Source organism: Variovorax sp. KBW07 (assembly GCF_003852515.1).
Lineage (GTDB): Bacteria > Pseudomonadota > Gammaproteobacteria > Burkholderiales > Burkholderiaceae_C > Variovorax.
The window spans coordinates 1-54,308 of sequence record NZ_QAJK01000125.1 but is presented as its reverse complement, the minus strand read 5'-3'; the positions used below and the strand labels follow the sequence as shown (position 1 = coordinate 54,308).

Genomic DNA, 54,308 nt, shown 5'->3' with positions numbered 1-54,308 from the left:
TCGTGATCGCAAGCTGGAATGAAGCCTGCGTGGAGTTTCCGATGGTGATCAAGCGGACCATCGCATCGATGAACGCAGGCAACTGGCTGACGAGTTGTCGCCGATATTTCTGCAGGCGCAGCCAGATCGCGAACGCGGCCAGTATCAACAGCATCAGCAATGCACCGATGGCTGCCGGGCCACCGCCGAGCGCGCCGGCCAGAAACGAAAGACCGACGATCGCAAGAATGCCGAGCACCAGTGTGCGTGTGGTCACGACCCCCTCGAGCCAGCCTGGCATCAGCGCCTGCAAGCGAGTGCGGCGGGGCGCCGTGGCCGCTTCTGCCGCAGCGGCGTCGCTCCACGGATCGCTGAGCAGTCCCGCAGGCTCTGCCGTCACGCTTTGCAAAGGGGCGAGTACAGGGGCTTCGGCCGCGGGGGCAGGGCGAATCTGCTGGGCAAGATACCGGTCGGTGGCCCGCCGGGATTGAAGCCCCGAGGCCCACTGCCATAGCAGCAGACCACCCGCCGCAAGCAGCAGGGCGATCACCGCCACTATGAGGAGGACTTCACGCACGCGAGTCTCCGTGGGCGCGCGCCAGCGTCTGGCGGAAGCGCGTGATCTTCGGAGAATGAGGTGCGATGCCCAGTGATATCCAGCGGTCCTGCTCCTCGCCGTTCGGAGAAACGATGGGCTCGTAGCGGTACAGCTCCTGCATCGCGACAATGTTGTCGTTGACGCCGGTCACTTCGCTGAGCGAAATGATGCGACGCTGGCCACCCGACATCCGGCCGATCTGCACGACGAAGTCGATGGCATTCGCGATCTGCCTGCGCAGGCTGACCTCGCTGCCCTGGTAGCCCGCAAACCCTGCGAGCATCTCCAGCCGATAGAGGCATTCGCGAGGTGAACTGGCGTGGATGGTGCCCATCGAGCCTTCGTGGCCGGTGTTCATCGCCTGCATCATCTCGATGACCTCGGCGCCGCGCACTTCGCCCACGATGATGCGGTCGGGCCGCATGCGCAGGCTGTTGCGCAACAGGTCGCGAATCGAAACCACGCCCGTCCCGTCGAAGCCCCCGGGCCGGCTTTCGAGGCGCACCACATGGCTTGTTCTGAGCGAGAGTTCGGCCGTGTCCTCGATGGTGATGACGCGTTCGCTCGCCGGGATGAAGCTGGCCAGCGCGTTGAGCAACGAGGTCTTGCCCGAGCTGGTGCCGCCACTCACGAGGATGTTGCAACGTGCGCGCACCGCGATCTCGAGCAGTTGCGCCATGCCGGCATCGAAGGTGCCAAGCTTGACGAGGTCGGCAGGCGTCAGTGGGTCCTTGCGAAACTTGCGAATGGAGACCGACAACCCGTCGATCGCAAGCGGTTCGATGATCACGTTGATGCGGCCGCCGTCGGGCAGGCGCGCATCGACCATCGGATTGGCTTCGTCGAGACGGCGGCCCAAGGGGGCAAGGATGCGTCGCACGATGCGCATCACGTGCTCCGCATCGGCAAATCGCACCGTCTCTCGCTCGAGCATGCCGTGGCGCGATACGTACACGTTCTGGTAGCCGTTGATCAGGATGTCTTCGACGGCGGGGTCGTTGAGCAGATCTTCCAGCGGACCGAAGCCCGCGAGCTCCTTTGTCAGCGCATCGGAAATGAGCTGCATCTCGCGGTCGTTGATCGGCACGCGGCGCAACCGGACAAAGCTGTCGACCTCGAGTTCGACGAACTGCTGGATCGAAGCACGCGTCCAGCGGCCGAATTCGGCGCCCAACTCCTCGATGCGACTCAGCAGGTGGTCATGTGTCCAGCTCTTGATGTCCTGGAACTGCTGGGAGTTGATGAATGCCTGGTCGTCGTCGGCAAATTCGATATCGGTGGACATGGGATCAGCCTTCACTTGAACTCTTCCAGAGCCCGGAGATTTGCGACTTCAATGCAACCCAACGGGGGTCCTTGGCCGGCGTTTGGCCTGCGATCGACATGTATTCCTGGTAGAGGCCACGCGCCATGCCCGTGACCGCCTGCGAATACGGGTCGTTGCGCGCCGTGCGAATCAGCATTTCGCCGCGGCTTGCCGCTGCCAGGAGCGTGGTGCCGCGCGCCGGCAGCACGTGCCGCAGCGGCAATTCCAAGCGCTCGGCAATGTCCTTTGCCGTCAGCCCCACATGGTTGTCGAACTTGTTGACCACCAGCGAGAGGCGCTCGGTCTCCACGCCGCGTGTGCGAAGTTCCTTGAGCATGGTGGCGGTGGAAACGATCGCGCCGATGCTCTGGTCACAAACGACCCAGCTGCATTGCGCTTCGCGCACCGTCTGCGCCACGAAGTCGATGGTGGAAAAACCGCCCAGGTCCGCAATCTGGAAGTCGAAGAAGTCTCCAAGACGCTTGATCAATGCCACCGAGTCGGCATGCGAGATCTCGCGCACCTGCGCAAGGCTGGAGGGCAGCGGCAGCACCGCGACACCGCTGGTGTGATGCGCCAGCGCGGTATGCAACAGCGTCTGGTCGAGTCGGCGCAGGTTGCGCACGCCATCGACAAAACTGAAGCCGCTCTGCGTATCGAGATAAAGCAGGCCATCGCGTGCCGGCAAGCCGAGGTCGAGCAATGCGACGCCTTGCCTGGCACTGCGCCCCGGAGGTCGCGTTGGCGTTTGCGTCAATTGATCATTCAGCGTCAAGGCCAGGCTGGCACCCAGCGTGGTGACACCGAGCCCGGCTCGCGCCCCAAGCAATGCCAACGTGCAGCCGCGCGTTCCGCTTTGCAGGCTGCTGCGTCGCTCGAGCAGCATCTTCAGCGTGTTGACTGCTTCGGGCGGAGGGGCGGATATGTCGATGAAGTCGTCGACGCCCGCGCGCAGCGCGGCCAGCATGGCGGCAGGTTCGGCCGAGACGCCGGTCGCAAGCACGGGCAGCGCGGGCCAGTCGCGCTTCAGGCGCTGGTGAAGCTGGCTTGCGGTGGTGCTCTGGTCGGGCGAGAAGTCGAGAAACACGGCCACCGGACCGAGAAGCGAGATGCGCTCGTCTATCGATTTCGTATCGGGAGCGAGCACCACCACCGAGCCGAGGCGTCCGAGTGCATCGGTCAGCCAGGTGATGTGACTTCCGTTACTCGATGCGAACAGATAGGTTTCGGCGCCCGTCTCGGGAATGCTGTCGCGTGGAGCGTTCATGGTCGCGTCGCTCCAGTCAGCGCGAGAAACCCGGGAGTGAGGTGCTGGTCGGGTCGTTCAGGAAGATGGAACGCCACACGGCGCCATCGCGCTGCTCCGATGCGGCACCTGGCAGAAAGGGAGCGAGGTCCGTGCCTCGCGCAATGGGTTTCACCAGGTGTGGCGTCACCACGATCACCAGTTCCTTCTCGTTCATCTGGTACTTGCTCTGCTTGAAGAACGTACCCAGCACCGGCAAGTCGCCGAGCAGGGGAACCTTGTCGGAGTTGGACGAGGTTGTGCGGCTGACCAGTCCGCCGATGATGAAGCTCTCGCCGTCGCCCAGTTCCACCGTGGTGTCTGCTCGCCGCGTGGTGATTGCTGGGACCGCAACGCCGCCGATGCTCAGCGAGTTTGCATAGTCCAGGTCGCTGGCCTCCGGTGCGACCTTGAGAACGATCCGCTCGTTGGACAGCACCGTTGGTGTCAGCGTCAGGCCGATGCCGAAAGGCTTGTACTCGATGCTTGTCGTGCCCAGGCCTTGCGGTGCAGGGACGGGCAATTCGCCACCCGCCAGAAAACTCGCGCTCTGGCCCGACATGGCAACGAGCGTGGGCTCCGCAAGGACACGCGCCATGCCGTTGCCTTCGAGGAACCCGACATTCAGGCCGATGCCCGCCTTGCTGAAGTTGAAGAGCAGGCTGAAGGCCTGTGCCAGCGGATTGTTGTATTCGCCCGTGATCGAACCGTTTGGATTGAAGCTCGCGCTTTTCAGCGAAGACGGCGTGAATACGCCGAAGCTGAAGCCGCTGGAGTTGGCTCGCGTGCTGAAGATGTTCAGCCCGGCCTGCTTGAGGACACTGCGGTTGAACTCGACAACCTTGACTTCGACCTGCACCGTGTGGCTGCGGACGTTCACCGAAGAGTTGTCGGTCACGACCGCTTTGTCCGCGTGACTCGACAGTGCCGTATCCCGGGCTTGCTGGTATGCGGGAACGCTGTCCATGCTCCCATTCAGCTTCGCATCGCGGCGCTGTACTTCCACCGCATAGATGGTTGCCGCGGCGCGCCCTTTTTCCCAGACCATCAACGTGGTGTTGCCAGGAGCCTTCCCCGTGAGGATGAGTCGCGCTCCGGGCGCACCCGGCGTCTTGCGCGTCACGGTCACGCCGACAACGGTTTCGTTTGCGATCGCGATGCGATCCACACCCTTGTCGATCAGCAGTTCTTGCTGTGTGCCGGCAAGCATCGTCATCGATGCTTGCGGGGACGCCGGTACGCCCGCCGCGAAAATCGGAGACCAGATACCGAGTGCCAGGGCGCATCCGGTTGCCAGCCGGCTGCGCAGCGGTTGCCGGTGATTGCCTGTCGTGGAGCGGCGAGTGATTGACTTCGTCATCGCACGGGGCAGGAGCATGGTTTTCTTTCTGGGACAGTGACGGGTCATGACTGGGGGAGTGCTTGGTGGCTAGTAGCGCAAGGTCTCGCTGCGTTCGCCGCGGATCACTTCGACTTCGATGCCCGAGCGCGCGCCAGTCCCTGCGTGGGCGGCGGAAGGGTTGACCGAAATCTGACTGACGGCATTGCCTCGCCGGGCGGTGCCGGGGGCACTTCCACCGCTCACCAGGTCGGCCACAGTGAGGCCCGCCTGTGCCTTGTCCAGGCCGGTCAGTGGGGCACGGCGGGGCTCACCTGGCTTGCTGGCGACGGGCTGCAGCGCCGTGGGCAGTTCCGCAAAAAGCGCCGAGTCGGGCTCCGAAATATCGGATGGGTTGCGCAATGCCAGAAGGAGCCGCCCGCTCGATTCGCCCAACGTGAGCCGGTTGACTTCGTCGACCGGCACGGCCAGCACCGCTGTGCGTGCAACCTCCGCACGCTGGGATTGCGCCATGGCGCCGTCCGCGGTTTTCGACTGCAGGCCGTCGATGGAAGCCGAGCCAAAGGCCAGCACACGCTTGCGCGCGAGCAGCAGCCGTGCCTGGCTCCGGTCGACATCCTTTCCTTCGGACTTGAGCATGACGAAGATGTCGACGAAATCTCCGGGCTGGACCCTGTTGCCCACGCCCATGGACTCGTCGGCCTTGACGGCAACTGCGCGCTCGCCATCGTTCAGGCGCAAGGCAAGGCCGGAGACCAACTGACCTTCCTGCAAGGGAGTTCCCTCTCCCAGGTCAAGAACGGGGACGCGGCCAACCAGTGCGGCCGTGTCCTTGAATGCGCCCGCCGGATTGATGGAGAGGCGCTCGATGCGCAAGGCATCGGCGGAAATGACTTTGCCGGCGGGAATCGGCTTGCTCGCGACGACGACCGCGTAGGCCTGGGACTCGGACTTGGCCGGTGCCGCCACGGGAGCCGCCGCGACCGGCGGTGGCGCAGGCTGGCTGCTGAGCACCCAGGCGTATCCACCCAGCGCAATGGCCAGGAGCACCAGGACGGCGGCGATGATTTTCGTGAGATGGATCATGATCGTTGGGGTGAGGCAATGAGACGAGCTGTCTGGCGATGGGTGAAAGAGAGAGCCTCTGGTGACCTGGAAAGGTCAGCTCTGTCGGCCCCAGACGATCCAAATGCCGGCAGTGATTGCGAGATACGCCGCGTAGGGAATCACGCGCTTGCGGGACTTGCCGTCCTCCGATTCCTTGGGCCTGCCCGACAGCGCCAATGCCACGCGGGGAAACCAGGGCCAACGTTGAAGAGCCAGCCAGAGCACGCCGTGCATTCCCGTCAGCAAGCTGGCGCCGAGCCAGATGGGCAGAAGCCCTTGCCAGCCCACCCACAGACCCAGTGCTCCTGCGAACTTCACATCGCCGGCACCCATCAGGCCGACGGCATAGAAGAGCAGAAGAAAACCGAACCCCAGTGCAGCACCGGCCAGCGCGTCGGTCCACCCGACACCGACCGGTTGTTGCCCGAGAGAGAGGGCTGTCAAGGCCAAAGCACCACCTGCAAGGACCAACCAATTGGGGACGCGGCGCTGGTAGAAGTCATAGACGATGACCGGGAGAAGCCAAATGAGCTCGACTCCCGCCATGACTCAGCTCGCTGGCACCGCCTTGGTCAATTGAGCGGCAAGATTCGTGAACAGTCCCTTGATTGCGCCGGCAAAACCAGTGGTCCCATTGGGGTTGAAAAGGACGACCAAAAGAATCGTAATCAAACCCGCAATGACGCCATATTCAATTGCGGTAGCGCCTTCTTCGTCGCGCAGAAAACGAGTAATAGAGCTAAGCATGATTTACCCTTTCAGGAAGTGTTAACAAAGACTGACGATGTGGATGTTATACAGCGTAACTCCGTGTATCAACAAGAGAAACCCGCAAGTCTTCAGCTCTAGGTGTGCTAGCCGAAAGAACTAAGCACGATGGCTGCCAGCCTGTGGTGGACCATGCCGCGGGCCGGGTCGCCGGGCTGGTTAACACTTTGGAAACCTATTTTTCCCTCTGTGAATGACACGCCGCCTCCCATGAAGATGGGATGGGACGTTACGGCGCCGGGAACGCGCGAAAGGGGGGTGTTACGGGAACAAACGCGTTACGCGTTACGTAGCACGAGGCCCCAAAGGGGCAGATGTAACACTGAAAATAGGCGTAGCGCGTGAGCAAAAAGTCACGAGTTGGAGGTGTGACCTCGTCGCCTACAGGGCCTCAGCCCAGGATTTCTTCGTGAAAAAGCTTCCACTCGCTGCCTTGGCGCAGCCAGTACTGGCGCCGGGTGCGCCCGCTCTTCTCGCCTTCGAATACTTCGCCGAAGGTAGCCACCATGGTGTCGTCGCCGTCACGCCAGTGCAGGTACGACACATCCTTGAACTGGACACGCTTGCCCTGGGCGTATTCCACTTCGTCGCGGAGGGCGGAAATTCCCTCGGTGGTCTTTTTATTGTTGCGCTGGAAATCCGGTAAATAGAATTTCTTTAATTGCGCTTCATTTCCGCTGGCTCTTGCATCTTTCCAGGCTGCAATTGCACTTGTAAATGATTGTGCTTCTTTTTCGGCCTGCGGCGGCGAAATCCATTGGAGGCTGCGCGCTGTAACGACGGGAGTGGCGCCGATTTGCACTTTTCGCAATAGCTGCTTCAGGTCGGGATTGGCCATGACCACGCAGCCGTCGCTGGCCAGCGGCGCGCGCGCGAACTGCTGGGGCGGGGTGCCGTGGAGCCAGATTCCGCTGCCGGTCTTGCCGCGCCGCACGTCGTAGGCGTTGGGGTAATTGATGGGCAGGGCGCCCGCGCCGTAGAAGTCTTTCAGCGACTTGGGGTCGAGGCTGCTGGTGATGTAGTACACGCCCAGCGGGGTGCGGGCGTCGCCCTCGGTGGACTTGTCGGTGCCCGATTTGCCGACCGATATGTAGTAGTCGGCCGTGAGCTTCAGGCCCTTGTCGGAGTTCTCGAACAGGTACAGGCGCGAGCGCGAGGCATCGATGGCAATGGCGTAGCGGCTGCGGGTCGAGAGCGCCAGGAATTGCGAAGGCACGGTGCCGGCCGGTGGCCGCTCGCGCAGGGCCTGCAGGCGGCGGCGCGATTCTTCGTGCAGCTCGGCCATGGCCGGGTTGCCGCGCATCTTCGCGATGCCGGCGGTGTCGGGAAGCGAATTCGAAGGCGGCACTTGCGCCGCGAGCAGGTCGCCGTAGACGAGCTGCGCCAGCTGGAAGTTCGGGTAGTCGCGCACGAGGTCGCGCGCCTTGGCCAGCGCGGGACGGGCCTGGCCGCGGCCGAACATTTCGTAGACCGCGATGAGGCGTGCTTCGGCGCTGCTGGCTTCCTGGATGGAGGCCGGGGCACCGGTACGGCGTGCGGGCTTGGCCGCGGCAGTCCTGCTTTCTGAGGCAGCGGCAAGTGCGGCAGTTGCGGCGATTTTCTTGCCGTCGGAGGCAACGGCCTTCTTGCCCTTGGCCTGGACGGCCTTGCCACCCTTGGCTTCGCGCGCTTCCCTGGCGGACGGCGAGCGGCCGCTGGCGCCGTGCGCGGTGGCGCGGCTGCCGCCGGCCTTGCTGGTTGCCTTGGCGTTGCTGCTGTTGCTGCTGGTCTTGCTGCTGGCCGGCTTGTTCGAAGCCTGCGCGGCAACGGGGGCCGCGAGCATCAGCGCCGATGCGGTGAGCAGCAGCGCGGCGAGCGTGTGGTTCCCGCTGCGCAGACGGAACGGAGGGTTCTGAAGCCGGCCGTGCCGGACGATGACTGTCACTAGCCGCCGACGCTTTCCTTGCGAATGTGCCACTGGTTGCCGGAGCGCTGCATGTCGAGCGTTTTACGGCTCGAGACGTTGAGGTTGTCGGCGCGATAGATCTGCCGGAACTTGGCGGTGGCGTTGTCCCCGTCGACCTTGATCACCAGGTTTTCGAGGTTCACGCTGATGCTCGACTTGCCGACGATGCGCGCACGGCGGTCTTGTTCCCAGCTCTTGCGGTTCTGGCCACCGCCGGGTGAGAAGTCGGCGCCATAGGCGGCAAGGTAGCGGTCCATGTCCTGGCTGGCCCACGCCGAAGCCCAGGCGCGCACGGCGGATTCGACCTCGGCCGTGGATGCGGGGGCATGCGCCGCGGCAGCCTGTGCGGCGGGAGCCGGGGCTGGCGCAGGAGGTGCCGCTTCAGGCGCCTTGGCCGGAGCCGCCACAGGTGCGGGCGCTGCCGCCACAGGTGCGGGCGCTGCCGCCACAGGTGCGGGCGCTGCCGCCACAGGTGCGGGCGCTGCCGCCACCTTCGCCGCAGGAGCAGCAGGCGCTGGCGCCGGTGCAGGCGCCTTGGCCACGGGTGCCGGTGCCGGCGAAGCGGCGGCCACCAGCGCCGTCGGCCTGGTGCCGGGCGGCGTGGGGGTGAAGAGGGTGCGAATCACCGCCAGCTTGGGCTGCACGGCGGTGTTGTTCTGGTCGAGCTGCAGGGCCTTGCTGTAGGCCTGGCTGGCGAGCCGTGCATACACGTCGCCGAGGTTTTCCTGGGCGGTGGCGTAGCTGGGGTTGGTGCGAATCGCGCTTTCGAGCGCGCCGCGTGCCTTGTCGAACTGGTTCTGGCTGGCGTAGATCACGGCCAGGTTGTTGTACGGTTCGGGCAGCTCGGGGGCATCTTGCGTGAGTTGCGTGAAGGCGGCAATGGCCTCGGCGCGCTTGCCGGTGTCCAGCTGGATCACGCCCTTCAGGAAGCGCATCTGCGGATCGCGCGGCTTGTCTTTCAGGAAGGCCTCGGCCTTGTTCATGGCCTCGTCGAGCTTGCCGGCCTGCATGAGCTTGTCGACTTCTTCATGCTCGATGGCGGCCAGCGCGGGAAGCGCCACGCCGCAGGCCGCGGCGGCCAGGAGCAGGGCACGCACGGTGGGGGAGAAGCTGAAACGGGCGCGCGGCTGGGGGCTCTTGGGCATTGCGGACAAGACCTCGTGTGGGGTGGGTGATGCGGCAGGCATTGTAAGTGGGGCCGTTAACCCCCCGATACAGGGATGACGGTGTTTCGGCGTGCCCGCAACGGGCGGGGCCGGGCTTTTTCCCGTATCCCGGGGCGCGCAAAACAGGTGGGCGCAGTACAGTGCCGCCGTGGACCGTCTCCAGAGCATTGAAACTTTCGTTCGTGTCGCGCAGACCCAGAGCTTCGCGGAAGCCGCGCGCCAGTTGCGCGTGGCCAATTCGGTGGTGACCACGCGCGTCAAGCAGTTGGAAGAATTCCTGGGCGCGCCGTTGTTTCACCGCAGCACGCGCGTGGTGCGGCTCAGCGACATGGGCCAGGCCTTCCTGCGCGACTGCACCGAGCTGGTGGGCCGCGCCAACGACATCGTCGACCAGATGCGCGACGCGCGCGGCACACCCTCGGGCACGTTGCGCGTGCATGCGCTGACCGGCATGGTGCTGGGCCGCTTCGCCTCGCTGCTGCGCGAGTTCCAGACCACCTACCCCGACATCCATCTCGAACTGATCGTGAGCGACGCGGTGGCCGATCCGGTCAAGGCCGGCGTCGATTGCGCGCTGCAGATATTCCCCGCTGCATCGCAGGAGCTGGTGTCGCGCCCGTTGTTCCCGGTGCGCAGGGTGCTCTGCGCCACGCCGGCCTACCTGGAAGAGCACGGCGCGCCGGTCACGCCGCGCGAACTGCACCGCCACAAGCTGGGCCTGTACTCGGGCTACCCCACGCGCGACCGCTGGACCTTTCACCACAAGGGCGAGCAGACCACCATCTACCTTGCCGCCGCGCTGCTGACCAACAGCGTGCACCTGCTGCGCGAATATGCACTGGAGCATGCCGGCATCGTCTGCCTGCCGACGCTGGTGGCGGGCGATGCCATTGCGCGCGGCGACCTGCGCGTGGTGCTGGCCGAGCACCAGCTGTCGTCGTTTTCGCTGAGCGCGGTGTACGCGGGCACCTCGCGCAACGCGCTCAAGCTGCGGCTCTTCATCGAGCACATCGCCACGCGCTTCACGCGCGTGCCGCCCTGGGACGCCACGCTGATCGAGCGCGGAATGATCCCGGCGGAACTGATCGAGTTCAGCCGCTCCAGCGGCTGAAGCACGCCGGGCCCCGACGCAGCGTGCGCGGCACGGGGAGCGGGTAAACCCGGCCGATTGTTCGGAGACGCCGAACAATCCTCTTCCAATCTGGTCCCTACCGGTGGCGGCGGTTGACTCCTAGAGTTCGCCCATCGCTGAAGACAACCGGAGACACGCCATGACCAGCACCACCGCTTCCACCGCTTCCACTGCGTACAAGACCCGCTTCGGGTCGCTCAAGCACTTCGAGAAGGGCCACGTCGAACCCATCGACGACGACGTTCGCCACTACGCGTTTTCCAACTGCTTCGAAATAGCCAGCACCAGCAAGCCGTACGAGAAGGTGGTGTTCGGCCAGAACCAGATCTACGTGCTGGAGACACTTCGCGCCGAAGGCACTTCGCCGTGGTTCACCTGCGCGCACGACGAATTCGCGCTGGTGATGGACGGCGAGGTCGAGGTGCACCTGGTGCAGCTCGATGCAAGCCAGGCCGTGGCCGACACGGAGAAGAACGGCGCGGTGCTCGTCAAGGGCGAGCCGCAGGGCAAGAAGATGGGCTGGATGAAGCTCTCGCGCGGCCACCAGGGCCTGCTGCCCAAGAACACCGCCTACCAGTTCCGCACCGCCGGCGACCCCGGCGTGATCGTGCTGCAGAGCTGCAAGGGCGAACTCTCCGTAGAAAAGTGGGCCGACATCTGCCAGTCCCATTGATTGCACCGAACACCGAGGAGCCACACACCATGAACGCACCCGCAGAACTCGCCAAGGTGATCGCGTCGCAGCCCGACGCCACGCTCGGCTACAAGGACTTTTCGCTCGGCAGCTTCAGCTTTCGCCGCGACGAATATTTCGTGCACATCGGCTGGAAGACCCGCGACGGCCGCCCCATGAGCCACACCATGGACGCCGGCAGCTACCTGCGCGCGCTGATGCGCGACGTGGCCTGGGGCTTCTTCTACGGCTGGGTCAACTTCGACGACGTGTTCGGCACCGTCAACCACTACGAGTCGGTCGACCTGTATGCCGGCAGCTTCAACGGCACCATGAAGGACGCGGGCATCGACCTGCTCGAGAACTTCCCGACCGCGCAGATCCGCGCCACCTTCGAAGCCATGCTCGACGACTGGACCAACGAAAGCTTCGACCCTTTCGCCGCGCCGCAGGAAACCGGCTCGCCCTACGGCCGCAAGAAGGGCAACAACACCGCCAAGATCACCCGGGCGCGCGAGCTGGCCAAGCGCTGCGTGGGCCTGAAGGGCGACCTGGACCTGCGCAGCGACGAGCGCGGCGCACCGGTCAACCGCGCTTTTGCCGACGTGCCGCAGGGCCAACCCGAGCTGCACCCCGAGCCCGGCTTCGAGAACGACGTGCATGCCTTCAATCTCTTCGGCTTCCTGAGCCGTTCGCAGGTCACGTGGAACCCGAGCTTCACCTCGGTGGTGAAGCACAGCTACATGTGCCCGACGACCGAAGAGCACATCCTGCCGATCATCCACGGCAACGACCGTGTCGAGTGGTTCTTCCAGATGACCGACGAGATCCACTGGGACTGCGGCGACAAGAACACCGGCAGGCCCATGGCCCGCGTGATCATGAAGGCCGGCGACATGGCCGCCATGCCCGCCTACTGCCGCCACCAGGGCTTCAGCCCGAAGCGCTCGATGCTGCTGGTGTGGGAGAACGGCTCGCCCAGCCTGGTGTACGAGATCCAGAAGGGCGAGAGCCCGGAGATTCCGGTCGAGTTCTGAATGGCTCCCTCTCCCGCGAGCGGGAGAGGGTTGGGGTGAGGGTGGTGTTCGTGCCACCGCTGCCCCCTCACCCCAACCCTCTCCCCAAGGGGAGAGGGAGGAATGCAAAAACATGAAGCCCAATGACATCGCCATCGCGGCAGGCCTTCGCACGCCCATCCGCCACCAGCTCTTCATCGACGGCCGCTTCATCGACGCCGAATCCGGCGAGACCCTGGCCACGCTGAACCCGCACGACAACACGCCCATCGCCAACGTCGCACTCGCCGGCAAGGCCGACGTCGACAAGGCCGTGGCCGCGGCAAAGCGTGCGTTCCCCAAGTGGAGCCGCATGGCCGCCGCTGACCGCGGCCGCATCCTGCTGAAGCTCGCCGATCTCATCGAAGCCAACGCCGAAGAACTCGCGCGCCTCGAATCGCTCGACACCGGCCACCCCATCCGCGATTCGCGCCGGCTCGACGTGCCGCGCACCGCCGCGTGCTTTCGCTACTTCGGCGGCATGGCCGACAAGTTCCAGGGCGAGACCATTCCCGTCGAAGAGGGCTTTCTCAACTACACGCTGCGCGAGCCCGTCGGCATCGTCGGCCAGGTGGTGCCATGGAACTTCCCGCTCATGTTCACCAGCTGGAAGATGGCGCCCGCGCTCGCGGCCGGCAACTGCATCGTGATGAAGCCGGCGGAGATCACGCCGCTGTCGTCGCTGCGCATCGCCGAGCTGATGGCCGAAGCGGGCCTGCCGCCCGGCGTGGTCAACATGCTGCCGGGCCTGGGCAGCGTGGCGGGCCAGTACATCGCCGAGCACCCGGAGATTGGCAAGATCGCCTTCACCGGCAGCACCGCGACGGGGCGGTGCATCGTGCAGGCGAGCGCGGGCAACCTGAAGAAGGTGCAGCTCGAACTCGGCGGCAAGGGCCCCAACATCGTGTTCGAAGACGCAAACCTGCAGGCCGCGGTGAACGGCAGTGCTTGGGCCATCTTCCACAACCAGGGGCAGGCCTGCATCGCGGGTTCGCGGCTGATGCTGCACGAGAAGATCGCCGATGCGTTTCTCGACCGGTTCATTCCGCTCGCGAAATCCATACGCCTGGGCAACCCGCTCGACGACGACACCGAGATGGGCCCGCTCACCAGCGCACAGCATCGCGAGCGCGTGCTCAGCTATGTCGACGTGGCGCAAGGCGAGGGCGGCCAACTGCTCGCGGGCGGCAAGTCGCCCGGCGGCGATCTGGCCAAGGGCTGCTATGTCGAGCCCACGGTCATGCGCGCGAAGTCGTACAAGGACCGTGTCGCGCAGGAAGAAGTCTTCGGACCCTTCGTCACTGTGCTCACCTTCAGGAACGACGAAGAGGCCATGCAGATTGCCAACGGCACCGACTACGGCTTGGGCAGCGGCTTGTGGACAAACAACCTGCAGCGCGCCCACAAGGTGGCGCGCGACCTGCACGCCGGCATGGTCTGGATCAACAGCTACAAGCGCGTGAACCCCGGCTCGCCCTTCGGCGGCGTCGGCCAGAGCGGCTACGGCCGAGAAATGGGCTTCGATGCGATGCGCGAATACACGCAGGTCAAGAGCGTGTGGGTGAACGTCGACGCGCAGATACCGCCGCACTTCGTGCGCTGACTGAGCAGAACCCCTGTAGCGCGGCACCACAAACACAAGAGACGGAGACAACCATGACATTCAATCGCAGACAGTTCACGCAGGCCACCGCCGCACTCGTGGCCTCGGGCGCGGCACCGCTGGTTTTCGCGGCCGACACGCTGAAGATCGGCTACGTGTCGCCGCAGACCGGCCCGCTCGCGCCCTTTGGCGAGGCCGACAAATGGGTCATCGAGCAGATGAAGTCGGCCTTCAAGGACGGCATCAGCGTCGGCGGCAGGAAGTACGCGGTACAGATCGTGCTGAAGGACAGCCAGTCGAACCCCAACCGCGCGGGCGAGGTGGCGAACGACCTGATCCTCAAGGACAAGGTGGCGCTGGTGCTCACCGCGGGCACGCCCGAAACCGCCAACCCGGTAAGCGATGCATGCGAGCTCAACGAGGTGCCCTGCATCTCCAGCGTGGTGCCGTGGCAGCCGTGGTTCTTCGGCCGCAAGGGCGATCCGGCGAAAGGCTTCAACTGGACGTACCACCTGTTCTGGGGCCTCGAAGACGTCATCGCCAATTTCACCAACGGCTGGAAGACGCTCGCCACCAACAAGAAGGTCGGCGGCCTGTTCCCGAACGACGGCGACGGCAACGCCTGGGGCGACAAGGAGCTGGGCTTTCCCAAGCCGCTCGCGCAGATGGGCTTCACGCTCACCGACCCCGGCCGCTTCCAGAACGGCACGCAGGACTTCAGCGCGCAGATTGCGGCCTTCAAGAAAGAGGGCGTCGAGATCGTCACCGGCGTGGTGATTCCGCCCGATGCCAAGACCTTCCTCACGCAGGCGCGGCAGCAGGGCTTCAAGCCGAAGGTCATCACGCTGGGCAAGGCGCTGCTGTTCCCCGGCGCGATCGAGGCGCTGGGCGACCTGGGCGACGGCCTGTCGACCGAGGTGTGGTGGAGCCCGTCGCATCCGTTCACGTCGAGCCTCACGAAGCAGAGCGCGAAGGCGCTGGCCGAGGCCTACGAGGCCGGTGCGAAAAAGCAGTGGACGCAGCCCATCGGCTTTGCGCATGCGCTGTTCGAAGTGGCGGCGAATGCGCTGTCGCGTTCGAAGTCGCTCAAGGCCGGCGACGTGCGCGATGCGGTGGCGGCGACGTCGATCGATTCCGTGGTCGGCCCGGTGAAGTGGGGCGGCCAGGGCCCGTTCAAGAACGTCAGCAAGACGCCGCTGGTGCTGGGCCAGTGGGGCAAGGGCAAGAAGTACAAGGTCGAGCTGACCATCGTGAACAACGAGGCGGCCAGGAGCATCCCGGCCGGCGGCATGCTGCGGCTGCTCTGACGGCAGGCAGGCAAGCACCATGGCGCTGCTGGCACTGCATGCCGTGAGCAAGTCTTACGGCGCACTCAAGGTCACCGACGACATTTCGCTGTCGGTGGCCGAGGGCGAGACGCTGGGCATTCTCGGGCCCAACGGCGCGGGCAAGACCACGCTGTTCAACCTGATCTCGGGCGACGTGCGCGTCGATGCGGGCCGCGTCGAATACGCGGGCCGCGACGTGACGCGGCTCAAGCCGCACCAGCGCTGCCATGCGGGCATAGGCCGCAGCTACCAGGTGCCGCAGCCGTTCGGCAACATGAGCGTGTTCGAGAACCTCGTCACCGCCGCCTGCTTCGGCGGGCAGCAGACCGAGCGCGAGGCGTGGCAGACGGCGCATGAAGTGCTGGCGCAGACCGGGCTGATGGCGAATGCCAACAAGCCGGCCGGCGGACTCACGCTGCTCGACCGCAAGCGGCTCGAACTGGCGCGTGCGCTGGCGACCAAGCCGCAACTGCTGCTGCTCGACGAGATCGCCGGCGGCCTGACAGAACCCGAAGCCGCGGTGCTGGTCGACGAGCTCAAGCGCATCAAGGCGCGCGGCGTGACGATGATCTGGATCGAACATGTGGTGCATGCATTGCTGTCGCTGGCGGACCGGTTGTTCGTCATCAACTTCGGGCAGAAGCTGGCGGAGGGGGAGCCGCGGGCGGTGATGAATGATGTGGAAGTGCGGCGGGTGTACATGGGGATGGAGGCATGAACCGCGTTTGTTTTTCGTGTTGTCCCCTCTCCCTCCGGGAGAGGGCTAGGGTGAGGGCATCGGCCGTTGAACAGCCGCGCGCTTCGTCATCGCCGCTGGCCCTCACCCCAACCCTCTCCCGCAAGCGGGAGAGGGAGCAAGACCGAGAGGAGAAGCGGCCATGAATACCCTGCTTTCCACCCACGCGCTGAAGGCCTTCTACGGCGACGCCCAAGCCCTCTTCGGCATCGACTTCACCCTGACCCAAGGCGAACTCGTCGCCATCATCGGCGCCAACGGCGCAGGCAAATCGACCTTCCTCAAGAGCCTCACCGGCCTGGTCCGCGCCCCGCGTGAAGCGATCCACTTCAAGGGCGAGTCCATCGGTGGCTTGCCGCCCGGCGAGATCGTGCGGCGCGGCCTGGCCATGGTGCCCGAAGGCCGTCGCCTGTTCCCCAGCCTCAGCGTGGAAGAGAACCTGCTGATGGGCGCCACGGCGGGCCGCAAGGGCCCGTGGAACCTGCAGCGCCTGTACGCGCTGTTCCCCATCCTTGCCGAGAAGCGCCACCAGCCCGGCACGTCGCTCTCGGGCGGCCAGCAGCAGATGGTCGCGCTCGGACGCGCGCTCATGAGCAACCCCGAGCTGCTGCTGTGCGACGAACTCTCGCTGGGTCTCGCGCCCATCGTCATCCGCGAGATCTACGCCGCCATGCCGACCATCACCGGCGAGGGCATGACCGTCGTCATCGTCGAGCAGGACGTGACCATGGCGCGCCAGGTGTCGCAGCGCATCTACTGCCTGCAGGAAGGCCGCGTGTCGCTCCAGGGAAGATCGAGCGACCTCACGCGCGAGCAGATCTCGCAGGCCTACTTCGGCATCGCGGAGGCCGCCCGTGCTTGAAACCGTTGTCCAGGGCGTGCTGCTCGGCGGGCTCTACACGCTGTTCGCGCTGGGCCAGTCGCTGATGTTCGGCGTGATGCGGCTCACCAATACGGCGCAGGGCGACTTCATCATCCTCGGTGCGTTCGCGGTCATTGCGGGCGTGTCGGTGTCGGGTGGCGATGCGGCACCGTGGCTCGTGGCAGCGATTGCGCTCGCGGTGCTGCCCGTGGCCTTCGCGTTCGGCTACGCGCTGCAACGCTACGTGCTGAACGGCACGCTCGGCAAAGACCCGCTGCCTTCGCTGGTCGTGACCTTCGGCCTGTCGATCGTCATCCAGAACCTGCTGCTCGAGCTGTTCTCCGCCGATCCGCGCGCCATCGAGACCGGGGGACTCAACACGCAAGGCGTGACGCTGGGCGATTCGCTTTCGCTCGGCGTGCTGCCGCTGGCCGTGCTGGCCATCGCGGTCGTGGCCACCGGCGCGCTGCAATGGCTGTTCGCGCGCACGGCATTGGGCCGTTCGTTTCGCGCCGTGTCGGACGACCGCGAGATCGCCGAGCTGATGGGCCTGAACGCCAAGAAGGTCTACGCCTTCGCGACCGCCATTGCCTTCGTGCTCATCGCCATCGCCGGTGCGCTGCAAGGCATGCGCACGACCGTTTCGCCATCGGATGGGCCACTGCTGCTGCTCTTTGCCTTCGAGGCGGTGATCATCGGCGGCATGGGTTCCTTCTGGGGCACGCTGGCGGGCGCGATGATTCTCGGCATCACCCAGCAGATCGGCTTCCGCCTCGACCCCGGCTGGGGCATCTGGGCCGGGCACATCGTGTTCCTGGTCGTGCTGGTGCTGCGGCCGCAGGGGCTTTTCCCCAAGACACGCGGATGAAGCCGATGACGACCATGCCCCACACCCAGGCCCACAGCCACGCTGCCTCTTTCGAAGTTTCGCGCGCCACCGCCGCGAGCCGCACCGCGCTCGTCGTCGGCCTTGTGCTCGTGCTGCTCGCCGCCAGCCTGCCGTTGTGGGGCGAGTCGAGCTGGATGCGCGAGTTCGTCGAGATCGCCTGCTACTTCATCTTCGCGATGATGTGGAACCTGCTCGCCGGCTACGGCGGCATGGTGAGCATCGGGCAGCAGGCCTTCTTCGGTTTCGGCGGCTACGTGATGCTGATGCTCGGCAACTTCGCGGGCATCAATCCGTTCATCGCGATACCGTTGGGCGCGCTGGCCGCGGGGCTCGTTGCCATTCCCGTGTCCTTCGTCGCGTTCCGCTTGTCGGGCGGCTACTTCGCCATCGGCACCTGGGTCATTGCCGAGGTGTTCCGGTTGAGCTTTGCCAACGTGTCGGCGGTGGGCGGCGGCTCGGGCACCACGCTGACGGCGCTGCGCGGCATCGACAAGGCCACGCGCGAGAGCACCACCTACTGGATGGCGCTGGCCTGCGTGGTCGCGGCCATCGCATTGGTCTACCTGTTCCTGCGCAGCAAGCGCGGGCTGGCGCTGCTGGCCATTCGCGACAACGAAGTGGCGGCCGAGTCGCAAGGCATTCCGGTCGCGCGCATGAAGCTCGCGGTGTATGTGGTCGCGGCCTTCGGCGCGGGGCTGGCGGGCGCGCTGTACTTCGTGGGCAACCTGCGCATCAGCCCCGATGCGGCCTTCAGCGTCAACTGGACGGCCTTCGCGATCTTCATGGTCGTCATCGGCGGCATCGGGCGCATCGAAGGGCCGCTGGTGGGGGCGTTCATCTTCTGGGCGCTCAACAAGTTCCTGAGCGACTACGGCACCTGGTACCTGCTGGGGCTCGGGCTGCTGGCGATCCTGGTCACGCTGTTCTTCAAGCAGGGCCTGTGGGGCTACGCGCAGCAGCGGTGGGGCTGGTCGCTGTTTCCCACGCAGCGAAAGCTGCTGCGCGCAACGGCCGAGGCTGCCGCGCCTGCTGCAGCAGCGCCTCCTACGGCCTCTTCACCGGGTTGATGTAGTACTCGATCTTCGTGCGGTCCTTGTAGGGATCGTTGTCGAAGAACTTCGTCTCTTGCGAGATCTTGATCTCGTAGCCATCGCGCACGCCCCACAACGCGCTTGCGTCCTCGCGGGTCACGGGCGAGAGCGTGGGCTTGTGGAAGGCGGCCACGGTCTTGAAGTCGTCGGTGCTGAACGCCTTGATGGCCGCACCTGTCACGCGGCCGGCGCTGTCGATGCTCACGCTCACGTCGGTCATGGCGGTCTTGGGCGGCACCGAGAGCAGGGCGGCCAGCGGCGGCGGCAAGGCCTTGGCACCGCTCTTTTCCTGGATGCGGTAGCTTCGCCCGCCCTGCGCGTTGGGCTCGCCCGCGGCGGCCGACGAATCTTCCATGCGGTTCACGAACCAGGCCGCGGCAAGCAGCAGCGGCACGGCAATGGCGCCTACGTACAACAGGAAGCGCAGGCGTTCCCGGGTGTGAAAAAACTCGATCATCTGGCGCGCTCTCCCTTGGCTCTAGCGTGGCGGCAACAGGTCGATGCGCCATCGCGGCCCATGCTAAAGCCCCTTCGCGGCGGCCCTTCAGGCTTGCTTCAGGCGGCGCCAGTCTGTAACGTTGTGTAAGATCAACGTAAGCAATTTCCCTAGTCTCTCTCACTCTCTGGAGTCACCTTGACGATCACCAAACGCCGCTTGCTCGAAGGCGGCGCGGCAGCCCTTGCCGCTTCGCTGTTCGCAAAGGCCTCGTGGGCGCAACGCACTGGCGGCGATGCCGCATGGCCGACCAAGCCCGTTCGCATCCTCGTGGGCTTTCCTGCCGGTGCGTCGCCCGACCTCGCGGCCCGCGCCATCGCCGAGCCGCTGTCGAAGTTGCTGCGCCAGCCTGTCACCGTCGAGAACAAGCCCGGCGCCAGCGGCAACCTCGTGGCCAACGAGGTCGCCAAGGCCAACGACGACCACACCATCGGCGCGCTGATCAACGGCAACCTCACCATTGCCAAGCTGCTCAACCCGGCCACGCCCTTCGACCCCGAGAAAGACTTCGCGCCGGTCGGCCTCATCGGCACCGCGCCGCTGGTGCTGGTGGTGGCGGGCAACGCCGAAGGCAAGACCCCCGCCGACCTGCTGCTGTGGGTGCGCAACCTCGGCAGCAACGGCAAGTACGGCACGCCGGGCGTGGGCACCGTGGGCCACCTGGGCATGGAGCTCATCAAGAGCCGCGCGGCCATTACCGCGCAGCACAAGCCCTACACCGGCAACCCGCAGGTCATCGCCGGCATCCTCGCCGGTGAGATCCAGCTTGCGCTGCTGCCGCCCGGCCTCGCGCTGCCGCACCTGAAGTCCGGCAAGCTCAAGGCCATTGGCGTGACATCGCCCGAACGCAGCCCGCTGGCCGGCGACTTGCCGACCATTCGCGATGCCGACGTGCGCGGCGCCGACCTCGAAATCTGGACTGCGCTGGCCGCGCCCGCGAGCATGAAGCCGGCTGCCGTGGCAAAGCTCAATGCCGCGCTGGTCGAAGTGATCAGCTCGCCCGAGGTGACCGAGGCCTTGCTCAAGACCGGCTGGCAGGCGCAGCCGGGCTCGCCCGATGCGCTGGCCCGGCGCATGCGCGCGGACACCACGCGGCTGGGCGGGGTGATCATCATGAAGGGCATTCACTCGGAGGCTTGACCGAGGGAATGCCCCGCGGGGCGCGCCCCTATGTCTTCGACGCGACGCGCTTGAACAACGCCTGATCGAAGCGGATCGTGATGATTTCCGTGTTGTCCGGCTTGCCGGCAACACGGCCGTCTTCTGTCGGAAAGTTCGTATCGACCGCGACGGCCAGCGTGTGGTCGTCCACCACTTCGACACTCTCGATCGAATCGAAAGGCATGGTGAATTTGCCGGCCGCCACGCCGGGCCAGGTGCCGCCGATGCCCTTCGGATCGGAGATGTTCAGCAGGTCCACCAGCAGCGTCTTCTTCAGCGCGCCGTCGGCGTCCTTCACGTCCAGGTCCACCATGTACAGGCGCTTGACCACCGCCTTGGCGCCGAGAAAGCCGTCGCGTTCGATCAGCACGAACTTGTTGCCGCCCACATTGGTCATGTCGCCGATCACGATCTGGTTGTCCTTGGCGGGACCGTCCTTCCTGTAGATCGGGTTCTTGCCGGTATAGAGCATCGAGGCGGGATCGAATTCAAAGAAGTTCAGGTAACGCTCGTCGTCGGCCACAGGCCGCAGCGAGGCTAGCGAGGGCGCCGCTTCGGGTACTGCAAAAAGGCGGCTGTTGTCGCCGTTGTAGGCCAGGCTTTCGAAACCCCGGCTCGCGAGCGAAGTGGCGCTGGCGCCGTTGTTCATCACTTGCGGATTGAACGGGCTGCGCAGGAACGGATGAGGCACCGGGTCGCTCATCAACGTGCCGTTCTTGTCGAAGTGAAGGATGTAGGGACCGAACTCCTCGCCCACGAAGTAGCTGCCGTCTTTTGCGCGGGCAATCGACTCGACATCGAAGTCGAAGCCCGTCAGCAGCCGGCCGGCGATGATGCGCGGGTCCACGGGTTTGCCGCTGTCGACCAGGTTGTTGCCGGTGACGGTCTGGTAGTTGGCGAAGTCGGCGGTGATCTTCAGGTCCACGCCCTTGCCGTCTTTCAGGAAGCCATTGGCATCGTTGAAATTGACGTGGCTGTTCACCTTCACGCTGCCGGGCACTGTCGTGCCATTGGCCACGGTGCGAAAGTCGATGCTGACGTTGTAGAAGCCGATCACGAAATCGCCGGAGTTGCCTTTGCTGCCGTAGCCGTTGTCGGGCATGGCGAGCCAGCTACCGTCGTCATTCTTCAGCATTGCCGAGAAGCCCGGAAGCGGCTGTCCGTCGATGAAGGGCGGCGTCACGCCGAGCGCGGCGGAAATGAACTGGCCCGTGGTCGGACCAGGCCAGCGGAACGTATCGGGGAGGGCGGCCCAGCCGGTCAGTTGATGGGGCAAGCCCGCTGAGTCGTCCTGTGGTGGCGAAGCGGGTGCGGGTGGCGGGGCGGGCATTGCCGCCACTGGCGGCGGAAAGGGCATGCCCCCTCCATCGTTGCCGCCGCACGCGACGAGTACGACAGAAGAAGCGACCGCGAGCATCAGGTGACGCGGCAAAGCAGACGAGACGAAACGACCAGTCATGACTGACCCCTCCCAGGGTGTTGTAGTTTGGGAGGGCAATCTAGTAGGTCGGCGTGACAGGCCGGTGAAACGCGCCCGTCAGAGCATTCGCGAGATCCGGTTCGCCGCCTCCACCAGCGCCGGCAGCATCGTCTCCTGCATCACCTTCGCGCTCGTGCGGTTGGCCTGCCCGCTGATGTTGAGCGCGGCCACCATGCGCCCCTGCCGGTCGACGATGGGCGCGGCCACCGAGATCAGGCCTTCTTCGAGCTCCTGGTTCACCAGGCACCACTGCTGCTTGCGCGCCTGCGCCACCTTGGCCATGAGCGCATCGATGTCGGTCACGGTGTGCTTGGTCAGCGCTTCGAGATTCGAGGCTTCGAGCCGCGCGCGCACTTCGTCGTCTTCAAGGTCGGCCAGCAGCAGCCGGCCGAGCGACGTGCAGTAGGCCGGCAGGCGCGAGCCCACGCCCAGGCTGATGCGCATGATCTTCTGCGTCGGCACGCGCAGCACATAGACGATGTCGGTGGCATCGAGCACCGCGGCCGAGCACGACTCCTGCACCTGCTGCACCAGCGCTTCCATCACCGGCTCGGCGCGGTTCCAGATCGGCATCGACGACAGGTACGCAAAGCCCAGGTCGAGGATGCGCGGCGTGAGCGTGAAGAGCTTGCCGTCGGTCACCACGTAGCCCAGCGTCTGCAGCGTGAGCAGGATGCGCCGCGCGCCCGCCCGCGTGAGCCCGCTGCCGGCCGCCACCTCGCTCAGCGTCTGGCGCGGCGCGCTGGCGCTGAACGAGCGGATCACCTGCAGCCCCCGCGCAAAAGACTGCACGTAGCTGTCGCCGGGGGCGGGTGTATCGGGTTGTGTGGTGTGGGTTGCCATGGTGAGCGATCCTCTCTAAAATTCATTATACGAACAAATGTTCTTTAGACGAACAAATCGGCGGTTCGCAGAATCGGTCGTTGTGTTCAGGCGCATCGCTTCACCGCTTTCTTTTCTTCACTCCCGGAGACAAGCTTCATGATCAACAAGATCGCGCGCTCGGTCGCCGATGCCCTCGCAGGCATCCAAGACGGCGCCACGGTTCTCATCGGCGGCTTCGGCACCGCCGGCATTCCCGGCGAACTCATCGACGGCCTCGTCGAGCAGGGTGCCAAAGACCTCACGGTCGTCAACAACAACGCGGGCAACGGCGAGACCGGCCTCGCGGCGCTGCTGAAGGCAGGCCGCGTGCGCAAGATCATCTGCAGCTTTCCGCGCCAGGCCGACAGCCAGGTGTTCGACGGGCTCTACCGCAGCGGCAAGATCGAGCTCGAACTCGTGCCGCAAGGCAACCTGGCCGAGCGCATCCGCGCGGCGGGTGCCGGCATCGGCGCCTTCTTCTGTCCCACCGGCTACGGCACGCAGCTCGCGGGCAACCGCGAAACCCGCGAGATCGACGGCAAGCAGTACGTGCTCGAGTACCCGATTCATGGCGACGTGGCGCTCATCAAGGCCGAGCGCGGCGACCGCTGGGGCAACCTGGTCTACCGCAAGGCCGCGCGCAACTTCGGCCCGGTGATGGCCATGGCGTCGAAGAAAACCATTGCCACGGTGCACGACATTGCCGAGCTCGGCACGCTCGACCCCGAGACCATCGTGACCCCGGGCATCTTCGTGCACCAGGTGGTGCGCATCGAACGCGTCGCCACGCAGGCCGGCGGTTTCAAGAAGGCAGCATGACCATGACCACCACGTACACACGTCGCACCAAGGACCAGCTCGCCGCCCGCGTGGCGCAGGACATCTTCGACGGCGCCGTCGTCAACCTCGGCATCGGCCAGCCCACGCTGGTGGCCAACCACCTGCCCAAGGGCCGCGAAGTCATCCTGCAAAGCGAGAACGGCATCCTCGGCATGGGCCCCGCGCCCGAGGCCGGCGAAGAAGACTACGACCTCATCAACGCCGGCAAGCAGCCCGTCACGTTGCTGCCGGGCGGCTCGTTCTTTCACCACGCAGACAGCTTCGCGATGATGCGCGGCGGCCACCTCGACATCTGCGTGCTCGGCGCATTCCAGGTGTCGGCCACCGGCGACCTCGCCAACTGGCACACCGGCGAGAAAGACGCCATTCCCGCCGTCGGCGGCGCGATGGACCTGGCCATCGGCGCGAAGCAGACCTGGGTGATGATGGATTTGCTCACCAAGCAGGGCGCCAGCAAGCTGGTGAAGGAATGCACCTATCCGCTGACCGGCATCGGCTGCGTCAAGCGCGTGTACTCCGACCTCGCCACGCTCGAATGCACGCCGCAGGGCTTGAAGCTCGTCGACCTGGTCGATGGGCTCACCCGCGAAGAACTCGAGAAGCTGGTCGGCTTGCCGATCGCTGCCTGATCCATCCAATCAATCAAGAAGAGACACACGACATGACCAACCAAGCCTTCATCTGCGACGCCGTTCGCACCCCCTTCGGCCGCTACGGCGGTTCGCTCAGCAGCGTGCGCACCGACGACCTGGGCGCCGTGCCCCTGCGCGCGCTGATGGAACGCAACAAGAACGTCGACTGGCAGGCCGTGAGCGACGTGCTCTACGGCTGCGCCAACCAGGCCGGCGAAGACAACCGCAACGTCGCGCGCATGTCGGCGCTGCTGGCCGGCCTGCCGCTCGAAGTGGGCGGCGGCACCATCAACCGCCTGTGCGGCTCGGGCCTCGATGCCGTGGGCACCGCGGCCCGCGCCATTCGCGCCGGTGAAGCCGGGCTGATGATCGCCGGCGGCGTGGAAAGCATGAGCCGCGCGCCCTTCGTCATGCCCAAGGCCGAGAGCGCCTTCAGCCGCAACAACGCGGTGTACGACACCACCATCGGCTGGCGCTTCGTCAACAAGCTCATGAAGGCGCAGTACGGCGTCGACTCCATGCCCGAGACGGCCGAGAACGTGGCCACTGACTACAAGATCGAGCGCGAAGCGCAAGACCTGATGGCGCTCAACTCGCAACTGCGTGCCGTGGCTTCGCAGAAGTCCGGCTTCTTCGACGCCGAGATCGTGCCCGTGAGCGTGCCGCAGAAAAAGGGCGACGCCATCATCGTCAACAAGGACGAGCATCCGCGCGAGACCAGCCTCGAGTCGCTGGCCAAGCTCAAGGGCGTGGTGCGCCCCGACGGCACCGTGACCGCCGGCAATGCCAGCGGCGTGAACGACGGCGCCTGCGCGCTGCTGCTGGCCGATGAAGCCAGCGCCGCCAAGCATGGCCTCACGCCGCGCGCCCGCGTGGTCGGCATGGCCACCGCCGGCGTTGCGCCGCGCATCATGGGCATCGGCCCCGCGCCTGCCACGCAGAAGGTGCTGGCGCTCACCGGCCTCACGCTCGACCAGATCGACGTCATTGAACTCAACGAAGCCTTCGCGGCGCAAGGCCTTGCCGTGCTGCGCCTGCTCGGCCTGAAGGACGACGACGCACGCGTGAACATCAACGGCGGCGCCATCGCGCTCGGCCACCCGCTCGGCGCCAGCGGCGCCCGCTTGGCCACCACCGCGGTCAACCAGCTGCACAAGGGCGGCGGCCGCTACGCGCTGTGCACCATGTGCATCGGCGTGGGCCAGGGCATTGCCGTGATTCTTGAACGCGTCTGACAAAACACAACCACAAGACAGCAGACAGACCGTCACCCAGCCATCGGAAGCCGCGCAGCGGCCCGATGGCTTTTTTGCAAGCACAGAGGAAGAGAAAGAGGATCAGAGGATGAAGAACACGATCGTTTCGAAGTCGCGCCGTGGCCTGGGCCTGGCCGCCGTTGCACTGGCCACCGCCGGCCTGCTGCCCGCCGCCGCATCTGCACAACAGCAGCAACAGGCTCAAGCCTTTCCCACCAAGCCGGTGCGCATCATCACGCCGTTTCCGGTCGGCGGCGGCCCCGATGGCGTGGCCCGTCTCGTGGCGGACAAGCTTTCGCGCGCCTGGGGCCAGCCCGTGGTGGTCGAGAACCGTCCGGGCGGCAACGGCTTCATTGCCATCGACGCCTTCAAGCGCGGCGCGAAAGACGGCCACGACATCATCGTGCTCGACAACGTGCACCTGGCCGCGTACCCCGCGCTGTTCAAGAAGCTGCCGTACGACGCCAGCAAGGACTTCGACGCGCTGCTGCCGCTCTTCAAGACCTACTTCTTCTTCACCGTTGCCACCAACAGCAAGTACAAGACCATCGGCGACCTGATCGCCGATGCCAAGGCCAACCCCGGCAAGCTCGACTACGGCTCATGGTCCGTCGGCAACCCAGTGCACCTGGGCTCGGAGCTTTTCGAGTCGGCCACCGGCACGCAAATGGAGCACGTGATCTACAAGGAAACGACGCAGCTCTACACCTCGGTCGCAACCGGCGAACTGGCCTTTGCACTGGGCAGCAGCGCCACCGCCGGCCCGCTGCAGCGTGCCAACAAGCTGCGCTTCCTGGCCGTGGCCGCGCCCCAGCGCAACGCCGCGTTCCCCGACGTGCCGACCGTCGGCGAGTCGGGCGGTCCGAAGGGCTTCGAGGTGATCGGCTGGAACGCCATCGCCGTGCCGAAGGGCCTGCCCGCATCGGTCACCGAGAAGATCAAGCGCGACATCGAAAACGGCCTGGCCGAACCCGACGTGCTGGAGAAGTTCAAGAGCTTCGGCTACGAGCCGTTCCCGACCACGCGCCCGCAGTTCGACCAGTTCGTGGCGAGCGAGACGAAGCGGTTCACGGATGTGATTCGCAAGGCGAACGTTTCGTTGGATTGACGGGATGCAGCCGTGGCGTGGCGCCTGCGCACGCCGCGGCTGTCGGGAGCGGAGCAGCTATGCGTGCCGCCGTGCAGCGATGTGGAGCGCGCGCACCCGCGTCTCGCCTGCCAGCTGCTGCCGTTCGGGCGAGGGGCGGCCCCACCCCTGCGGCAGCTCATGCAGCACCGCCTTCGCATCCAGCGAGCGAATGGCCACCGACGTATCCGCCGGAATGCGCCCCTGCGCCACCATCGCCTCATAGCGCAAGGCGCAGACCCGCAGGAACGACGCGAAGTTGCCGACCTCGCCCCGAGCCGCGACCAGTTCGTCGTAGAGCCGCTCGATCAGCTGCACCACGACCATGCCGTCGCGCTGCGCGATTTCCTCGAGCACCTGCCAGAACAGGTTCTCGAGCCGGATGCTGGTGACGACGCCGTGCAGCCGCACCGAGCGCGTGCGCGCGTCGTAGCTTTGCGGATCGGCACTGATGAAGACTTCGCACATGGGCGGCCTCCTTGTGAGGGATGAGGTGGGCGACGCATGCACTGTAGCGCCGCCCGTGGCGCAGCGGGTGCCGCTCGGTCAGTGTTCGATGCGCGTGCCCAGCACGACCAGGAACTGCGACAGCCACGCCGGATGCGCGGGCCAGGCCGGCGCGGTCACCAGGTTGCGGTCGGTCACGGCCTGATCGACCGGAATGCCCATGTACTCGGCACCGGCCAGTTCCACCTCGACCTGGCAGGCCGGATACGCCGAGACCTTGCGACCCTTCAGCAGCCCCGTGGCCGCGAGCAACTGCGCGCCGTGGCACACCGCCGCCACCGGCTTGTCGGCCGAGAGAAAGTGCTTGGTGATCTCGACCACGCGGCTGTGCATGCGCAGGTACTCGGGGGCACGGCCACCGGGAATGACCAGCGCGTCGTAGGCCTCGGGGCGCACGTCGGCGAAGGTGGCGTTCAGCGTGAAGCGGTGGCCCGGCTTTTCGCTGTAGGTCTGCGCACCCTCGAAGTCGTGGATGGCGGTGTGCACCCAGTCGCCGGCCTTCTTGTCGGGTGCCACGGCATGCACCGTGTGGCCCACGGCGAGCAGCGTCTGGAAGGGCACCATGGTTTCGTAGTCTTCGGCGTAGTCGCCGCAGAGCATGAGGATCTTGCGAGCCATTTGTCTTGTCTCCTTCAGAATGATGAAGTTGGAAGCCGGTTCGTGCGCGAATGAATCAATCGATGAATGAATGCGTCTGCGCCGACCGTGTTCGTATTATTCGAAGCGGGCCTGCGCAGCGGGTAGCAGCCGGCTGTGACTTGCACACGGGGCGCGCCCGCCGTCACTTCTTCTTCCCCATCGGATTGCCAATGCCATGACCCTCGACGAGTACTTCGACGCCATCGACGATCCCGTGCTTGCCGAACTGGGCCTGCTGCCAAGGGAGGACGCGACCACGCTGACCGAAGACCTGGCCGGACAGCCCATCGTCGACACGCTGCAAGGCTTTGCGCTGGACGACCCCGACACCAGCGACCATCACCTGCTGCTGGGCAAGGCGCCGCTGCAAGGCAGCGTGCTTTTTCTTTCACACGACGGCACGAGCCGCGTGGTCTTCGATTCGTTGCAAAGCTTTTTGCAGGCTGCACGCGAAGCCGGCGAGCAGGGTGACGAACTGCGCGACCTTCATCCCGAAGGCTCGCCGGTTGCCGGCGATCAACGCGGCCTGAGCGCGCTGGTGAACGATCTGCTGGACGACGGAGCGCTCACCGACGTGGTGGTTGCGTTGATTCCTTCGCTCGATCTGCTCGACCTGGCGCTGCTGGAGCGGCTGGCGAGGGATGACGACTTCTTCCTGGGAGAGGCGGTGGCCGTCGAGATCGCCCGGCGGCCGACGAAGGCACTGGTGCCGATGGCGAAGCTGTGCGCGGCGCATCCGCACCCTCAGGTGGCCGCGGCGGGAAAGCGCGCGGCCGCGCGTGGAGCTGCCCTACCAGAAGCGGCTTTGTAACGCCGGCACATGCAGCGGCAACCCGGTGCGTTCGAAGGACGTCACAGAACTGCCTTTTGCGGCCACTAGTCTTGCTCAGGGTTTTCCCGCATCTCCGGGCAGCCCCATCCAGACAACCTCAAAAGACACAAACATGAAGACCTCCAAGCTCGCCCTCGCTGCCGCATTCGCCGTTCTGGCCGTCGCTTCCGCCCAAGCCCAGCAACCTGCCGGTCGCACCCGCGAAGCCGTCGAAGCCGAAGCCATTGCCGCCGCCCATGCGCCGAACCAGAACGTCACGCGCGGCTCGCGCGGTGCCGATCCGTTCACGTCCACGGCCGACCCCGAAGCCGTCTACAAGCAGGCCGTCGACACGGCACATGCCCCCAACCAGAACGTGACGCGCGGCTCGCGTGGCGCCGACCCGTTCACCTCGAGCCGCGATCCGGCACAGGTCTACCAGGAAGCCCTGGCCACCGCCGCGGCTCCCGACCAGAACGTGACCGGCGGCTCGCGCGTCAACAGCAAGGTGATCTCGACGATGCAGAACCCGGCGCTGACGTCCGCACAGGCCAAGTAAGCCGGCACCAAACAGAAACCGGGAGCGGGAAGGGCGGCCTCTGGCCGGCCTTGCCCGCGGGGGTGTCGTTGCTCGGGGCGGGGAAATAATGGCGTCGCTGCACAGCAAGCAAGGACTCCACCCATGGCCCAGAACATCTACGACACGCCCGCCTTTTTCGAGGGCTACCAGCAACTGCCGCGCTCGGTGCACGGGCTCGACGGCGCGCCCGAGTGGCCCGCGCTGCGTGCGCTGGTGCCACGCCTGCAGGGCCTGCGGGTGGTGGACCTGGGCTGCGGCCTGGGCTGGTTCTGCCGGTGGGCGCGCACGCAGGACGCGGCATCGGTGCTCGGCCTCGACGTGTCGCAGCGCATGCTCGAGAAGGCCGAGGGTTTCGGCGCCGACAGCGCCATCTCGTATGTGCGCGCGGACCTCGACGCACTGGCGCTGCCGCCGCAGTCGCTCGACTTCGCCTACAGCTCGCTCGCCTTTCACTACATCGAAGACCTCGGCACCTTGCTGGACACAGTGCACGCCGCGCTGGTGCCCGGGAGCCGATTGGTGTTTTCGATCGAGCACCCAATTTTCATGGCGCCGCGCACGCCGGGCTGGCACACCGACGCCCAGGGGCGCAAGTCATGGCCGGTCGACAGCTACCAGATGGAAGGGCCGCGCACCACCCACTGGCTGGCACAGGGCGTCGTCAAGCAGCACCGCACGCTGGGCACCTTGCTGAACACGCTGCTGCGCGCGGGCTTTCACATCGATCATGTGGATGAGTGGGGGCCGACCGACGCGCAAGTGGCGGCGATGCCGTCGCTGGCCGAAGAGCGCGAGCGGCCGATGATGCTGCTGGTGAGCGCCAGCCGTTAGCGCGCGTCACGCGAGCACGCGGGCAGCGCGCAAAGACGAAAGCTTCTCAGGCGTAGGCCTGGGACGAAAGCCGTTGCAGCATTGCGGTCTGCCGGACTTCTTCGGCGTCGCGCAGGCTCTTGGCGGCGCGGGCCGCCACGTAGGCCACGTACAAGGTCTCGATGGCCTTGGCCCAGTCATGTGCTTTCTGGGAAATACCCTCGGGTTTCGCGGACGAGCCGGTAACGGCGTGGGTCGAGAGGTCGTCGTCCGGGCGCGCCGGCACTTCGAATCCCACCTTGCGGAGGATGCTGGCTTTTTGAAGGATGGTGAGCATGCGGCTGGCCCTCGGTATTCATCGCGTTTGCAGGTTACTGGCAGTCGGGGGAGCAGCGCTATCCGCCGTATGACGTATGCGCCTTTCGCCTGAAGTCGGTTCCTGGTTCGTGGCTTTCAAGTTCCGTGCCATGAACAAACCAGGGCCGCTTTCCGGTGGCCGGCGCCATGCATCCAGTGTCCCCCAGTGCATGGCCTGCAAATGGGTTGCCTAGGTGAAACAACGATTGGGACTAACCCTCAAGAGGTGCGCGAGCGGCGCCGGCCCCGCCCGAATTCAGGCCGCGCTTTTCCACACCAGCGTGGCGGCCGTCAGGTCTTCGAGCGCACTGCCCACGGCCTTGAAAACGGTGCGTTCTTCATCGCTCGCGCGGCCCGCGCGTTCGCCGCGGCACAGTTCCGCCAGCGTGCCTTGAACGTCTTGCGTATGCAGCGTGCCGGCCGCCATCGCGTCGAGCAGGTCGCCCGATTTCTGCAATGCCTCGTTCGTATCGACGTACGTGCGTGCACCGGCAAAGCACTGCACATCGGCCTCGCGCATCGCGGGCGTGAAGCTGCCGATCAGGTCGAGGTGTGAACCGGGCGCGAGCCATTCGCCGCGCACCAGCGGCGCGGTGGCCAGCGTGGCGCAACTGACGATGTCGGCGTGTTCGCGCACGGCCGCCTCCAGGTCGGTGGCGGCCCGCGCATTCCAGCCTTCGGCGCGCCACTGCGCGGCCAGTGCTTCCGCGCCTTCGGTGCGGTGGTTCCACACCCACACCTCGTCGATGGGCCGCACGCTCGCATGCGCGGCCGGCAGCATGCGCGCGATGCGGCCGGTGCCCAGCACCAGCAGGCGGCGTGCATCCTTGCGCGCGAGAAACGATGCGCCCAGTGCCGATGCGGCGGCCGTGCGGCGCGCGGTGATCTCGTTGCCGTCCATCATCGCCAGCGGCACGCCGGTGCGTGCGTCGTACAGCACGTAGGTCGCGTGCAGGCCGGGCAGGCCGCGCGCGCTGTTGCCGGGAAAGATGTTGATGGTCTTGATGCCGAGAAAGCCCGCGTCGCTCCATGCCGGCATGATCAGCACGGTGCCCTTGCTGCTGCTGTTGCCGCTTTCGCTGTCGTGGCCCCCGCCTGCCGTTTCGATGCTGTGCACATGGCGCGGCGGCACCTGTGCCTCGGCCGTGAAGGCGTCGCGCAGCGCGGGCACGAGGCGCTCGAAATCCAGTGGTGCGCGCGTGGCGGCTTCGTCGAAGTGCTGCATCGTGATTGCCACCCTTATTGTTGTTGCGCGACCGGTCGCATCGAGGCTTCGAAGAAATCCGTCAGCGCCTGCCGGTAGGTGTGGCCGAACCTCAGCGCCGTCATCGGTTCGAGGTGGCCGGCGTCAGGCACCTCGATCAGGCGCTTGGGTTCGCGCGCGGCGGCCAGCAGCCGTTGCGAATGGGCATGCGGAATCACCGCGTCGGCCGTGCCGTGGATCAGCAGCAGCGGAATGGGCGAAATGGCCGCGACGTACTTCGATGCCGCGTAGTTGTCGCTGACCAGCAGGCCGGCGCCCGACAGCTTGTCGTTGGCAATCGACGAGTACGAATAGAAGGTCGATTCGATGGCTGCGGCCTTCACGCCCGCGCGGTTGCCCGAGCCCACGACCGCGATCGCATTGGTGCCGCCCAGGCTTTGCCCGAAGACGAACAGCCGCTCGGGGTCGACGTCGGCGCGCGAGCGCACGTGGTTCAGCGCGGCGCTGGAATCTTCGAACACGCCCTTGGGCTCCGGCGTGCCTTCCGATTCGCCGTAGCCGCGGTAGTCGAACACGAACACGTTGTAGTCCTGCTTCGGAAGCCAGGCCACGAAGCGCCAGTGCGTGCTCATGTTCTGCGCGTTGCCGTGGAAGTGAACCACCGTGCCCTTGGCTTCCTTCGCGTTCTTGCGGTCCGCCGCCGGAAGAAACCAGCCGCTCAGGCGCGTGCCGTCGGCGCTGGTGAACTGCACGGGCTCGTAGCGCAGACCCAGCACGTCGGGCGTTTCGTAGCGCACGCGGTCGGGGTAATAGAACATCGACTGCACGCAGCCGGCCAGCAACAGCGGCACCGCGCACAGCGCGAGCCGGCGCCACCGGTGGAGTGTGCGGCCCGCGTTCATGGCCGTGGTCCCTGGGTGGCGCGGTTTTCCGCGAGCATGTTGCAGAAGAGCGCGCCTTGCTCGATGGCATCGTCGAGCGCCACGTGCGTGTGCGGCAGCTTCGCGTCGAACCAGCGCCGGGGCATCGCGCGCTTGGTGCTGTCGCGGTAGCCGGTCTTCAGCATCGCCATGGCAAAGGTCTTGACGTCGAGCGCCGAGTGGCTGAACGGGCTCTCGCCCGCGAAGCGCATGAGGTACCAGTACACGAAAAGGAAATCGAAGCCCGCGGGGTAGGCCACGAACACGGGCCGGCCGGGCAGGCCCTTGAGCCAGTTCACGTAGTTCTTCATGGCGTGCGCCGGGTCTTGCAGGTCGGCGCGGCAGGCGGCCCAGGCCTCGGGCTGGGTCTTCCACCAGGCGGCGGTTCGCGCGTCGGCTTCGGCGCCGGGCAGGGTGTGCAGGTTGGCGCTGAAGGTGGAGAGCAGTTGCTTGTCCGCCGTGTAGGCGGCCGAGCCGAAGCTCAGCATCGAATGCGGGCCCGGAATGGGGCCATCGGATTCGACGTCTGTGCTGATGTAGGTTTCTGTCATGTGTTGTTGTTTGATTTTCAGGTGCTCTTGAGGGCACTCTTTCTGGATGCCTTGTTGGCGAGTACCTCGCCCAAGGGCTCGTCGGCCGCTTTGCGCCATCTGCGCGGAGGGGTTCCCTTTACCTGCCCCTCGATCTGCGTCAGCTGGTCCTCCGTGCACGAGGCAACGGCTGCCGTGAGCAAGGTGTCCTGCAGATGGCGTTCTGCCCGGTTTGCCCGGGCCTTGGCCAAAGGGATGCCTTTTCGAGATGCTTCACTGTTTTCGCCGTAGGTGTTCCGCCTGTCCTTGGCGTAGCTGAGCTGTTTCTTCTCTTGCGGCGTTTTCATGGCGGGCAGCTTTCCGAAGTCAGTCGATTCCCAGGATCGAAGGCACCGAGCGTTCAAGCTCCTCGACCAGCTCTGGGTCCATGTATTTGTATTCGTCGGGAATGTCGAGCACGTGGATCGGCTTGCCTTCCAGCATGCGCGTGAACTCGGCCACCAGCCGCGACTTGTGTTTTTCTTCCATCACCAGGATGACGTCGGCCCAATCGATGTCGCCCACCGAGACCTTGTGCCGTGCGTTCGGGCTGGTGCCGGCCGAGCGTGCCGAGATCAGCGGATGCCTGCGCCAGAGCTGTTCGGCCGTCGGGCTGCGCCACTGGTTGCGGCTGCAGATGAAGAGAACGTTGCGCATGGGCATGAATCAGGAGCCGGCTTCGGGCAGTGCAAAGACATGCATGTCTTGCCAGCGGCCCGATGAGTTTTCGATCAGCGTGACCTCCGTGCATGCCGCATGCACCGGGCCCGACGCAAGAAGGCGCGCCTGCAGTTCGATGGCCGCGGCATCCGCGTCGGACGCGCTGCCATGCGCCACGGACAGATGCGGAACGATGCTGTCGAACGCGCCTGCGTACGGCGGAAATTCGGGAAAGGCTTCCGCCAACGCCAGTGTCATCGCGATGAACGGCCCGGCCGGCTCCGGCGCCAGGTAGGCCGTTTCCGGAAAGCGTCCGATCTTGCGCAACGAGAAAGAGAACGACGGCGTGCGACTCAGCGCGTGCCGTGCGCGCGCCAGCACGTCGGGCGTGACCAGCGCGGGGTCCATGAACGGAACCAGCACGGTGATGTGTGCCGGCACGCCGAGCGCCACGGTGGCGTCGTACCGGCGGCGCAGGTCGCCCGCGAGCGATTCGGCTGCCGGGACCTTGACTGCGAATGCGGAGATGGCCATCGGCGCGGAGGATAGCTCAGGCGTCGGCGATGCGGCTCCATTCAATGCCGTGCTTCGCGAGGTATTTGCGCAGGCGGTCGGCATCGTTCACCACGCTGCGTTGCTCGCGCGAGGCCTGGAACAGTTGCCGCCCCGCGTCGGAAAGGCTGCGCGACTGCCGGCACACGCGCACCACGGCTTCGAGCTGCAGCCTGTCGAACAGGTCGAGTGCCGCCGCGCGCTCGTTGCCCAGCAGTGCGTCCAGGTCGATGTCGATGCCTCCATGGCGCGCGCTTGCTGTCGCCGACGACGACGCACCCGCGTGCTTCCACAGCCAGCGCAGCCGGGCAATTTCCGCATCGACCAGCGCCACCGGAATGCGCCCGCCGTCCGCCAGCGTGGCCAGCCGCGTCACGCTGGCCGACAGGTCGCGGAAGTTGCCGCTCCACACCGCCTCGCCGCTTTGCGCAAAGCGCAGGTAGGCCGCGCGCGCTTCGGCATTGAAGCGAACCACGCGATGGTTCTCGGCCGCGTGAATGGCCAGCAGGTGGTCGATGTTGGGCTCGATGTCTTCGGGCCGCTGCGCAAGGCCGGGCAGGTCGTAGGTCCACAGGTTGATGCGCGCGAACAGGTCTTCGCGAAAGCGGCCCTGCGCCACGTCGCTGCGCAGGTCGCGGTTGGTGCCGGCGATCAGCTGGAAATCGCTTTCCACTTCCTTGTCCGCCCCCACGGGAAAGAAGCGCTTTTCTTCGATGGCCTTGAGCAGCATCGCCTGTTCGTCGAGGCCGAGCTCGCCGATCTCGTCGAGAAACAGCGCGCCCTGGTGCGCGGTGCGCAGCAGGCCGGGCCGGTCGCTCGCCGCGCCGGTGAACGAACCCTTCTTGTGCCCGAACAGCGTGGACGCGGCGCCGTCGCCGCGCAGCGTGGCGCAGTTCACCTCGACGAACGGCCCGGTCATCTGGTGGCGCGCCTGCTTCAGCTCGAACATGCGCCGCGCCAGGAACGACTTGCCCGCGCCGGTCGGCCCGACCAGCAATATCGGCGCGCGCGAGCGCACGGCCACGCGCTCGATCTCGTCGATGAGCGCGTTGAAGCGCGCATTGCGCGTGGCAATGCCGCTCTTCAGGAAGGCGACCGCGTCGCGCTGTTCGGCATCGAAGCGCCGCGCGATCACGTCGTAGCGCGACAGGTCGAGATCGATCAGCGTGCACTTGCCGGCCTCGCCTTCGCGCTGCCGCTTGGGCGGCGAGGTCTGCGCCAGCACGCCCGGCACCACACGCGACTCCGACAGCAGGAACATGCAGATCTGCGCGACGTGCGTGCCCGTGGTGATGTGCGTCCAGTACTGCTCGCGCTCGGTGTCGAAGGTGTAGCCGCGGGCCCAGTCGTACAGGCGCGTGTAGACCTCGCCGAAGTCCCACGGGTCGGCCATGTCGAGCGGCACCAGGTTGACGGTGGTCTCGGGCGACACGGTGGCGATGTCGGCCTTGACCACCTCGGCCAGCGCCTTGTGCCGCAGCGTGTAGAGCAGCTCCATGCGCGAGACGACCATGTCCTCGTGCTGGGCCAGCGACACGGTGGGGCGCCACTTGTTCCAGCGGCCCGCGCCCTGGCCGGCATCGAGCTGGGTGCCGAGGAAGCCGATGACGACGATAGGTTTCTTCATTTTCTGGATAAAAGACTATCCAAAATTATAAGAAATCTGGATAAATACGATGCTAGATGTTCGTTGAAGCAGCGTGCTGTTGAAGAAAAAGTCAATCAAATCAATGGGTTATGAATTTTCTTCGCCAGCCTTGAGACAGCTGGCACACCGGTTGCAATAAGAAAGGCAGATTCAAGAACACAGACACACAACAAGAACCCACAAGGAGAAGTCACATGGCCAACCTTCAACTCTTTCAAACGCAGCGCGGCGCGCTGGTGCCTTCGGCCACTGCGCGCAACGAAGCAGGCGGCACGGCCTACGCGCTGTCGGCGCGGCACCAGCTGGCGCAGCTCGCTGCCACCGGTTGCCTGAACAACACCTTCTACGCACAGGCGCAGGACCAGCTCGAAGCCGTGCTGGCCCTGGCCCGCGAAGTCGATCCGCTGTTCGTTGCCAAGACGGCCGTGTACGCACGCCGCGCAGGCCACATGAAGGACATGCCGGCGCTGCTGGCCGCCACGCTGGCGGTGCGCGACGTGTCGCTGCTCGCCAAGGTGTTTCCCCGCGTGGTGGACAACGGCAAGATGCTGCGCAACTTCGTGCAGATGCTGCGCTCGGGTGCGGTGGGCCGCAAGTCGCTGGGTACGCGTCCGAAGAAGCTGGTGCAGCAATGGCTGCTCGAAGCGACCGAAGCGCAACTGCTGAACGCGTCGGTGGGCAACACGCCGTCGCTGGCCGACGTGGTGAAGATGGTTCACCCGAAGCCCGCCGAAGCATGGCGCGCCGCGTGGTTCGCATGGCTGATCGGTCGTCCGTATGCGCTGGAGGCGCTGCCTCCGTTGACGCAGGCGTTCGAGCGCTTCAAGCGCGATCGTTCGCTCGAAGTGCCTGATGTGCCGTTCCAGATGCTGACCGCGCTGGAGTTGGACACGCAGGCCTGGGCCCGGATCGCGCAGCGTGGATCGTGGCAGATGGTGCGTCAGAACCTGAACACCTTTGCGCGCCACGGCGTGTTCACGCTGCCAGGCCTCGCGGAAGCGGTGGCTGCCAAGCTGCGCGATCCGCAGGCCGTGGCCAAGGCCCGCGTGCTGCCGTACCAGCTGATGGCGGCCTACACCGCAACCGGCGCCGAGGTGCCGCATGGGGTGAAGGAAGCGCTGCAGGACGCGATGGAACTCGCGCTGGCCAACGTGCCGGTGTTCGAGGGCCGCGTGGTGGTGTGCCCCGACGTGTCGGGCTCGATGAGCTCGCCAGTGACGGGCCACCGCGGTTCCGCGACTTCGGCGGTGCGATGCATCGACGTGGCTGCGCTGGTGGCTGCTGCCGTGCTGCGCCGCAATGCGGATGCGCGTGTGCTGCCCTTCGAGACGAAGGTGGTTTCGCTGGAATTGAATCCACGCGATTCGGTGATGACCAACGCGGCCAAGCTGGCGGCGGTGGGCGGTGGCGGAACGTCGTGCAGCGCGCCGCTGGCGTTGCTGAACAAGGAGAAGGCGCAGGCCGACCTTGTGGTGCTGGTGTCGGACAACGAATCGTGGGCCGACCGTGCCCGTGGCCGAGGGACCGCGACCATGCAGGAGTGGGCGGCGTTCAAGAAGCGCAACCCGAAGGCGCGGCTGGTGTGCATCGACATCCAGCCTTATGCGACCACCCAGGCGCAGGAGCGTGACGATGTGCTGAACATCGGCGGCTTCAGCGACGAAGTGTTCAAGCTGCTGGCGGTGTATGCCGCCGGTGGCCTGGGCGCCGACCACTGGGTGGGTGTGATCGAGGAAACCTCGGTCTGAAAGAAGAAAAGAAAGAGTGCCGTGGGCCCTGGCCCATGGTGCTCGATCCCAAAAGGAAATTGAACGTCGTCGTTCGGCGAATGCAGGTGTGACTACATCACCAATCTGAAGTCACACCGACTGTTTGTCGCCGAACGAGGATGCGAGTTGTCGTGCGAATGCAGGCAGGACTACATGGATGACCGGGGGTTCGAATCCCAGCCTCCGCGGCACGGTCGATGTCTTGCCATCTTTTTGTCGCACTTTTTTTTGCAGCGAATGCTGGCGGAACTACAGCCTCTTAAGCTCGTGGTCGCGGGTTCGACTCCCGCCGGTCGCAAGACCGTAGCTCAGTGGTCAGAGCACGAACGTTTCGCCGATTCTTGTCGCTGCTTTTTTTGTTTTGAGGTGAATGCAGGCGGGTTTACAGGTAGAGCGTCATGGCCTTGGCCATGAAGGTCCCGGGTCCGAGTCCCGGTCCGCTTCGGCGGGTAGCTCAGTTCACGACCCGTCGCTCCTCGTCACCTCTTTTTTGTTTTGGGCACGCAGGCACCGAAGGGAGCGCCACTGCGAAAAATGTTGTTGTCATGTCGGTTGCAAGAATAGATAGAGAGAGAAAGAAAGAGAAAAATGACGAACTACAAAGTACATGAGGTAGCCAACGGCGTCCCCGTGAAGATGTGGACCAACGGCGTGCCCGTCGAAGACGAAGCGCAGAAGCAGCTCGAGAACGCCGCGCGCCTGCCCATCGTGTTCAAGCACATCGCGGCCATGCCCGACGTGCACTACGGCATCGGTGCGACCGTGGGTTCGGTGATCCCGACCTTCAAGGCCATCATCCCCGCCGCGGTGGGCGTGGACATCGGTTGCGGAATGATGGCGTGCAAGACCACGCTCAACGCGCGCGACCTGCCCGACAACCTGGGCCCGCTGCGTGCCGCGATCGAGAAGGCCGTGCCCCACGGAAGCAACCCCAAGCGCATGGGCCGCGACAAGGGCTCGTGGGAAACGCCGCCCGACGAAACCGATGCGGCCTGGGCCAAGCTGGTGGACGAGTTCGATGCAATCTGCGAGGACTACCCGCGCATCAAGAACACCAACAACCACAAGCACCTGGGAACGCTGGGTACCGGCAACCACTTCATCGAGGTGTGCCTCGACGAAGCGGGCGCGGTGTGGTTCATGCTGCACTCGGGTTCGCGTGGCGTGGGCAACGCCATCGGTACGCACTTCATCGAACTCGCGAAGAAAGATGCCGAGCTGCACCAGCGCAACCTGCCCGACCAGGACCTGGCGTACTTCGAGGAAGGCGCCAAGTACTTCGGTGACTACGTGCGTGCCGTGGGCTGGGCCCAGAAGTTCGCGCGTGCCAACCGCGAAGTGATGATGCAGCGCGTGGTCGCGGCCGCGCGCAAGGTCATCGCCAAGCCTTTCGAGGCGCACGTGGAAGCGGTGAACTGCCACCACAACTACGTGAGCCGCGAAACGCACTTCGGCGAAGACGTGCTCGTGACCCGCAAGGGCGCGGTGAGCGCCAAGCTCGGTGAACTCGGGATCATTCCCGGAAGCATGGGTGCCAAGAGCTACATCGTGCGCGGAAAGGGCAACCCCGAAAGCTTCATGAGCTGCAGCCACGGCGCCGGTCGAAAGATGAGCCGTACCAAGGCCAAGAAGCTGTTCACCATCGCCGACCAGATCGCCGCGACCGAAGGCGTGGAATGCCGAAAAGACGCCGACGTGATCGACGAAATTCCGATGGCCTACAAGGACATCGATGCGGTGATGGAGGCGCAGAAGGACCTGGTGGAGGTGGTCTACACGCTCAAGCAGGTGGTTTGCGTGAAAGGTTAGGAAGCCGTCCATCGAGGCCGGCACGAGAGGACCAGGATGAGGATCGACGAAAGATGCATTCGGCAAACTGAAGCGGAAATGGCGCGCTTGAATAATTCCTTGAGTGAGGCTTTCGGAAAGCGCGTCAACTCTCCGTCGGCACGGACTGCCTGGAAAACGGCCGCGGAAAACTTTCATCGCTATGAGAGCCCCGTGTTCGCGTTGTGGAGCGACGAAGCGCGGGAGGGAATTCTGCAAGGCAAGGGCGCATGGCGCGAAGGCGCGATGCTTTACCTCGCGTTGAGCCCGCGGTTCCATCGGTCCGGCTATTTACGCGATCGGTTGTGCCACCTGCTCAAGCAGTGCGAGTTGTCTCGAAATGAGCGCGAAGAACTGCGAGCAATCCTGCTTCAGACCTTGGTCCGAAGGCCTTCGACGGGGCGATTTCGTCACGATTGCCAGCTTGCGGCTCGATGGGCTGATGACGCGTTCACCGCCCGCGTTCGCGAGCTGGCGATGCGCAAGGATGGGTGGACGCGCGGACGCGCACAACGGATGCTGGATGTCATTGAGCAGAACGAAAAGCTGTGGAGCAACGAGTCATGAAAAACCACACGCCAAGCCGTGAGGAGATCAAGCTGCAGGCGCTTTCGCTGAAAGACGAGGCCGAGGTAGTCGCGTTGCGCGAAACGCTGCAGAGCGCCGGCTCAGGCTTCGAGTTCGCTGTCTATGGCGTTGCTGCGGATGTCGCTGATGTCGCTGATGTCGGCGAGACGCACCATCGCACAGCCCTGCGTCTCTTGTGCGACGACATCGCAGCGTTCGCCGAGCGCTACCGGCGGGAGACGATCGCGCGCGATCCCTCGCTGGCTTCGGCGTTCGGCGCCGGTCTCGCGTTCGACGTCGATGCCGCGCGGCCCACGACGCTCGATGCATCGGCGGTGGTCCGCGCCGAGCACTTTGCGCCGCGCTACCAGGTGGCTTGCACGCGCGACCTTGCGCAGGTCTCGTGGTTCGAATGGTTCTGCCAGGCCTTCGGCGATCCGCCATACGGACTGCGGGTCGCCGACGAAGCCGAGCGCGCGCAGTTGTTCCCGCGCTTTTGCCTATGCACAGGGCTGCTGCCAGATGAGCGCGTGACTGTGCTCGATTGGGTCGGCGACCCGCAGCGCGAACCCTGGCGCAGCACCTGGAGCACCTACTTCGACGCCGGAAAGGAGTGGTGGGGCATCTGGTGCTTTACCGTGTGGAACCCGAAGCGACGAACGTTGGCGACCTTGATTGCGAGCCAGACCGATTGAACGGAAAGAAGAAAAAGCCTGCGCTCTAGCGCTGGGAGGAAGGAAGAAAAAAATGATGCTGAAACTCACATTCCTGGGAACATCTGCGGGCGTACCGACGCGCCAGCGCAACGTCTCCGGCCTCGCGGTGCAGACCGTGCTTGGCGCCGACTGGTTCCTGGTCGATTGCGGCGAAGGCACGCAACACCGCCTGCTGCAAACCCCGCTGTCGCTGCACGACATGGCCGCCGTCTGCATCACGCATGTGCACGGCGACCATTGCTATGGCTTGCCGGGGCTGCTCGCGAGCGCGGGCATGGGCAAGCGCACGAAGCCGCTGAAGCTGGTCGCGCCGCTGCCGGTGTGGCAATGGTTCCAGGCCACGCGCCAGCTGACCGACCTGCACCTGCCGTACGAGGTCGAGCACGTGGACGTCGAAGCTCAGCCGCCGGTGTACGAAGCACCGGGCCTGCGCATCGAACGCCACGTGCTGCGCCACCGTGTGCCCAGCCACGCCTACCGCGTGCAGGTGCATACCCGGCGCGCGCGGCTGAAGGTCGATGCGCTGCACGCGGTCGGCCTGCCACCCGGCCCGGCATGGCGCGCGCTGCAGACCGGTGAAGACGTGCCCTTCAACGGCGCGGTTCTGCGCAGCGCCGATTTCGCGGAAACGCAGATCGACACGGCGAGCGCGGTGATGGGCGGCGACAACGCCGAGCCCGCGTTGCTGCGCGCCGCCTGCGAAGGCGTGCAACTGCTGGTGCACGAAGCCACCTACACGCAAGACGTGCTCGACAAGGTCGGCCCCGGGCCGATGCACAGTTCGGCGCGTCTACTGTCGGAGTTCGCGCAATCCGCCGAAGTGCCCAATCTTGTGCTGACGCATTTCAGCGCGCGGCACCAGAACGAAGACGGCATGCGGGAACTGATGGCCGAGACCCAGGTTCACTACCGGGGCAACGCCTTCCTGGCCAGCGACCTGGACGTGTTCGAACTCGACAGCGGCGGCAAGGTGACCGTCACGCGCGCCTGACTCAATCAATGGATCAATGGACAAGAAGAAAGAGATGCTCATGAGCACCCAGGAATTCCTGCGCTCCGCCCACCCCATCGAGCCCACCATGCGCGTGCAGATCATGGAGGCCCTGCGCGACATCGAGGCAACGCACGACGTCACCGTGCTGTTCGCCTGCGAATCCGGCAGCCGCGGCTGGGGCTTTGCCTCGCCCGACAGCGACTACGACGTGCGCTTCGTCTACGTGAACCGCCTGCCGTGGTACCTCACGGTTGCGCCGCGCCGCGACGTGATCGAGGTGCCGATCAGCGGCGACCTGGACATCAACGGCTGGGACCTGCGCAAGGCGCTGGGCCTGATGCGCGAGTCGAACCCGACGCTGCTCGAATGGCTGCGCTCGCCCATCGTGTACCGCGACGACGCGCTGGCGATGCCGCGTTTTCGCGCGCTGTCGGAGGCGGTGTTCTCCAACGCACGCGCGTGGCATCACTACACCTCGATGGCAAAGAAGAACTTCCGCGAGCACCTGCAGGCCGACGAGGTGCGCTACAAGAAATATCTCTACGTGCTGCGTCCGCTGCTGGCCGCGCGCTGGATCCGTACGCAGCCCGGCGTGCCGCCGATGCGCTTTGCCGACCTGGCGCAACACACGCTCGAAGTCGTGCGCGACGCCGCGCTCATCGACGAGATCAACGCGCTGCTCGATGTGAAGATGCGCGCTGGCGAAGCCGCGACCAGCCCGCGCTGGCCCGGCATCCATGCCTTCATCGAAGCCGAGCTGGCTGCCAACGCGGCCGAGCCGGTTACGCCGCTGCCGCAGGCCGAGGGTGCGGGACTCGATGCTTTTCTTTGCGAGACGGTGCTGCGCTTCGATGCGGCTGCATCGCCTGCCCATGAAGGAGTCCGCGCATGATCGAGCTCGACGGCTCGCAAGGCGAGGGCGGTGGCCAGATCCTGCGCACCAGCCTCGCGCTGTCGATGGCCACGGGCCAGCCCCTGGCCATCGAGAAGATTCGCGCGGGCCGCGCCAAGCCGGGCCTGATGCGCCAGCACCTGGCCTGCGTGAAGGCGGCCGCGGAAATCAGCGGTGCGCGTGTCGAAGGCGCCGAGCTCGGCTCGCAGTCGCTGCGCTTTGCGCCGGGCCCGGTGCGCGCCGGCGACTACCGCTTTGCGATTGCCAGCGCGGGCAGCTGCATGCTGGTGCTGCAGACCGTGCTGCCGCCGCTGCTGCTGGCCGGTGCGCCGAGCACGCTGCACCTGAGTGGCGGCACGCACAACCCGATGGCGCCGCCTTTCCATTTCCTGGAGCGGGCCTTCGCACCGCTGGTGCGCCGCCTGGGCGCAGACCTGCAACTGACGCTGCGCCGCTGCGGTTTCTACCCCGCCGGTGGCGGCGAGGTCGAAGCGACCATCGTGCCGGCGGCCGGTGCGCTGCAGTCCTTCGACCTGATGGCGCGCGGCGCACTGCAGTCGGGCCATGCGGAGTGCCTGGCGCCCGGCCTGCCGCGCCATGTGCCCACGCGCGAGCTTGAAACGCTGGGCGGTGCGATGGGCTGGTCCGGCGAGCAGCTTCGCTTCGGCACCGCGCGGCAGAACGAAGGCCCCGGCAACGCGCTGCTGGCCACGCTGGCGTACGAGCACGTCACCGAGGTCTTCACGGCCTTCGGCGAGAAGGCGCTCAGTGCCGAGCAGGTGGCGCATGGCCTGGTGAAGGAACTGCGCGAATTCCAGAAGAGCGAGGCGGCAGTCGGCCCGCACCTGGCCGACCAGCTGGCGTTGCTGCTGGCGCTCGCGGCGTGGCAGGGCAAGAAGGCCGGCGCCTTCACGTGCAGCGAGGTGACGGAGCACACGCGCACCAACTGCGCGGTGATCGAGCGTTTCCTGCCGGTGCGTTTCACCCTCACCGAAAGCCGCGCGGCTTCGACGGTGCAGGTCGCGCCGGCCTGACGAAAAAAAAACGCCGCGCGCTCAGGCGAGCGGCGTGGCGTTGGCGTACAGGCGCAGCAGCATCGCGCGCAGCGTCTTCACTTCGGCGGCGCTGAAGTCGGAAGTGGCCACCGCCTCGTAGTGCTGCGCGAGCGGAATCAGCTCGCAGGTGAGCGCCATGCCGCGCTCCGTCAATTCGATGCGCACCGCGCGCTTGTCGGTGTCGCACTTTTCGCGCGCCACCAGTTCCTGTACCGCCAGCCGGTCGACGATGCGCGACAGCGCCGACAGGTCGGTCGATGCATGCGTGGCCAGTTCCGACAGCGTCTGGCGCGGCGTGTGCTGCAGCGACGCGCACACGCGCCATTCACTGAGGCTGATTCCATAGGGCTTGAGTGCCTTCGCAAAGGCATTGCCCATGCGCGCGCCTGCGCGTGCCAGAAGGAACGGAATGGCCTTCTCGAGGTCGTGATCGCGGGACAGGGTTTTCATCTAGACATGGTTGATTATTCAAGTATATAGTCCGCCGCAATTGCTTGAATAATCAAGCAAAAAAGGAGATGACCATGAAACTGGACCCCACGCGCCGAGGCGCCATCGCGGTGATGCTTTCTCTTCTGTCGGCGGTGCCGCTGGCGCAGGCACAAGGCGCCGCCGCCAAGTGGCCGGCGCAGGCGGTGCGCTTCGTGGTGCCGTTCCCCGCGGGCTCGGCGCCCGACGTGCTGATCCGCCACGTGGGCGCCAAGCTCGGCGAAAAGTGGGGGCAGGGCGTGATCGTCGACAACAAGCCCGGCGGCAGCGGCGTGATCGGCATGAACGCCATCCTGGCGGCGCCCACCGACGGCTACACCTTCGGCTTCGTGCAGGGCTCGGCCATCTCGGTGGCGCCGAGCACCATCAAGGGCGTGAGCTACGACTTCAACCGCGACTTCGTGCCGATCACGCTGGCGGCCGTGGCGCCCTTCATGCTGGCCGTGCCGGCCAACTCGCCCTACAAGACGCTGGCCGATTTCATTGCCGCCGCGCGCGCCAAACCGCAGGGCATCGAGGTGGCCGACAACGGCCGGGGCACCGCGCCGCATCTCGCATCGGCATTGCTCGGCCTGCAGTCGGGCGCGCAGTTTCTCGAAGTGCACTACCCCGGCGGCGCGCAGGCGATGCAGGCCACGCTGGGCGGCCAGACCCAGATGATGGTCGAGACCTACAACGTGGTCGCGGGCAATGTGCAGGGCGGGCGCATGCGTGTGCTGGCCAGCATGGGCGACCGTGTGGAGGCGGGGCTCGAATCGTTCCCGCTCGCCAGCAAGACGGTGCCCGGCGCGGTGGCGCACGGCTGGTTCGCGGTGATCGCGAAGAAGGGCGTCGACCCGCTGGTGCTCGCCCGGCTCAACAAGGACATGAACGAAGCGCTGCTGCTGCCCGACGTGGTTGCGAAGTCGCGCGAGCTGGGCACCTACCCGCGCCCCGGCACCCCTGAACAACTGGCGCGCTACATCGCCGACGACCGCAAGACCTGGCAGGACGTGCTGGACAAGCTGAACATCAAACCGGAGTAACCATCCCATGAAAAACAAGATCGCCCTCGAAGAGCATTTCGCGATCGACCTGACGATTGCCGACTCGCAGGTCTATGCCCGCCCCGAGGTGTGGCAGGGCCTGAAGAACAACCTGCTCGACTTCGAGCAGCAGCGCATTGAGCAGATGGACGAGTGGGGCACCGAGCTGTCGATCCTCTCGCTCAACTCGCCGGCCGTGCAGGGCATTCCCGATGCCAAGCGCGCCATCGAGGTGGCTCGGCGCGCGAACGACGTGCTGGCCGAGCAGATCAGGCGCCACCCCACGCGCTTCGGCGGATTCGCGGCGCTGCCGATGCAGGACCCCGAAGCCGCCGCGCGCGAGCTGGAGCGTTGCGTGAACCAGTTGGGCTTTCACGGCTTCCTGGTCAACGGCTTCTCGCAGGTGGGCGACGAGAACACCGTCGTCTACTACGACGACGCGCGCTTCAACGATTTCTGGACCGCCGCCGCCGCGCTGAAGAAGCCCTTCTACATGCACCCGCGCGATCCGCTGCTGGCCCGTGAACCGATCTACGACGGTGCGCACTGGCTCACCGGCCCCACCTGGGCCTTTGCGATGGAAACCGCCATCCATGCGCTGCGCCTGATGTCGAGCGGCATGTTCGACCGCCACCCCGCGCTGCAGATGATCCTCGGGCACTTCGGCGAGGGCATTCCGTTCAACATCTGGCGTGTCGACCACATCTTGCGCAAGGGGCGCCGCGGCATGCCTTGCGACCGGGAGATCGGCGACTACCTGCGCAGCAACGTGCACATCACGACCAGCGGCAACTTTCGCACGCCGACGCTGCTGTCGACGATGCTCGAAGTGGGCTCCGACCGCATCATGTATTCGGTCGACTATCCCTTCGAGAAGCACGAAGACGCCGCGCGCTGGTTCGACACCTGCGAGATCAGCGAGAACGATCGCCAGAAGATCGGCCGCGACAACGCCCGCAAGCTGTTCGGGCTGAAGTGACATGAGCGCCACGAAAGACACACGTCCCGTGCTCGTGGCCGGCGGCGGCATCGGCGGGCTGGCGGCCGCGCTGGCCATGGTGCGCGAAGGCTATCGCGTGAAGGTGATCGAGCAGGCCGGGCAGATCGGCGAGATCGGCGCCGGCATCCAGCTCAGCCCCAACGCCTTCGCGGCCTGCGATGCGCTCGGCGTGGGCGAGCATCTGCGCGCCAAGGCGGTCTACACCGAAGAGATGGTGATGTTCGACGCCATCGACGCGAAGCGCGTGGCGAGCATCTCGCTGTCCGACGGGTTTCGCGAACGCTTCGGCAATCCGTATGCGGTAATCCACCGCGCCGACATCCACGGCGCGCTGCTCGAGGGCGTGAAGGCCACGACCGACGGCATCGAGTTCCTGACCTCGACCAAGGTCGTGCACATCGAGCAGGACGACGACGGCGTGACGCTCATCGACGCGCAGGGCGGCCGGCACGAAGGCCAGGCCGTGATCGGCTGCGACGGCGTGCGCTCGGCGGTGCGCCAGCAGTACGTGGGCGACAGCATCCGCGTGTCGGGCCACGTGGTGTTTCGGGCGGTGGTCGACACGGCCGACTTTCCCGAGGCGCTGCGCTTCACCGCGCCCTGCATCTGGGTCGGCCCCAACTGCCACCTGGTGCACTACCCGCTGAAGGGCGGCGACAAGTTCAACATCGCCGTCACCTTCCACAGCGACCAGCCCGAGGAATGGGGTTCGATGGACGGCGACCCGGCCGAGGTGCAGCGCTACTTTCGCCCGACCTGCGAGCAGGTGCAGCAACTGCTGCGCATTCCGAAAGCCTGGAAGCGCTATTCGACGGCCGACCGCAACCCCATCGAGCGATGGACCTTCGGCCGCGCCACGCTGCTGGGCGATGCCGCGCACCCGATGGTGCAGTACCTGGCGCAGGGCGCCTGCACGGCCTGCGAGGACGCGGTAACGCTGGGCCTGGCACTGCGCCGCGAAGGTGGCGACTGGCCGCGCGGGCTGGCCCTGTACGAGCGCTCGCGTGTGGCCCGCACCGCGCGCGTGGTGCTGTCGGCGCGCGAGATGGGCCGCATCTATCACGCCAAGGGCGTCGAGCGGCTGGTGCGCAACAGCATGTGGAAAGACAGGCCGCAGGAGCGCTTCTACGACGCGCTCGAATGGCTCTATGGCTGGACGGCCGACAGCTGCCTCGACGAGGCCGCGGCGTGAAGGCTTTTCCGCATTCCCTCGATGTCAGCGGTGGCGGCACCGCCACCGCGGCGCTCGACATTCCCGCGCTGATCGACAGCCACCCCGTCAGCGGTTTCCAGAAATGGATCCTGCTGCTGGTCGGCTGCGCGGTGGTCATGGACGGCTTCGACGTGCAGGCGATGGGCTTCGTCGCCCCGGCCATCGTGCAGGCCTGGGGCATCGACAAGGCCTCGCTCGGCCCGGTGTTCGGTGCCGGCCTGTTCGGCATGCTGGTCGGTTCGCTGGTGCTGAGCACCTGGGCCGACCGCATCGGCCGGCGTCCCGTGCTGCTGGGCGCCACGGTGTTCTTTGCGCTGTGCATGCTCGCGACCACCTTCACGCACACGCTGAACGAACTGCTGGTGATGCGCTTCATTACCGGCATCGGGCTGGGCGGCATCATGGCCAACGCCAGTGCGTTGGCCAGCGAGTACAGCCCGAGGCGTCGCCGCGTCACGTTGATGATGTGGGTGTCGTGCGGCTTCACTGGCGGCGCGGTGCTGGGCGGGCTGGTGTCGGCCGTGCTCATTCCATGGGGCGGCTGGCAGGCGGTGTTCGTGTTCGGCGGCATCGTGCCGCTGGTGATCGCCGCGCTGATGTGGCGCTACATGCCCGAGTCGATGCAGTTCCTGGTGCTGCGCGGCCGCAAGCTCGACCGCGTGCACGGGTGGCTGCGCCGCATCGCGCCGGAGCTGCGCATCGGGCCCGGCACCCGCTACGTGGTGCATGAGTCGAAGCAGGACGGCGCTCCGGTGGTCGAACTGTTCCGCGCGGGGCGCGGGCCGGCCACGCTGCTGCTGTGGGGCATCAACTTCATGAACCTGCTCAACCTGTTCTTCCTGGCGAACTGGTTGCCTACCATTGCCACCAGCGCCGGCTACAGCGGCGGCACGGCGGTGCTGGTGGGCACGCTGCTGCAGGTGGGCGGCGTGGCCGGCACGGTGGCCATGGGGCCGCTGATCGACCGCATCGGCTTCTACCGCGTGCTGGTGCCGATCTTCGCGGTGGCGGTGCTGGCCATCGCCGTCATCGGGCAGCCGGCGCTGCCGCTGGCACTGCTGCTCGCGGTGGTCACGGTGAGCGGCTTCTGCGTGGTGGGCGCGCAGCCCGCGCTCATTGCGCTGGCATCGAGCGTGTACCCGACCACGGTGCGCGCCACCGGCATGGGCTGGAGCCTGGGCATCGGCCGCGCGGGCTCCATCGTGGGGCCGGTGCTGGCGGGCTGGCTCATCGGGCTGCACTGGACAAACAGCGCGCTCTTCATCGCGGCGGCCGTGCCGGCGCTGCTGTCCTGCGTGATGGTGCTCTGCATGGGGCGATTGAAATTCACGGGCGCAACCGCGCGCCCCGGAGAAACGGCATGAACACAACGACGAACCCTTCCCCCGGCTGGACCCTGGCCGCCCGCGTGCTCATGGCCGCCATCTTCCTGGTCGCGGGCGTGCGCAAGCTCCTGACCTACGCCGCCACGCTCGGCTATTTCGGCAAGCTCGGCATTCCGCTGGCCGACGTGGTGCTGCCGCTGACCATCGCGCTGGAGATCGGTGGCGGGCTGCTGCTGATCGCCGGCTGGCGCGTGCAGTGGGTGGCGGGCGTGCTGGCGCTGTTCACGCTGGCCACGGCCTTTACTGCGCATGCGTTCTGGGCCGCCGACGCGGCGCAGTTCGCGGGGCAGCTCAACAACTTCCTGAAGAACGTGGCGATGGTGGGCGGCTTCGTGATGCTGGCGGTGCATGCCAGGCAGGCGGGCGCGGGGCGCTGAGCGCTGAGCACTGAACGCTCGGCGGAAAACTCCTTTCCGCTGGTGTTGTTGAACGGCCGGCAGGCCACTGGGACACTCGCGCCCGGCGTATTCTGCGCAGCAGATGCGCCCCCCGATTGCGAGTTCCAGAGGAAAGATCAAGCGATGTCCGTCCAACCCTTCGTCTACAACAGCGTTCCCCAGCGGGTGGTTTTCGGTGCCGGTTCGCTGCAGCACCTGGCACGGGAAATCGACGCGCTGGGCGCCCGCCGCGCATTGGTGCTGTCCACGCCCGAGCAGCGCCCGCAGGCCGAGCGCGTTGCCGACATGCTGGGCGCGCACGCGGCCGGCGTGTTCGACCGGGCCGTGATGCACGTGCCGATAGAAACCGCGCGCGAAGCGCGGGAGGTGGCGCAACGCCTGGGCGCCGATTGCGCCGTGGCCATCGGCGGTGGCTCGACCACCGGGCTGGGCAAGGCCATTGCGCTCGACTCGGGCCTGCCGATCCTCGCGATTCCGACCACCTACGCGGGCTCCGAGATGACGCCGATCTACGGCATCACCGAAGCCGGCATGAAGAAGACGGGCAAAGACTTCAGGGTGCTGCCGCGCACCGTGATCTACGACCCCGAGCTGTCGCTGAGCCTGCCCGTGGGCATGAGCGTGACCAGCGGCATCAATGCCATCGCGCATGCGGCCGAAGGGCTCTATGCCACCGACGCGAACCCCATCATGGACCTGATGGCGCAAGAAGGCATTGCCGCGCTGGGCCGTGCCTTGCCGGCGATCCGCGCCTCGGCCAAGGACCCGGCCGCGCGCGCCGACGCGCTCTACGGCGCATGGCTCTGCGGCACCGTGCTCGGCAACGTCGGCATGGCGCTGCACCACAAGCTGTGCCATACGCTGGGCGGCAGCTTCAACCTGCCGCATGCGGAAACCCACACCATCGTGCTGCCGCATGCGCTGGCCTACAACGCGGCCGCGGCGCCCGAGGCCATGACGCGCATCGCCAAGGCGCTGGGGGGCAGCAATGCAGCGCAGGCGGTGTTCGACCTGGCACGCGACAACGGCGCGCCGGTCGCGCTGCGCGATATCGGCATGAAGGAGTCCGACCTCGACCTGGCCTGCGCGCATGCGCTGAAGAACCAGTACCCCAATCCGCGCCCGCTGGAGCGCGATGCGATTCGTGCCTTGCTGCAGAACGCGTGGGAAGGCGTGCGGCCCTGAGCTGCCGTTTTCGCCCTTTCCGCCGCTTCCGCCGTCTTGCAGCGCCCGGCCCGCGGGCGCTGCGAACCGCTTACAGCGGCAGTGCGTCGCCGCGGGCGGCAGCGCGTGCGGCGGCGCGGACCGTGGCACGGTCGACGGTGCTGGTCACCACGGGCGCGACGCCCGACGATGCGCCTTCGGCGTACGGGTTGTCGCTGTGCGCGGCGGCAACGGCTTCGGCGCGGACCGCGGCGCGGCTGGTCGCCGAAACGATGACCGGGGCCGGGCCGGCGTTGGCACCCTCCGCATAGGGGTTGCCGCTGTGCGCGGCAGCCACGGCTTCGGTGCGCACGTCGGCGCGGCTGGCCTGCGAGGCGATCGATTGCACGCCTTCGTAGGTTTCGGCGTGCGCGGCACCCGCTGCGCCCAGCATGGCGAATGCGGCGGCGGACAGGGCGATGAGTTGCTTGGTGTTCATGATGAAAGTCCCTTCGGATGACTGCTGTGTGGGCGGCGGACATTCGTCGTTGCCACGGTATGCAGTGTGAAACCGCACCGTGGTTGGCGCTGTGCGTTTGCGCACCGCTTTCGCCGATTACGCGGGGACGTTCGCAGGCTGCGGGTACAGCACCTGAAGGGGCTCGGAGCGGCCCCGCACGGCGAGCGAATGGGCCGGGCCCAGCGCGTCGGCCACGCCGGCCTGCGCCGCCGCGAACAGCGAGACCACGAGGCGCGACGAGGCCATCTTCGAATGGTCCTGCAGCCGGCTCGCGGTGTTGACCACTTCGCCGATGGCGGTGAAGGTCGTGGTCTCCAGGTAGCCCACTTCGCCCACCGCCGCGCGCCCCGCATGCAGGCCCATGCCGAAGTCCAGCCGCTGGCCGAACTGCGCCTCGAAGCCTTCGCTCCATGCGTTCATGCGCTGCTCGATCAGCGTGGTGGCGTGCAGTGCCTGGCGGCAGGCGGTGGGCAGGTCGCAGTCGAGCCCGAAGATCGCCATCACGCTGTCGCCGATGAACTGGTTGGGCACGCCGCCGCTCTCGCGCACGGCCGCGCCCACGGTGGCGAAATAGCGGTCGAGCACATAGGCCAGGTCGAAGGGCCACTGCCGCTCCGACAGCCCCGACCAGCGGCGCAGGTCGACGAAAAGAATCGCCACGTCGCGCTCGCGCCCGAAACTGCCTACGGGCGCCGGCCGGCCTTCGTTGGGCAGCGGCGCGAACAGCGGCGTGACCTCGATGTCGCCGCGCGGGCGCAGCTGGCAGGCCAGCCGCACGTCGCCCGGCGCGCGCACGCGCTCGAGCGTGCGCTGCTCGTCGCGGCCCGGCACGCCGATGTGCTCGGCCGGCCCGACCACGCGCACGCGGCAGGTCGAGCAACGCGCGCGCCCGCCGCAGATCGACACGTGGTCGATGCCGTGCGAGCGGCTCGCCTCCAGCACGCTCCAGCCGCGCGGCACGTGCACTGTGCGGTCGGGGTAGCGCAGCGCCACCGACGGCTCGCGCGACAGCCGCGCGAACCAGTTGCGCCCCCAGCGGGCCGCCAGCAGGGCCATCAGCGCCAGCCCGTAGAACCACTTGATGCCGTCTTCCGCCGCGGCCAGCGCCTTGCCCTGCTCGGGCGTGGGCAGCGTCACCTGCGGCACGCCGGTCCACTGGAACTCGCGGCCCATCGACACGAAGCCCAGCGCGGCCATGACCGGCAGCACCACCGCCACGGCCAGCAGCACATGAGAGAAGCGCCGGTAGGCCGGCTGCGCGCGCAGCGCGAAGTGCAGGCCCAGGCAGCCGTGCGCCCAGGCCGCGAGCATCATGCCCAACTGCGCGGCGGCGCCGGGTACGTCCCACAGGCCCCAGACCACGCGCACGTAGGAGCCGTCGATGCCGTAGGCCAGGTAGGCGCCGCGCATGGCGGTCAGGTGCTTGGCCAGCAGCAGCGGCAGTGCAAAGCCCAGCAGCACGCGCAACCCTTCGAGCGGCGGCATGCGCAGCGTGCGGCGCTCCCACAGCGCGACCACGGCCAGCGCCAGGTGCGTGGCGGCGGCGCCGTACAGCAGCAGGGTGCCCGGCAGGCTGTGCCAGAACATCTGCACGCCGCGCAGCACGGTTTCGGCCGCGGCAAACGAATAGATGCCCAGCGAATGGTTCAGCAGGTGGGCCGTGATGTAGGCCATGAGCACCAGCCCGCTCGCCCAGCGCAGGTTGCGCCGTGTCGGCGGCCTGTGCGCAAGAAAAGAGGCGAGGGGGGAACGTCTGTCCATGAACGGGTTCGAATCGGTGCCCGAGCATAATGCGCGCGCCCCCACCGACCCCCGGCATGGCCAAACCTGAACCCACTCCCCGCTCCAGCCTCGCGCTGCGCCAGATCGCGCTGCTCGAAGGCCTGTCCGACGCCCGCCTCGGCCTGCTGGCCCAGCAATGCCTGTGGCACAGCGTGGAGGCCGGCAAGCCCCTGCTGCTGCGCGCCGAGCAGCAGGGCGAGGTGTTCCTGCTGGTCTCGGGCCGGGTGCGGGTGACGACCTATTCGGCCAACGGCCGGCAGGTCACCTTCCGCGACTCCGAAGCCGGCGAGCACTTCGGCGACATTGCCGCCATCGACGGCGGCCCGCGTTCGGCCGACGTGGTCACGTTGGAACCCAGCGTGGTCGCCAGCCTCGACCGCCCCGCCTTCATGGCCCTGCTGCGCGACGAACCGCTGGTGGCCGAGCGCGTCATGCAGCGCCTGGCGTCACTGGTGCGGCAGCTGTCGGAGCGGGTGATCGACCTGAGCACGCTGGGCGTGCAGAACCGGCTGCATGCCGAGCTGCTGCGCCTGGCGCGCGCCGCCGGCATCGACGGCAACCAGGCCCGGCTGGACCCGGCGCCCAAGCACGCGGCGCTGGCCAGCCAGATCAGCACCAACCGCGAGCAGGTAACGCGCGAGCTCAACGTGCTGGTGCGCGGTGGCGTGCTGCGCAAGGACGGCAAGGCCCTGCTCGTGGCCGACGCCGCCCGCCTGGCGCTGATGGTCTCGCAGGTGCGGGGCGACGACGCCGGCAACTGAGCCAGCCGCCGCAGATCGATCAGTTCCAGCGGCCGTTCTTGCCGCCGACGCTGAAGCGCCCCGCGCCCAGCAGCACCACGGTCAGCGCGCCGAACAGGTACAGGCCCTGCAGCTCGAGCGCCCAGCCGCCTTGCTTGGTGAGCGCGAACAGGTCGGCCATGTGCACCAGGCCCAGCGCCACGATCATGTTGATGACGACCACGCCGGCAGCGGCGCGAGTGAACAGGCCGGCCATCATGAGCAGCGGGGCGACGATTTCACCGACGAAAACAAGGTACGCCAGCCCGCTCGGCAGCCCGGCCTTGGCCAGCATGCCGCCGATGAAGCCGACGCCGGCGGAGAGCTTGAAGACGCCGTGCAGGAGCACAAGAAAACCGACGCTGACGCGAAGCAGGAGCTTGCCGGCGTCGTCGGTGTTGGCGGGGGAGAGGGCGGAAACGGGCGATGCGATCGGCGCACGCGGGGTGTTGGCGGCAGCGGCCTGGGTGTTCATGGCAGATCCTTGGAAACTTTGAAAACGAAGGGCCGTCGCGGAGTGCGGCGGTTGCGGTTCCAGTGTGCGGAGCTGTCGCTGGCCCGGATGTGCGTTTACGCACCTTTTTCCCGAAATACCAGGGGTGCTTTGTCTGCGGTCCTGTTTCGGGGGCGCTTTTCCGCTTGCTGTTCAGGGCGACGCCCACGCCGACGGTGTGCTCTGCTCCGCGAATGTCCCCCGCTTCGCTCCTCCTTTATTTCGCTGCGCAGAGCACACCATCCGCGTGAGCGTCATCAGAGTGGTCGTTGATCAGCGGTACACCA

General features: G+C 66.3%; 57 protein-coding genes (1 of these 57 running past the window's edge). 31 read left to right on the top strand and 26 right to left on the bottom strand.

The window, feature by feature from the left end; translation table 11 throughout:
- The 9 genes from DBV14_RS23910 to DBV14_RS23870 form a co-directional block, all read right to left on the bottom strand.
- Positions 1–556, bottom strand: partial view of a type II secretion system F family protein gene (locus DBV14_RS23910; protein ID WP_124462770.1) — the 5' portion only. It extends 434 nt beyond the left edge of the window; 556 of the gene's 990 nt are visible here — the first part of the coding sequence; the start codon lies at positions 554–556; its stop codon lies off the left edge, out of view.
- Positions 549–1,862, bottom strand: coding sequence for a CpaF family protein (locus DBV14_RS23905; protein ID WP_124462768.1), 1,314 nt, complete (start codon positions 1,860–1,862; stop codon positions 549–551). The genes DBV14_RS23910 and DBV14_RS23905 overlap by 8 nt, the downstream gene beginning before the upstream one ends.
- A gap of 4 nt (positions 1,863–1,866) precedes the next feature.
- Complete coding sequence (locus DBV14_RS23900) at positions 1,867–3,150, bottom strand: MinD/ParA family protein (RefSeq protein ID WP_124462766.1); 1,284 nt, start codon at positions 3,148–3,150, stop codon at positions 1,867–1,869.
- Positions 3,151–3,166: 16 nt separating this feature from the next.
- Complete coding sequence (locus tag DBV14_RS23895) at positions 3,167–4,540, bottom strand: type II and III secretion system protein family protein (protein WP_260397205.1); 1,374 nt, start codon at positions 4,538–4,540, stop codon at positions 3,167–3,169.
- Between the two features lie 57 nt (positions 4,541–4,597).
- Positions 4,598–5,593 carry a Flp pilus assembly protein CpaB gene (gene cpaB, locus DBV14_RS23890; protein ID WP_124462764.1) on the bottom strand — a complete coding sequence of 332 codons (996 nt, stop codon included), beginning with the start codon at positions 5,591–5,593 and terminating at the stop codon, positions 4,598–4,600.
- A 75-nt stretch (positions 5,594–5,668) separates the two neighbouring features.
- Positions 5,669–6,160, bottom strand: coding sequence for a prepilin peptidase (locus DBV14_RS23885; protein WP_124462761.1), 492 nt, complete (start codon positions 6,158–6,160; stop codon positions 5,669–5,671).
- Between the two features lie 3 nt (positions 6,161–6,163).
- Positions 6,164–6,361 (bottom strand): Flp family type IVb pilin, encoded by a 198-nt coding sequence (locus tag DBV14_RS23880; RefSeq protein ID WP_124462759.1) that lies wholly within the window; start codon positions 6,359–6,361, stop codon positions 6,164–6,166.
- A gap of 412 nt (positions 6,362–6,773) precedes the next feature.
- Entirely contained in the window at positions 6,774–8,306 is a 1,533-nt protein-coding gene (locus DBV14_RS23875) for a murein L,D-transpeptidase family protein (RefSeq protein ID WP_260397203.1), read from the bottom strand.
- Complete coding sequence (locus tag DBV14_RS23870; RefSeq protein ID WP_124462755.1) at positions 8,306–9,472, bottom strand: nuclear transport factor 2 family protein; 1,167 nt, start codon at positions 9,470–9,472, stop codon at positions 8,306–8,308. The genes DBV14_RS23875 and DBV14_RS23870 overlap by 1 nt, the downstream gene beginning before the upstream one ends.
- Positions 9,473–9,641: 169 nt before the next feature.
- Here DBV14_RS23870 and DBV14_RS23865 point away from each other — a divergent pair, with 169 nt between their 5' ends.
- The 9 genes from DBV14_RS23865 (at position 9,642) to DBV14_RS23825 (ending at position 18,838) form a co-directional block, all read left to right on the top strand.
- Positions 9,642–10,604: a LysR family transcriptional regulator gene (locus DBV14_RS23865; RefSeq protein WP_124462753.1), complete on the top strand. Its 963-nt coding sequence runs from the start codon at positions 9,642–9,644 to the stop codon at positions 10,602–10,604.
- Positions 10,605–10,764: 160 nt separating this feature from the next.
- Positions 10,765–11,298: a hydroxyquinol 1,2-dioxygenase gene (locus DBV14_RS23860; protein WP_124462751.1), complete on the top strand. Its 534-nt coding sequence runs from the start codon at positions 10,765–10,767 to the stop codon at positions 11,296–11,298.
- A gap of 29 nt (positions 11,299–11,327) precedes the next feature.
- Positions 11,328–12,335, top strand: a complete 1,008-nt coding sequence (locus DBV14_RS23855) for a hydroxyquinol 1,2-dioxygenase (protein WP_124462749.1) — start codon at positions 11,328–11,330, stop codon at positions 12,333–12,335.
- 157 nt (positions 12,336–12,492) lie between these two features.
- Entirely contained in the window at positions 12,493–13,956 is a 1,464-nt protein-coding gene (locus DBV14_RS23850; RefSeq protein WP_124462798.1) for an aldehyde dehydrogenase family protein, read from the top strand.
- A 53-nt stretch (positions 13,957–14,009) separates the two neighbouring features.
- Entirely contained in the window at positions 14,010–15,263 is a 1,254-nt protein-coding gene (locus DBV14_RS23845; protein WP_124462747.1) for an ABC transporter substrate-binding protein, read from the top strand.
- Positions 15,264–15,282: 19 nt separating this feature from the next.
- Positions 15,283–16,002, top strand: a complete 720-nt coding sequence (locus tag DBV14_RS23840; protein WP_124462745.1) for an ABC transporter ATP-binding protein — start codon at positions 15,283–15,285, stop codon at positions 16,000–16,002.
- A 160-nt stretch (positions 16,003–16,162) separates the two neighbouring features.
- Positions 16,163–16,882 (top strand): ABC transporter ATP-binding protein, encoded by a 720-nt coding sequence (locus DBV14_RS23835; protein ID WP_124462743.1) that lies wholly within the window; start codon positions 16,163–16,165, stop codon positions 16,880–16,882.
- Positions 16,875–17,750 carry a branched-chain amino acid ABC transporter permease gene (locus DBV14_RS23830; RefSeq protein WP_124462741.1) on the top strand — a complete coding sequence of 292 codons (876 nt, stop codon included), beginning with the start codon at positions 16,875–16,877 and terminating at the stop codon, positions 17,748–17,750. Before DBV14_RS23835 ends, DBV14_RS23830 begins: the two co-directional genes overlap by 8 nt.
- 5 nt (positions 17,751–17,755) lie before the next feature.
- Positions 17,756–18,838: a branched-chain amino acid ABC transporter permease gene (locus DBV14_RS23825; RefSeq protein ID WP_260397202.1), complete on the top strand. Its 1,083-nt coding sequence runs from the start codon at positions 17,756–17,758 to the stop codon at positions 18,836–18,838.
- Here the strand turns inward: DBV14_RS23825 and DBV14_RS23820 are convergent.
- On the bottom strand, positions 18,816–19,319 hold the full coding sequence (locus DBV14_RS23820) for a hypothetical protein (protein WP_124462739.1): 504 nt from the start codon (positions 19,317–19,319) through the stop codon (positions 18,816–18,818). The two genes, DBV14_RS23825 and DBV14_RS23820, sit on opposite strands and share 23 nt — an antisense overlap.
- A 177-nt stretch (positions 19,320–19,496) precedes the next feature.
- Between DBV14_RS23820 and DBV14_RS23815 the strand changes: the two genes are divergently transcribed.
- Complete coding sequence (locus DBV14_RS23815; protein WP_124462737.1) at positions 19,497–20,498, top strand: tripartite tricarboxylate transporter substrate binding protein; 1,002 nt, start codon at positions 19,497–19,499, stop codon at positions 20,496–20,498.
- Between the two features lie 28 nt (positions 20,499–20,526).
- Here DBV14_RS23815 and DBV14_RS23810 read toward each other — a convergent pair whose 3' ends face one another.
- Positions 20,527–21,795: an esterase-like activity of phytase family protein gene (locus tag DBV14_RS23810; protein ID WP_311732859.1), complete on the bottom strand. Its 1,269-nt coding sequence runs from the start codon at positions 21,793–21,795 to the stop codon at positions 20,527–20,529.
- 261 nt (positions 21,796–22,056) lie between these two features.
- Complete coding sequence (locus tag DBV14_RS23805; RefSeq protein WP_124462733.1) at positions 22,057–22,842, bottom strand: IclR family transcriptional regulator C-terminal domain-containing protein; 786 nt, start codon at positions 22,840–22,842, stop codon at positions 22,057–22,059.
- Between the two features lie 138 nt (positions 22,843–22,980).
- Between DBV14_RS23805 and DBV14_RS23800 the strand changes: the two genes are divergently transcribed.
- From DBV14_RS23800 to DBV14_RS23785, 4 genes are all read left to right on the top strand, one after another.
- On the top strand, positions 22,981–23,682 hold the full coding sequence (locus DBV14_RS23800) for a 3-oxoacid CoA-transferase subunit A (protein WP_124462731.1): 702 nt from the start codon (positions 22,981–22,983) through the stop codon (positions 23,680–23,682).
- Positions 23,679–24,332: a 3-oxoacid CoA-transferase subunit B gene (locus tag DBV14_RS23795; protein WP_124462729.1), complete on the top strand. Its 654-nt coding sequence runs from the start codon at positions 23,679–23,681 to the stop codon at positions 24,330–24,332. The genes DBV14_RS23800 and DBV14_RS23795 overlap by 4 nt, the downstream gene beginning before the upstream one ends.
- Positions 24,333–24,364: 32 nt before the next feature.
- On the top strand, positions 24,365–25,570 hold the full coding sequence (gene pcaF / locus DBV14_RS23790; protein WP_124462727.1) for a 3-oxoadipyl-CoA thiolase: 1,206 nt from the start codon (positions 24,365–24,367) through the stop codon (positions 25,568–25,570).
- 109 nt (positions 25,571–25,679) lie between these two features.
- Complete coding sequence (locus DBV14_RS23785; protein ID WP_124462725.1) at positions 25,680–26,699, top strand: tripartite tricarboxylate transporter substrate binding protein; 1,020 nt, start codon at positions 25,680–25,682, stop codon at positions 26,697–26,699.
- Between the two features lie 57 nt (positions 26,700–26,756).
- Here DBV14_RS23785 and DBV14_RS23780 read toward each other — a convergent pair whose 3' ends face one another.
- Both DBV14_RS23780 and DBV14_RS23775 read right to left on the bottom strand, forming a co-directional pair.
- The gene (locus DBV14_RS23780; RefSeq protein WP_124462723.1) at positions 26,757–27,185 is read right to left on the bottom strand and encodes a ribbon-helix-helix domain-containing protein; all 429 of its coding nucleotides are present in this window, start codon (positions 27,183–27,185) and stop codon (positions 26,757–26,759) included.
- A 78-nt stretch (positions 27,186–27,263) separates the two neighbouring features.
- On the bottom strand, positions 27,264–27,842 hold the full coding sequence (locus tag DBV14_RS23775; protein ID WP_124462722.1) for a DJ-1/PfpI family protein: 579 nt from the start codon (positions 27,840–27,842) through the stop codon (positions 27,264–27,266).
- Between the two features lie 196 nt (positions 27,843–28,038).
- On the opposite strand from DBV14_RS23775, the gene DBV14_RS23770 reads away from it, so the two are divergent.
- The 3 genes from DBV14_RS23770 (at position 28,039) to DBV14_RS23760 (ending at position 30,085) form a co-directional block, all read left to right on the top strand.
- The gene (locus DBV14_RS23770; protein WP_124462720.1) at positions 28,039–28,674 is read left to right on the top strand and encodes a hypothetical protein; all 636 of its coding nucleotides are present in this window, start codon (positions 28,039–28,041) and stop codon (positions 28,672–28,674) included.
- Between the two features lie 133 nt (positions 28,675–28,807).
- Positions 28,808–29,233, top strand: coding sequence for a hypothetical protein (locus DBV14_RS23765; protein ID WP_124462718.1), 426 nt, complete (start codon positions 28,808–28,810; stop codon positions 29,231–29,233).
- A gap of 123 nt (positions 29,234–29,356) precedes the next feature.
- Positions 29,357–30,085, top strand: a complete 729-nt coding sequence (locus DBV14_RS23760) for a bifunctional 2-polyprenyl-6-hydroxyphenol methylase/3-demethylubiquinol 3-O-methyltransferase UbiG (protein ID WP_124462716.1) — start codon at positions 29,357–29,359, stop codon at positions 30,083–30,085.
- 46 nt (positions 30,086–30,131) lie between these two features.
- Here the strand turns inward: DBV14_RS23760 and DBV14_RS23755 are convergent, their stop codons facing one another.
- The 8 genes from DBV14_RS23755 to rtcR form a co-directional block, all read right to left on the bottom strand.
- Positions 30,132–30,401 (bottom strand): hypothetical protein, encoded by a 270-nt coding sequence (locus DBV14_RS23755; RefSeq protein ID WP_124462714.1) that lies wholly within the window; start codon positions 30,399–30,401, stop codon positions 30,132–30,134.
- 276 nt (positions 30,402–30,677) lie between these two features.
- Positions 30,678–31,646, bottom strand: a complete 969-nt coding sequence (locus DBV14_RS23750; protein ID WP_124462712.1) for an ornithine cyclodeaminase family protein — start codon at positions 31,644–31,646, stop codon at positions 30,678–30,680.
- A gap of 14 nt (positions 31,647–31,660) precedes the next feature.
- Entirely contained in the window at positions 31,661–32,527 is an 867-nt protein-coding gene (locus tag DBV14_RS23745) for an alpha/beta hydrolase (RefSeq protein ID WP_124462710.1), read from the bottom strand.
- The gene (locus tag DBV14_RS23740) at positions 32,524–33,096 is read right to left on the bottom strand and encodes an exonuclease (protein ID WP_124462709.1); all 573 of its coding nucleotides are present in this window, start codon (positions 33,094–33,096) and stop codon (positions 32,524–32,526) included. The genes DBV14_RS23745 and DBV14_RS23740 overlap by 4 nt, the downstream gene beginning before the upstream one ends.
- A 17-nt stretch (positions 33,097–33,113) precedes the next feature.
- On the bottom strand, positions 33,114–33,422 hold the full coding sequence (locus DBV14_RS23735) for a hypothetical protein (protein WP_124462707.1): 309 nt from the start codon (positions 33,420–33,422) through the stop codon (positions 33,114–33,116).
- A gap of 19 nt (positions 33,423–33,441) precedes the next feature.
- Positions 33,442–33,771 carry a low molecular weight protein tyrosine phosphatase family protein gene (locus DBV14_RS23730; RefSeq protein WP_124462705.1) on the bottom strand — a complete coding sequence of 110 codons (330 nt, stop codon included), beginning with the start codon at positions 33,769–33,771 and terminating at the stop codon, positions 33,442–33,444.
- A gap of 9 nt (positions 33,772–33,780) precedes the next feature.
- Positions 33,781–34,308 carry a 2'-5' RNA ligase family protein gene (locus tag DBV14_RS23725; RefSeq protein ID WP_124462703.1) on the bottom strand — a complete coding sequence of 176 codons (528 nt, stop codon included), beginning with the start codon at positions 34,306–34,308 and terminating at the stop codon, positions 33,781–33,783.
- Positions 34,309–34,324: 16 nt separating this feature from the next.
- Positions 34,325–35,953, bottom strand: a complete 1,629-nt coding sequence (gene rtcR / locus DBV14_RS23720) for an RNA repair transcriptional activator RtcR (protein ID WP_124462701.1) — start codon at positions 35,951–35,953, stop codon at positions 34,325–34,327.
- Positions 35,954–36,168: 215 nt separating this feature from the next.
- Here rtcR and DBV14_RS23715 point away from each other — a divergent pair, with 215 nt between their 5' ends.
- The 7 genes from DBV14_RS23715 to rtcA all read left to right on the top strand — a co-directional run bounded on the left by DBV14_RS23715 (position 36,169) and on the right by rtcA (position 43,773).
- The gene (locus tag DBV14_RS23715) at positions 36,169–37,722 is read left to right on the top strand and encodes an RNA-binding protein (RefSeq protein WP_124462699.1); all 1,554 of its coding nucleotides are present in this window, start codon (positions 36,169–36,171) and stop codon (positions 37,720–37,722) included.
- 609 nt (positions 37,723–38,331) lie between these two features.
- Positions 38,332–39,552, top strand: coding sequence for an RtcB family protein (locus DBV14_RS23710; protein ID WP_124462697.1), 1,221 nt, complete (start codon positions 38,332–38,334; stop codon positions 39,550–39,552).
- Between the two features lie 36 nt (positions 39,553–39,588).
- On the top strand, positions 39,589–40,137 hold the full coding sequence (locus DBV14_RS23705; protein ID WP_124462695.1) for a hypothetical protein: 549 nt from the start codon (positions 39,589–39,591) through the stop codon (positions 40,135–40,137).
- Positions 40,134–40,832, top strand: coding sequence for a hypothetical protein (locus DBV14_RS23700; RefSeq protein WP_124462693.1), 699 nt, complete (start codon positions 40,134–40,136; stop codon positions 40,830–40,832). Before DBV14_RS23705 ends, DBV14_RS23700 begins: the two co-directional genes overlap by 4 nt.
- 52 nt (positions 40,833–40,884) lie before the next feature.
- Positions 40,885–41,844: a ribonuclease Z gene (locus DBV14_RS23695; protein ID WP_124462691.1), complete on the top strand. Its 960-nt coding sequence runs from the start codon at positions 40,885–40,887 to the stop codon at positions 41,842–41,844.
- A gap of 16 nt (positions 41,845–41,860) precedes the next feature.
- The gene (locus DBV14_RS23690; RefSeq protein WP_124462689.1) at positions 41,861–42,739 is read left to right on the top strand and encodes a nucleotidyltransferase domain-containing protein; all 879 of its coding nucleotides are present in this window, start codon (positions 41,861–41,863) and stop codon (positions 42,737–42,739) included.
- A complete protein-coding gene (gene rtcA, locus DBV14_RS23685; RefSeq protein WP_124462687.1) occupies positions 42,736–43,773 on the top strand; it encodes an RNA 3'-terminal phosphate cyclase in 1,038 nt (345 codons plus the stop codon). Before DBV14_RS23690 ends, rtcA begins: the two co-directional genes overlap by 4 nt.
- A 21-nt stretch (positions 43,774–43,794) precedes the next feature.
- On the opposite strand, the gene DBV14_RS23680 is transcribed toward rtcA, so the two are convergent.
- Positions 43,795–44,244: a MarR family winged helix-turn-helix transcriptional regulator gene (locus DBV14_RS23680; RefSeq protein WP_124462685.1), complete on the bottom strand. Its 450-nt coding sequence runs from the start codon at positions 44,242–44,244 to the stop codon at positions 43,795–43,797.
- Positions 44,245–44,318: 74 nt separating this feature from the next.
- On the opposite strand from DBV14_RS23680, the gene DBV14_RS23675 reads away from it, so the two are divergent.
- The 6 genes from DBV14_RS23675 to DBV14_RS23650 all read left to right on the top strand — a co-directional run bounded on the left by DBV14_RS23675 (position 44,319) and on the right by DBV14_RS23650 (position 50,489).
- Positions 44,319–45,308 (top strand): tripartite tricarboxylate transporter substrate binding protein, encoded by a 990-nt coding sequence (locus tag DBV14_RS23675; RefSeq protein WP_185546107.1) that lies wholly within the window; start codon positions 44,319–44,321, stop codon positions 45,306–45,308.
- 7 nt (positions 45,309–45,315) lie between these two features.
- The gene (locus DBV14_RS23670; protein ID WP_124462681.1) at positions 45,316–46,287 is read left to right on the top strand and encodes an amidohydrolase family protein; all 972 of its coding nucleotides are present in this window, start codon (positions 45,316–45,318) and stop codon (positions 46,285–46,287) included.
- A gap of 1 nt (position 46,288) precedes the next feature.
- The gene (locus DBV14_RS23665) at positions 46,289–47,500 is read left to right on the top strand and encodes a 3-hydroxybenzoate 6-monooxygenase (protein WP_124462679.1); all 1,212 of its coding nucleotides are present in this window, start codon (positions 46,289–46,291) and stop codon (positions 47,498–47,500) included.
- Positions 47,497–48,885 (top strand): MFS transporter, encoded by a 1,389-nt coding sequence (locus tag DBV14_RS23660; RefSeq protein ID WP_260397201.1) that lies wholly within the window; start codon positions 47,497–47,499, stop codon positions 48,883–48,885. The genes DBV14_RS23665 and DBV14_RS23660 overlap by 4 nt, the downstream gene beginning before the upstream one ends.
- Positions 48,882–49,283, top strand: a complete 402-nt coding sequence (locus DBV14_RS23655; RefSeq protein ID WP_124462675.1) for a DoxX family protein — start codon at positions 48,882–48,884, stop codon at positions 49,281–49,283. The genes DBV14_RS23660 and DBV14_RS23655 overlap by 4 nt, the downstream gene beginning before the upstream one ends.
- Positions 49,284–49,427: 144 nt before the next feature.
- A complete protein-coding gene (locus DBV14_RS23650; protein WP_124462673.1) occupies positions 49,428–50,489 on the top strand; it encodes a maleylacetate reductase in 1,062 nt (353 codons plus the stop codon).
- A 70-nt stretch (positions 50,490–50,559) separates the two neighbouring features.
- Here DBV14_RS23650 and DBV14_RS23645 read toward each other — a convergent pair whose 3' ends face one another.
- Both DBV14_RS23645 and DBV14_RS23640 read right to left on the bottom strand, forming a co-directional pair.
- Positions 50,560–50,946, bottom strand: coding sequence for a helicase SNF2 (locus DBV14_RS23645; protein ID WP_124462671.1), 387 nt, complete (start codon positions 50,944–50,946; stop codon positions 50,560–50,562).
- A gap of 117 nt (positions 50,947–51,063) precedes the next feature.
- Positions 51,064–52,728 (bottom strand): adenylate/guanylate cyclase domain-containing protein, encoded by a 1,665-nt coding sequence (locus DBV14_RS23640; protein ID WP_124462669.1) that lies wholly within the window; start codon positions 52,726–52,728, stop codon positions 51,064–51,066.
- 29 nt (positions 52,729–52,757) lie between these two features.
- Between DBV14_RS23640 and DBV14_RS23635 the strand changes: the two genes are divergently transcribed.
- Positions 52,758–53,510 carry a Crp/Fnr family transcriptional regulator gene (locus DBV14_RS23635; protein WP_124462667.1) on the top strand — a complete coding sequence of 251 codons (753 nt, stop codon included), beginning with the start codon at positions 52,758–52,760 and terminating at the stop codon, positions 53,508–53,510.
- A 19-nt stretch (positions 53,511–53,529) separates the two neighbouring features.
- Here the strand turns inward: DBV14_RS23635 and DBV14_RS23630 are convergent, their stop codons facing one another.
- The gene (locus DBV14_RS23630) at positions 53,530–54,003 is read right to left on the bottom strand and encodes a DoxX family protein (RefSeq protein ID WP_124462665.1); all 474 of its coding nucleotides are present in this window, start codon (positions 54,001–54,003) and stop codon (positions 53,530–53,532) included.
- Positions 54,004–54,308 lie beyond the last annotated feature (305 nt).

What these genes read in the sequence shown, in the direction of transcription:
- DBV14_RS23905 (WP_124462768.1), bottom strand. Translation starts at nt 1,862, where the DNA reads ATGTCCACCGATATCGAATTTGCCGACGACGACCAGGCATTCATCAAC.
- DBV14_RS23900 (WP_124462766.1), bottom strand. Translation starts at nt 3,150, where the DNA reads ATGAACGCTCCACGCGACAGCATTCCCGAGACGGGCGCCGAAACCTAT.
- cpaB (WP_124462764.1), bottom strand. Translation starts at nt 5,593, where the DNA reads ATGATCCATCTCACGAAAATCATCGCCGCCGTCCTGGTGCTCCTGGCC.
- DBV14_RS23885 (WP_124462761.1), bottom strand. Translation starts at nt 6,160, where the DNA reads ATGGCGGGAGTCGAGCTCATTTGGCTTCTCCCGGTCATCGTCTATGAC.
- DBV14_RS23880 (WP_124462759.1), bottom strand. Translation starts at nt 6,361, where the DNA reads ATGCTTAGCTCTATTACTCGTTTTCTGCGCGACGAAGAAGGCGCTACC.
- DBV14_RS23870 (WP_124462755.1), bottom strand. Translation starts at nt 9,472, where the DNA reads ATGCCCAAGAGCCCCCAGCCGCGCGCCCGTTTCAGCTTCTCCCCCACC.
- DBV14_RS23860 (WP_124462751.1), top strand. Translation starts at nt 10,765, where the DNA reads ATGACCAGCACCACCGCTTCCACCGCTTCCACTGCGTACAAGACCCGC.
- DBV14_RS23855 (WP_124462749.1), top strand. Translation starts at nt 11,328, where the DNA reads ATGAACGCACCCGCAGAACTCGCCAAGGTGATCGCGTCGCAGCCCGAC.
- DBV14_RS23845 (WP_124462747.1), top strand. Translation starts at nt 14,010, where the DNA reads ATGACATTCAATCGCAGACAGTTCACGCAGGCCACCGCCGCACTCGTG.
- DBV14_RS23840 (WP_124462745.1), top strand. Translation starts at nt 15,283, where the DNA reads ATGGCGCTGCTGGCACTGCATGCCGTGAGCAAGTCTTACGGCGCACTC.
- DBV14_RS23835 (WP_124462743.1), top strand. Translation starts at nt 16,163, where the DNA reads ATGAATACCCTGCTTTCCACCCACGCGCTGAAGGCCTTCTACGGCGAC.
- DBV14_RS23825 (WP_260397202.1), top strand. Translation starts at nt 17,756, where the DNA reads ATGACGACCATGCCCCACACCCAGGCCCACAGCCACGCTGCCTCTTTC.
- DBV14_RS23820 (WP_124462739.1), bottom strand. Translation starts at nt 19,319, where the DNA reads ATGATCGAGTTTTTTCACACCCGGGAACGCCTGCGCTTCCTGTTGTAC.
- DBV14_RS23805 (WP_124462733.1), bottom strand. Translation starts at nt 22,842, where the DNA reads ATGGCAACCCACACCACACAACCCGATACACCCGCCCCCGGCGACAGC.
- DBV14_RS23800 (WP_124462731.1), top strand. Translation starts at nt 22,981, where the DNA reads ATGATCAACAAGATCGCGCGCTCGGTCGCCGATGCCCTCGCAGGCATC.
- DBV14_RS23795 (WP_124462729.1), top strand. Translation starts at nt 23,679, where the DNA reads ATGACCATGACCACCACGTACACACGTCGCACCAAGGACCAGCTCGCC.
- pcaF (WP_124462727.1), top strand. Translation starts at nt 24,365, where the DNA reads ATGACCAACCAAGCCTTCATCTGCGACGCCGTTCGCACCCCCTTCGGC.
- DBV14_RS23785 (WP_124462725.1), top strand. Translation starts at nt 25,680, where the DNA reads ATGAAGAACACGATCGTTTCGAAGTCGCGCCGTGGCCTGGGCCTGGCC.
- DBV14_RS23780 (WP_124462723.1), bottom strand. Translation starts at nt 27,185, where the DNA reads ATGTGCGAAGTCTTCATCAGTGCCGATCCGCAAAGCTACGACGCGCGC.
- DBV14_RS23775 (WP_124462722.1), bottom strand. Translation starts at nt 27,842, where the DNA reads ATGGCTCGCAAGATCCTCATGCTCTGCGGCGACTACGCCGAAGACTAC.
- DBV14_RS23770 (WP_124462720.1), top strand. Translation starts at nt 28,039, where the DNA reads ATGACCCTCGACGAGTACTTCGACGCCATCGACGATCCCGTGCTTGCC.
- DBV14_RS23765 (WP_124462718.1), top strand. Translation starts at nt 28,808, where the DNA reads ATGAAGACCTCCAAGCTCGCCCTCGCTGCCGCATTCGCCGTTCTGGCC.
- DBV14_RS23760 (WP_124462716.1), top strand. Translation starts at nt 29,357, where the DNA reads ATGGCCCAGAACATCTACGACACGCCCGCCTTTTTCGAGGGCTACCAG.
- DBV14_RS23755 (WP_124462714.1), bottom strand. Translation starts at nt 30,401, where the DNA reads ATGCTCACCATCCTTCAAAAAGCCAGCATCCTCCGCAAGGTGGGATTC.
- DBV14_RS23750 (WP_124462712.1), bottom strand. Translation starts at nt 31,646, where the DNA reads ATGCAGCACTTCGACGAAGCCGCCACGCGCGCACCACTGGATTTCGAG.
- DBV14_RS23745 (WP_124462710.1), bottom strand. Translation starts at nt 32,527, where the DNA reads ATGAACGCGGGCCGCACACTCCACCGGTGGCGCCGGCTCGCGCTGTGC.
- DBV14_RS23740 (WP_124462709.1), bottom strand. Translation starts at nt 33,096, where the DNA reads ATGACAGAAACCTACATCAGCACAGACGTCGAATCCGATGGCCCCATT.
- DBV14_RS23735 (WP_124462707.1), bottom strand. Translation starts at nt 33,422, where the DNA reads ATGAAAACGCCGCAAGAGAAGAAACAGCTCAGCTACGCCAAGGACAGG.
- DBV14_RS23730 (WP_124462705.1), bottom strand. Translation starts at nt 33,771, where the DNA reads ATGCGCAACGTTCTCTTCATCTGCAGCCGCAACCAGTGGCGCAGCCCG.
- DBV14_RS23725 (WP_124462703.1), bottom strand. Translation starts at nt 34,308, where the DNA reads ATGGCCATCTCCGCATTCGCAGTCAAGGTCCCGGCAGCCGAATCGCTC.
- rtcR (WP_124462701.1), bottom strand. Translation starts at nt 35,953, where the DNA reads ATGAAGAAACCTATCGTCGTCATCGGCTTCCTCGGCACCCAGCTCGAT.
- DBV14_RS23715 (WP_124462699.1), top strand. Translation starts at nt 36,169, where the DNA reads ATGGCCAACCTTCAACTCTTTCAAACGCAGCGCGGCGCGCTGGTGCCT.
- DBV14_RS23710 (WP_124462697.1), top strand. Translation starts at nt 38,332, where the DNA reads ATGACGAACTACAAAGTACATGAGGTAGCCAACGGCGTCCCCGTGAAG.
- DBV14_RS23705 (WP_124462695.1), top strand. Translation starts at nt 39,589, where the DNA reads ATGAGGATCGACGAAAGATGCATTCGGCAAACTGAAGCGGAAATGGCG.
- DBV14_RS23700 (WP_124462693.1), top strand. Translation starts at nt 40,134, where the DNA reads ATGAAAAACCACACGCCAAGCCGTGAGGAGATCAAGCTGCAGGCGCTT.
- DBV14_RS23695 (WP_124462691.1), top strand. Translation starts at nt 40,885, where the DNA reads ATGATGCTGAAACTCACATTCCTGGGAACATCTGCGGGCGTACCGACG.
- DBV14_RS23690 (WP_124462689.1), top strand. Translation starts at nt 41,861, where the DNA reads ATGGACAAGAAGAAAGAGATGCTCATGAGCACCCAGGAATTCCTGCGC.
- rtcA (WP_124462687.1), top strand. Translation starts at nt 42,736, where the DNA reads ATGATCGAGCTCGACGGCTCGCAAGGCGAGGGCGGTGGCCAGATCCTG.
- DBV14_RS23680 (WP_124462685.1), bottom strand. Translation starts at nt 44,244, where the DNA reads ATGAAAACCCTGTCCCGCGATCACGACCTCGAGAAGGCCATTCCGTTC.
- DBV14_RS23675 (WP_185546107.1), top strand. Translation starts at nt 44,319, where the DNA reads ATGAAACTGGACCCCACGCGCCGAGGCGCCATCGCGGTGATGCTTTCT.
- DBV14_RS23670 (WP_124462681.1), top strand. Translation starts at nt 45,316, where the DNA reads ATGAAAAACAAGATCGCCCTCGAAGAGCATTTCGCGATCGACCTGACG.
- DBV14_RS23665 (WP_124462679.1), top strand. Translation starts at nt 46,289, where the DNA reads ATGAGCGCCACGAAAGACACACGTCCCGTGCTCGTGGCCGGCGGCGGC.
- DBV14_RS23655 (WP_124462675.1), top strand. Translation starts at nt 48,882, where the DNA reads ATGAACACAACGACGAACCCTTCCCCCGGCTGGACCCTGGCCGCCCGC.
- DBV14_RS23650 (WP_124462673.1), top strand. Translation starts at nt 49,428, where the DNA reads ATGTCCGTCCAACCCTTCGTCTACAACAGCGTTCCCCAGCGGGTGGTT.
- DBV14_RS23645 (WP_124462671.1), bottom strand. Translation starts at nt 50,946, where the DNA reads ATGAACACCAAGCAACTCATCGCCCTGTCCGCCGCCGCATTCGCCATG.
- DBV14_RS23640 (WP_124462669.1), bottom strand. Translation starts at nt 52,728, where the DNA reads ATGGACAGACGTTCCCCCCTCGCCTCTTTTCTTGCGCACAGGCCGCCG.
- DBV14_RS23635 (WP_124462667.1), top strand. Translation starts at nt 52,758, where the DNA reads ATGCGCGCGCCCCCACCGACCCCCGGCATGGCCAAACCTGAACCCACT.
- DBV14_RS23630 (WP_124462665.1), bottom strand. Translation starts at nt 54,003, where the DNA reads ATGAACACCCAGGCCGCTGCCGCCAACACCCCGCGTGCGCCGATCGCA.